Genomic DNA, 48,473 nt, shown 5'->3' with positions numbered 1-48,473 from the left:
TTAGTTCAAATATAAATAATGCTTTTTTCCAGTTATAAACAACATCTTCTACATTGTGTTGTTTAATCTTTAATAAAAACAGACCTTTTAAATAGAATAGTTCACCTAATAGGTATAAAGTATTTAGATTAATTGCTAATTTAATGCCCTTATCAATGTATTTTATTGCCTCTTCATTTTGATATGTGAAGGCCAAAGATTTTGCTAAATTTAAAATGATTTTTAGTTTAATTTCTTTATCTCTAGGAAAATTTAACTTATTAAAATTAGATAAACATCTTCTTAATATAGTAATACTTTTTTCATATTCTTTATTTTCTCCATGAAATATAGCCATTGTATGCATAATATCTATTTCTCTTTCTGATAAAAAATCAGAATTGGTTAAAGTTAGTTTTAATGCATAATTTAAAAGAGTTAAAGCAGTTTTGGTTGATCTATTTACCTCAAATATAGCAATTGCTTCATGCCATATTAGAAATTGTTTCTCTTCATTTGTTTGAAAGTTATTTAAGTTTTTCTCCTTTTTTACTATTTCATAAAGTTCTTTATATTGTTTTTGTTTTAAGCAATCTTTTATTACATATTTTACATTTTCTACATATTTAATTTTTTTGTTTTGAGTTAGTGCAAATATATTATTTGGATCAATACCAAGTCTTTCAGATAATTGATATAACAATATGCTAGATGGATAAATCACACCTTTTTCGATCTTGCTAATTTGACCTTGTGAACATATTCCATGACATAATTCGGATTGAGATATATTTTTTTTCATTCGAAGTTCTTTAATGGTAATACCCAAATCGTTAAATTCCATTTTCCCCACCTACTATTTAGCACTTTATTTGTATAATATTATTTAAAGTTAATATAATATAAAGTTAATTTAGTTGCAATTATTGTTTGTTGTAAAGGCCTTATCCTTTTTATAGGAAGATGAGGCTTTTTGTGCATAAAAAAGACACCCAAAGGTGCCTTCCTCCGACTTGATCAACATAAGACTTTTCTTATAGTACAAATATATTTGGGTTCCCACCCAACTTTGTTTCACCACATCTATTCATAAATTTTAATTAATTTATGGGTTAGACTACACCCATTTATACATTTCAAATACCAAATCGTCTAACTTACTTGTCCATCTTAATCCAGAAATTTCAGGGAAAAGAGATCTATAATTACCCCAGTTTAAGATATGAATATCCTGAAATTCTAAATCCTTTAGCGAGGATATACTTCTAGCATTATATGCAGGTTTGTGTACGTAAATTAACAATCTTTCAGCCAAGTCAATTTCAACTGACCATTCAGTTTCAGTTGAGTTTTTAGAACCATGAAACCTTCCAACATATATTTTAGTATTGTTAGAATCGTTAGTGTCCAGCCAATTTTCTTGAGAAATTCTTTTTCCTAGAGTCTGAAAATCGGCTTTTCCAATATACAACAGAATGCCATTACCATATATAGGAACGGTTGTAAATTTATCATGTGCTGGAGGTCAATCCGAATGGCATGGAATGCCTTCTTTAAACAGTATGGACATGAAAATCAACGAGTATACTTATAATTGGCAGGTAACAATTGAAGTTACCCACCTGTTTTTACTGGAACGGAGGAGTGAGCTCCATTTTGCAAGAGTACAGCCGGTGGGAAATCGGCTTAGATTTAGTATGTGTAATATAAAGAAGATTATTCGGAAAGAAATTGAAAATAAGATTACTCAAATGAAAATTTTTAATAACAGCTGTTGAGTGGAAAAGGGAAGTGAAAAATTTAGAAGATTATACGATTAAAACCAATGAAATCATTACAATGTTCTTCAAAATTCGAATGTTGAATAGTTTAATATCTCTTAATTTATTAAACTCATCCTCGATTCTTCATAAATTTAAAAAAGCTTAAATCCTTATGCACCAATGGATTTAAGCTTTTTATTTTGTAAGAATACACTTTGCAACAAGTTGCCATTAGGATAGTGTATCAGCAACTTGTAGCTATTACTATGAATGCTACATTCTTCAAAATTATTACACATTTTTTAGATTTTCTTTATATTATTCTATGCTTTATTTTAAATTATGATTCCATATTTATGAACAAACGTTTAGATTTATGGAAATTTGGACAAGTTATTATTACCACAAGCTTAATTAGGAGGGATTCCCATGTTTGGGTTAGGAAAAAAGAGAACTCCATTTGGTGACTATTTGGACCGTAGAGGGATTAAACAACAATGGTTAGTACAACGAACCGGATTAAGTAAATCTTTAATAAGTGATTTAGCAAATAAGAAGGATCGTATTCCCACCTTAACATCCGCAACTAAAATCATTAAAACACTAAGGAAATTTGATAAACGTATTGATTATCATGATTTTTGGGACATAAATGCTTAAAACAACTAAAATATATCTTCCATTACAAATGTTCTCATAAACACATTTCGGTTTATGGCATATTGCTCTAACTTTGATTGTCGATAGTCTGATAATGTAAAAAAATTAATTACTGGAACAATAGCATTCTGTCTTTTATAGATATCTGTTATATGGCCATATAACTGTATTTTATGTTCGTTTACTTTCATATGTTGCATACGATCTATTTCAACAAAATGGGGAACATTACCCTCAAAATACGTTGCGTCAGGAATAATTTGATACCGTTGACCATTGATTGAAAACTCGATAGGTCTTTCTGTTTTCCATTCTGGAAATCCAAGCCACATCCAGCTTTCGTTTCGCATTAATATGTGCTGTAATTGACTACTTTTCTTTACTTCTTTTGTACTACCTAATAAATCCCGTCCTTTTTTATTTAAATAATATACGTGTTCACGAGCCATTTTTGTAATGTGACAATACGGATGCATATCCTTTAATACACGATTTGCATTTCGAATACTCCCTAGACAGTGGATGGCTTGTAATTGCCTCCTAGTTAAAAAATCCAATTTACTTAAAGTGGATAAAATCTCGATTTGTCTCGCTTTCTGTTTGAGTGTTTGATGCCTCATTTTGCTTCACCACCTTATATTGCTTTAACAACTCCCACATATCTGTATCCTTTAAAAGAGGTACCTGAATTTCTTCTGTACGATCTGTCTTAAATAATGCTCTTCCTGGAAGGGAAGGTAAATCCTCAAGACCTGGTTCATCCAAAGCAACTTGTGAAGCGACCGCCGTTGGTAATCGAAAGCCTATTTTCGCATCAGAATTTTGTTTAATTTGCCTTGGTAATGTATCAGAGGTTGGATATTGCGTACAAAATATGAGTCGGAAGCCTAAACCACCTCCAATCCTTGCGATTTCAGATAGCATCTCCTGGCACAAAAATAAAACATCACGTTGTTTTTTAGGTAATCCTTGTGTCGGACAAAGATTTGCTCCTTCATCTACTATGATGAAGCAACGTTCTCTAATCGATGTGTCTATGATATTGGTAAAATAGGATTTCTTCATCATTTCAATTTGTTTTACCATCTTTTCACGTACTCTTCCCAACATTTCTAATGCCTGTTTCGGGTTTTCAGCGACTTCTACAACTTGGGATAACTCTTTGTAAGGACTAAACTCTAGCCCTTCTTTTAAATCAATAATAAAAAATTTCACGTGTTGGGATTGTTGCAAAATCAAACTAGTCATTACATTTTTTAGGAATACTGTTTTTCCAAACCTTGTCATACCCGACACGCACATATGCGGTGTTTTCTCGAAATCATGATACACATGTTTATCTAACGCTTTCCCCACCACAACTCTCCATGTATGCTCTTTTAATAAATCCTTAGACCAATTCCACATTTCAGGTATTCTTTGGCTAAATACTCGAATATGAAGCTCTCTTTGATGAAACGATATTTTAACAGGTTTATATAGACCTTCTTCTAATACTTCAGCTAACTTTTGGATTAGTTGACTAGGTACACCAAGTGGCAACTTGTAAACATAATTCATACTTATATCCTCTTTAATTTCTTTTATAAAAATGGGATATTGTAATTCACCTTTATGTTGAACACAAACCTTTGTAATTTCAAAAAACGTTGCAATTTTTTTCTTATCATTCGGTCCATTACTTTGGTAAAAATAAGCTACAGTTATAAAGGTTGCTGGGATTAATAAAAGTGACAACATTTCCTCCATACCTCCTTAAGGTAGTTGAGCCTGTATGGAAGCTTAGAAAAAGCTGTTTAAAATGCGCTATTATAATCATTTTCAACTACCAGATGTAATGCTAGCGTAGAAACACATCTAGAATATCCATTAGAACGTACCAAACGCTCCCAATTAGTAAGCATTTAAGACCCGAACGTAGCAACCAACCTGGAAGATAAAAACCTTTCTTCTTCAGCAATTTGATTCCTAAAACTGAAGCCCCCGTCACGCCATATACAATCCCTAGCTCTCCAATGATTGTCATATTAACCCCATCCTTTTGGTTTAATGGATAAATTCCCTTTACTGTCCTTAAAAAGTTGATATTCGTCTAATAACTGATTCCAGGAGACAGCCAGTTCATCACCATATAGATCTTCTTCGATTTTTTGACTTAAATGATAATACCCTCGGTATTGTCGGTCCAGGTATACTTCATGTCGTCGCATGTGTTCTTGTATAGCACATACGTTTTCTTCATTTTTAGTAGCTTTGTACATTTGATTCAATGTTCGAGAAGAATACAGATAAGGTGTACTATACAGCATTTGATATTGATTCATATGTCTTCACCATCCATATAGAATTCTAGATACACTAAATACATATGATAATGATATGAGTTTTCGAATTTGTCCCTAAAAAAATACGTCATTCCAAAATAGGAATGACGTTTGACAGGAATCTTAAATTCTCTGACATGTTGTTATAACCTTAAAAAATAACTGTGAGGATAGTTATAGATTTATTTTTGAACACACAATGGTATTTAATGAACGCTATAGTTTTGTTAGTTTTTTTATAATCATTGTTTATCGTTATACTATATCAGTTTGTTTATGAATAGTAATTAATAAAATCTAATATAAATATATATCTTATATATATTTAAAATATAAAGATAAAACTTATATAGGACTGAGAAATGTACGTATATCCTTACTGTAACAAAGCCTTTTAACATTACATAGCGTAAAAAATCATAAATAGTAGAATTTTACAGCAGAAAAACAAACCATATTAAGCTCTAAAAACTACAAATAATCATAAATGAAACTTAGTATTTCTACATAAAAAATGAAACAAATTAATACATTATTAAACATATTTATTCAATCGTGAAATTTCATATGAATTCACGGAATATCCACAATTTGATTATAGATACCCACAAAAGATTCACATTATGTGTTAATTAATCAACATAATCCATATTTAGCACATAACTCACATAAATATTGATGATTTTTGATAGATGAAGGTGTATAAGCTATTTATATCAATGATAATTGCACTAAATTACTCACATTATGTGTTATTTATCTACTTATCCACGAAATTTAATTTATTTCTTATGATTTCTTGTAGGTATTTGAATGTAGTTAGACAACCCATAACGTCTTTTTATGAAGGTATGTGTGGAAATTGAGATAAGTACCATACTATTTTTGTATATGATTGCATAAAAAAAGACTCTTTTATGAATAGAATCGAGTAAAGTTACTTATTGTGAAGAAGGAGTAAAGCTCTTTTAAATAAACGTAGCAACACGAATAGCCCTCTATGTTGAATTTTTTTCAAAAATAGAGAGCTGATTATGATTAGTTCGCTTTCATGGCTGTCAGTACTTGCTCAGCTGTTGTTACTGAGATACCAGCGCGTATTAACTGTTCAAAGGCACGCATAAATGTAATTAAATTAAAGTTATCTGGTACTTCAATAACACGAAGCTTTTCTTTCGGTAATTTATCTATCTTTTCAATGAACAATTCCCGAACATCACTAGGAATAAAGCGTTCTTTATGTCCTCTCGCCTTTAAGAGTTCACGTATTTCTATTTCTAAAGCCATATAAGCATTTAGGTTTGTACCTTGTTCATAGGCGTACTTTCTAAACAATGTTTCTTCTTGATACTTTAGATAGTTGCGGTGATACGATTCCTCTGTAACAGGTAAAGCAAATTTAGAGTTTAGTAATTCATACGTTTTGCGGAACAACTTTTTGATGTTTCGCAGAGAATACATAGAGAAATGCAATCCGAAATCAAATACAGCTTGTTCTTTTTGTTCTTTTGGAACATGCTGTGTAATAAGAGGATAGATACCTTCTTTAGCAGCTGTATCAAGAATTTTATATTGTGATGTTTGATTTAATAATTTCTTCAGTGTATATACTAATTTGCTTGGATATTCTTCATTACGATCTATCATGTCACGTAAGCTATGGATTACACTTCGAATTTGTCGATTGCATGTATGTTTTAGCACATGAATAAATTTGTTCATGTCTTGTGTAAATTCTCCAATACTCATCTCTTGTAGTACGGATTCGATAAAACGAGCTTTACGAGCATAAGTAAGCTTTGGTGTAAATGGATCACGATACTGTACTTCTCCGATTTCTTTTGTACATAAGAAATCCGTATGTAAGGATAGATATAGAGTTGTATATCTTTTTTTATTCTTAACCCCTTTTTGTAATTTACAAATTTTGAATAGTGGAGTCCCTGTACATGGTAATGCAGTTGTTAACTCTGTTATAACCGCACGTATCTGATGTGGGTATTTTTTATGTAAGAAGCGGTACATCCCACCAAAATGAGTTCTATTCCCTCTTTCATCTTGTTTGTCTAAGGAACGTTTTAATGTAGTTTCACTGTGCTGTTGCATTGCAATATCTAAGAATAGTTTCTTAGATGCAATTGATAACTCAAAGAAAGCTTTTGTAAATACCACTGGGCTAATATAAACATATGCATTGGCCTTTTCAGTTTCTTCATTCATAAAATGATTTAATTTAATTGTATATCGGCCATCTAATTCATTTTCAACCGAAATAATGTTATGTATACTTAATTTCTTTAATGCAATGTAGAATTGAGAATGCTGTATGTAAGCAAATTCTTCTTTATACAGTTTGTAATCTTCCCACATCATATGTATTGTTACATTTGGAATGACTCCATTTGTGTAACATTTTTTATGTAGATATAAGAAGACTTCCAGATCTGCGTTTGTAATGCCATATAATTTATGCTTTCTTCCCATTGTTTCCGAAATAGCAGATAGTGTACGACGTGAAAAAGATGGTTTAGCCTGTGCAACGAAGCCATCTACATCGGCAATACGTTCTTCGTATGTCATATGATCAACAATATCCTCAAGGTATGTATCTTTATAGCTGTAGTATTTCTCTTCGAAAGTTTCAACAAGTTTTTGCCAAGACTTCAGTGTTACTAAAACTGCATTTGTGGATTTTCCATTTAGACTACGTTGATTACGAATAATAAATGATTTTCCCATCTTTTTCACCTCCTACCTATAAAAATTGAAATAAATACCAAAAACTATAAAATATATCAATTATGATTATACCAAATCGAAATTTGATGAAATGTGTCCCTTTAAGAGAAAAAATGAAAAGATGAAACGCCCTCTAATCCCTTGTGTATCAAGGGGTTTCAGGATTCGTTCATTTTTTTTTATGGACATGATATAGCTATAGATTTTCATGTTGGTAGAAAAGATGAAAAATAGAAAAAAAACTTATAAACATGATTAAATCAACGTTTATACCGATTTTCAAAAAACAAAAGGGACATGATATGGCTATGGATTTTCATATTTGTAATTGTGAATTAAACAGATGAAATCTTTTAAACATTGATGTTAATAGGGTTTATCTGTAATTTTACAATTAAAAAGGGACATGATATGGCTAGGCTGGTTTTCATCTTTGGGTAAAAAAGGGGACATCATACAGCTATGGATTTTCATGTTGCATAAATACATGAAAATAGGGTTATAAACATGGAAACCCTTAATATAAAAAGGTTTATGGGGTTTTCATCTAAAATAAAAGGGACATCATATAGCTATAAATTTTCATAACTAATAGTATAGGTATAGTAGAAAAGCTTATATATCAAGCTTTAAGCACTTTTAGAAAAAAATTTCGAGATAATAAAAAAGGGACACATAATGTTATTTTTGTTTCATGTTTTGTTAAATAGGGACATGATATGGCTATAAATTTTCATGTTAATGAATTTGGGATGTTCGAAGTAATCGAAAAATAATAGTACTAAACAAGACTTGTTAAGCGGAGTTCCCCTTTTGAATATTGGACATAAAACGATTAAACTTTATTTTCAAGCTAGAGTAACTATGTTTTTAAGGTGAAATTAGAGCATGGTGAATAAAATGTCGAAAATATAAGAATTTTGTTATTTTTTTGTTGATTTATGTTATTTATAATGTTAAACTCATAACAACAAAGAAAGAGTAAACGAAAACCCTTAGCGATTAAATTGTCAGAATGTTCAATTTTTTTATTGGTTACTCCATGTGATTTTCACGTTTGTGTATTGCTTTTCTACTCTTTCTTTGTTCTTCTCTATAAAAGAAACCAAACTGTTTTTATCCGAGTTGTTTTCTTTTGTAAAGAGTTAATTTGTTTTTTCATAACAGTTGGTTACTATTTTAAAAATTATTATTGTTTAGGAGGGATAGCTAATAGCTGGGTCATTTAATGAAGAGCTTTTATTACAATGGAGTGAATCCAGAAAGAGGTGAAAAACAAGAAATTTGGATGTTAGTTTTTTAATTTTAGAAAAGGAAGAATCAAAATATAGTGGACATACAATTACAATAAAGGAATGCAGTATAGATCATTATACTTGCATTCCTTTTCTATTATTATATTATTTTATGCAATTATTTTTTTCTTTTTCTATATATCTGTCATGAATAATTTTAAATAAAAATAGATGCAATTTTTTGTGAAATTGAAATAAAGTTTAATCGTTTTGAAAAAAGATTAGCTATTTATAAAAAAAATGTAACGTTTTATCCCAATCGATTTTAAAAATCGATTGAGTCTTGTATAATCAGTTACAGAGCAGGTTATAAAGAAGCAAGCTAGAGCCCTGCACATGTTAACGGTGGAATTAAAGCGCGGAATATTCTGACTTAATTTCTTGTTTTTCAAAAAAGGAACATCATATAGCTAGTTATTTTCAAGTTCAGATTAATAATGACTAAATGTATATAAGGAGCAGAATTTATATGGAAGACGTTCTACAATTGTTTAGAGATGCACTATCAATAACGGAACAATTGTATAAACAAGACGAGCAATTGTGGCATAAATGGGTGTCCTATTATCTTGAGGTTGAAGCAGATAAAAGTAAAATTGTGACTTCACAATACCTTTCTCCATCATTTTCAATGCTCGTACAGTGGCTAGAGCAACAACAAAGAAAAGGTGTTTCGCCTCTAGATATATATAGAAATATAGATGAATATAGTGTAATCATTGATGAGACAATAGGTGTCTTTATTGAACAAGAATTTCGTAAAAATCAGACAGTTAGTAATAAAGTGCATACAGCAACAAATGAATCAAATACAAATAAATTGAATGAAAACTATTTAGAAGTAAATAACTCAGCAGTGTATTATAAGTTAAGAGATGGAATAGCTAAAAATCAATTTGAAGAAGATGAAAACACAAGGTTAAAATCATATCCTATTGAAACAAAAGATAGTAATGGAGTGGCACAGCTTTCTTCTCATAAGGATGAAGACCTAAAGTTAATAAATATTGAAGAAGCAGCAAGATGGAATACATTAGTAGATGGTGTAATGAGTAATATGGATGATCTAACTGCAGATTGTTTAGATACCATCACGATTCAATGGTTGAATGAAGCAAAATCGCCCGATGAATTTATTGATTTTTCATATGAACAAGTTTTAGAGATGTGCAGTATTTCAAAGGCTAAGGCAAATGGTGTGGAATACTATAGGGTAGAAGATAAAATTAAAGTAGCGAAGCGGATTGCGGCCCTAGCAAGTATTTTTATATATCTAAATGATGACAATGAAGTAGTTGTATTAAATGATCGTGCTGAAACAGGTAAGCATTATGAAGTAAAACGTGAGGTAATTAAAAGACTATTCGTATTAGATTCTGTAGTTCTATGGAGAGATAAAAACACAAACGAATACATGGGAATAGAATCGTGCCGAATCAAACCGGGAAGTTTCTTATCCGGATATTTATATGGATCTAATAGTACTACAGCATTATTATCAAAAAAGGCACTTGAATATAATAGCTATAGACACAAATATCATAAAAGATTAATTCGATATTTGACATGGCAATGGAGAATACGTCAAATGTTTTCTAGTTTACAAAGACCTTATTCTATAGGTGGAGATAAAGGTTTGTTAGCAGTTATGGGGATAAACCAGAAACAAAAACCGAATCGTATTCGCGAACAATTAGAAAATGTTCTTATGGATCTAGAAAAAGAAGAGGTAATTTCTCATTGGGAATATGATAATGGTTTAGAAGAAGAAAAACTAACAAAAAAGAATTGGTTTAAAAACTATTATTCACAGTTAGGAATAGTAATATTGCCGCCAAAAGAACTAATTAGTTCAATGGAAAACTTAGCAAAAAAGAAAACAATTGATACAATACATGAGGAAATTCAACCAATAAAAATTGTAGAAAAACCATTAGATACGAGTGAAAATGAACAAGAAATTAGAGAGAAAATAGAGCTTGTGCATATGAAAAAGAATATAACCATGCGTGAACTTTCAATAGAGATAGGTATATCGCAACCTACTCTTTCTAGATTTTATAATAAAAAAACAAAACGTCTCTCCAGTACGGCGAGAAGCAAATTAAATCAATGGTATAAACGACAGTTAATCCTTGATAAGATGTAAGTTGAAAATTAAGCCTAAAAAAAGAGTCCTATTTCTAGGACTCTTTTTTTAGAGTATTTACATACTAATTACCAAATAAACTTGCCGTATCAAGATCATCATATTCATCATTCAAAACATTTGTTTCAGATTTAGAAACGTCTTCTTTTTTTTCATCTTCATTATCGGGCTTCTCTTCAGAAGTTCCAATTACTTCATTAGGAGATTTAATCTTATTATGGATGTTTTGATCATCATTTTTGATAATGAGTTTTGAATCATTCAATAGGACCCGTTTAACCTCATCTAAAAAATCTTTATCTTGAAGTAAGATCTCTCTTTGCATTTGTTGTTGAATCTTATAATCACCAACATCTTGTAAACCATGTTTATCAATAAAGTAACAGACAAGTTTATATAATGAATCTGCTATATTTCCTTGAGATTCAAACCATTTAAAGAACTCTTCATTCTCAATTTTTTTGAGATTCCAAAAGAAAGATTCTCTTTTCTTGTCAGCCATATTATCTCACCTTTTTTCGAGTAAGAATCTTCTTGATTACTTGCATCCCTCTAGCATTCATATCTACAGCATATTTTTCTGGTATCCATAATAAGTACATACCAACTTGCTCACAATACTCTAATAGTTGATTATATAACTCATCTTTAAAAGTAACACTTCCCCCACCGTATACACATAAAATTTCAGCTTCACTAGCTGTATTACTTACATACTTTTCACTTGTATCTTCTAAGATAAGTTCAGCTTGTTCCACTTTTGTAATATTAAAGTACCCAGTTGCTTCTTCATAGTATTTATGATCTGGATCTTGAAGGATTCGTGAGAATTGTTGGCGTTTAATGTTTGTTCCACGTTCTTGGTTTAATAGCTTAACAGCTTCTTCTGTAGCATGCCCAACTCCACGTCTTTCTCCGCTACAAGCATCAATGACTGGATTTACACCAACTGTGTATATATACTCAGTTGTTCCATCTCCAATGTCGCTATGTAAGATTTTTTTGTTCTTAAAGAAGGATTTTTCAACTGTCTCTACCTCAAGTTTGTCTTTATATAGTTTAATAAAGTCACTAAACATATCTTCTTCGCCTTCAAGAATTGCATATAAAGGAGGAACGCCTTCCTGGGTAATGTTTGCACTGTTAAATGTTAAGCTGACTGTTACTTGTTCTTCTCCTACATAAACAACTACAACATGATTTGAATTAGTAAAACGTTGCTCTAGGTGTTTTGCATTTACTGGTGTCCATTGGCTTGCTGGAATAGCTGAAATAAGATCAACAGTCACATTAATTGATTGTGGTAGTTGTTCAGTTCTTTCCCACTCAAGCTGAACGGATTTATTTGCAATTAGTCCTAGCATATTAATTAACGGCAAATCGTCGTTATATTTTTGCCCTACTTTAATGTTCATGTTTTTTGGGTTCTTCCCTGTTAGCATCGCTCGATTACCAATAAAGTACATACCAGATCTTCTAATTGATTTACTAGCAATATTTACAAACATATTGTCTACTAGATTAATCACATTTTTTTGAGTGTTTGTTTCTGTTACATTTGGCATTGAGTAAACGCTTTGATATACGTTTTTCATTTTTATGTATTCACCATTAATATAACCTTTAAAAGAATCGTTCCCAATATCGCCTTCAATGTCTATATGAAGAGTTTTCCCTTTTGAATTCTTCATTATACATCACCTCTATAAAATTTATTTTTTATTTATATTTAATAAATATATTATACCTTAAAGGTAGAGTAATTACAAGGTTTTGAACGGGATTAACCTTAATTAAATATCAAATAGATATAATTTAAATATAAAATTAATATTTAAATGAATTAATTTTATATTTAACAGTCGATTGATTAGATTTTTATATAAAATAAATATAAATAAGATATTTATTTTATATTTATTAGAACTAATTTCAGTTCGTTTGCTAGATCAATTGTTTTTTTAGTTAATTGGATCTTTTGTAAGGTATTTATATAAACCTTGGAGAAGTTTTCTATATGAGTTGAATGAATTCCTTTAAGATATTCTTAGGAATTAAAGTTAAAATTAATAGTTTAAATTATAATCTTCTTAAGAGAATTTGAAGTTTTCGAGGATGTATAAAATCCGCTAACAGACAAACGTTATCGAAGTGTTAATTCGGTGTTTAATGATGCATAAACGCTATACGTTATTATGGCGTTTATTCCTTTAATAACAACGTTTGTAAGGTTTTTGTTAACGAATAATAAAGTTGTTTTAAAAATAAAATAGTTGTTTAAAAACAGGCTGTAAAATCGGATTTTTACAGCCTGTTTCTTGTATATATATAGCTAGAATAAAGCATGTTTGCTATCATTTACTTGTACAGATTGCTCTTTGAAAACTAAAGATATGGGGTTGGTTGCAGAAAAACGTTGCAACCGTAAAATCTTCAACGTTCTATCGCCCACACTTGCCGAAGTTGCGCAAACCAAGCTAAAGTAGGGGGTGTGGTGAGTCAACGTACAAGATACTTATGTTCTCACCGTAGGGACTACGGGTAGAGCCTGCTAAGATAACCGGTGGATAATCGGTGTTCGCAGGAATCTTCCACTTCAAACAGTCCGTTAGGACGTTAAGTGGTGAGTAGTTCAAAAACATCCATTACCCTAAACGTTTGACAAATTAGCAATAAGTCTGGAGCAAAAGTAAGTCCATACGGGCTTAGTTCCCAAGTGAGAAATTCAACACGCTCACTATACCAATACTCATAGCTTAAATCACCTGTAACCTCAGATCTGGAAAAATCACTTGTTACCTCATTCATTTTTAAAAAATCAATCTCTGTATATTTTATAATTGCTAATCGAGTATTGTCTCCAGCCAATACAATATCGTACTGACCAAACTTTTGAATTTCCTCTCCTTCAAGCCCGTAAACACAATGTGCAGCGTATGTTCCTGTTTTGATTCCTTTAACAATTAAACTTCTTAATTCATCTCTCATCTCCTTGGAATCATCTCCAAACACCTATGCATCTGGAACACTTATGTTTAAATCATTTTCTCTCGCGTACATATGCCGATATTCTTCTATCTTATTAACTGATATTAGTCATTCATCCCTATAATCTGTCAATATTTTAGAAGAACACGTAATCCATTAAATAGATTAATTTAGGATGTTTTGCTTTCTCTGATCCATGTATATAATGTGAGCTCACAGTTTACATAATAACATTCGGCATGACCCTCTAGATTTAGTGTAATAACTGATAGACAGCTTAAGTTATAGTGTCCAAAAGTAATAATGAAAGCATTAATTAGAGCGAGTAATTTGTATATGAACCAACCTAATTATTTAAGTTAGAATTCATTTTTTTAGTAAATAAAGTAGTTAGTTGGATCTGAAAGTTTAATACTTCCAAGTGGATGTGATGTTTTAGAGAATGTAACTAAACCCCCTAAGTCGTAAACGTTATCAAAGTGTTATCGCTACCCGTTTTTGTAGCGACTATCCCTTTCATATCAACGTTTACAAAGGCTCATTTATTTAGAGGCATGCAGCTTTTACTAAGAGTGCTTAGAGATAACGATAAAGGATTTGTTGATAAAGCTTAAAGTTGAGGATCAAGAAAGCTTTGTTTGTGAAATTTAGGGGCGCGTTATTTTAAATTTGTAGTTTCATTACAAATAAGCTAATGATATATTTGTAATGAAGAAGCGCAATTTAAGTATTCAATATATAATTTCATTACAACAAGATTAAAATGAATACAGAATGAACGCTTGTGAAGTGGTAAATTAACGTTCTGATAAACGAGAACGCTATGCGTTCATAATCCGTTAAACCCATTGTTTTATGGGGTTAAGGCATTCTTACTTAAGTTCCATGATATGAAAATATTAAGAAGTTAGGGCGTTACAGCGTCTAACCAAGCTTCCCGAAAAACTGATGGAATTTTGATGATTTTGAAAATAACGATCTATACATTAATATTAATTAATACCGATGATTTTTGGGATTCATAGGTAAGGCCAAAGAAATATATAAATACTTCTAATTGTTGAAATGGTGGAAATACCTTAAACGCAATAAAATTGAAAGTAATACTCTAAATTTTATACAAAATTAAATTTAAATTTGAGTTGAGGATTAACTATATAGAATTGAAGTATAGAAAAATTAAGATTTGTCGTGAACGCTAGGCGTTTATGGTGCGTTAATCCCTTGATATTAAAAGGATTAAGATGACTTTGATATGTTTGAATTAAGAAAAGTAATTAAGAAAAGGTTGAGAAAAAGACAGGGTTTTTTGGCTTTTTCAACTAATAATATTATAATTGAAATTAAGTGTTTTTCTCTTTATTATACTTAGGCGATATGTATGAACTTTTAATGAGTATTAGTTAGATGTAAATTAGTAAATATACGTTTTACTTTTGAAGTTAAATAAGTATTAAAGACAGACATAAGAGGAATTCTTTTTAATGATGTATATTTAGCCTTGTGAAGGTGATTTGAAAAATAAAAAAAAGCGGTAATTACCGCTTTTTTTTATTTGGGAAATGTGTTTAAAAGAAAATCGCCCAATTATTTTCGATTGAACAAACGTTGAATGAACGTTTGTTTACTGTTATCTTGTTGTTCTTGGCGATCTTCATTTAACAATTGAATGGCTTTATCCAGTTTTTCCTGTAGTAACTGGATTTGTAAATCTTTTTCTTCCTTTTCTGAGCGTTCTTGTAATAATAAATTAATAATATCTTGGTTTTGTTGTACAATTTTTTCTTGCTGGTTAAACATATAGGAAAACTTATCTTGAATTATTGAAATATCTGTTTGTGAACGTTTCTGAAGTGTTACTTCAGTTTCATTTTCTTCCTGAACACTATCCGTTTTCGGGGCGTTTTCTTCGGTTGTCTCCATGCTTCGTGTAGCGGCCTCTTCTAATTTCCAGTTTTGATTTAGGTATTCCTTCATTTGTTTTAAAATATCTATATCATTTTCATAATAAATTCTTTGGTTACGTTCATTTCTTTCAAATATGTACTCCATTTTTTCTAGTTCAATTGACCATCTACGAAGTGTATTGGTGTTTATATCCAGTTGCTTTGCTACTTCTTGTGCAAAATATCCATATTCCAAACTTCACACCTCCATTATTTGTGTGTTAGATATTCTTTCTTTATTAGAAGGATCATTCCTCTAATAATAAAAATCTTTATTGGGCCACTCGGTAAGAAGCTTTACTACCTTTAAAATGTTTTCAGTGCAGCTACTTGTGTGCTAGATTAGTCTATGTATCTAGTATTAATGTTAATTAAATTATAAAGGTTATCCGTTTTGATAACGTTCACCTTTGGAAGTAAAAGATATTTAGTAGACAATAGAATAACTAAAGAATTACTTAAAATTTTATTATTAAAAGTTTGTTTCCAATATAAGAATTTTACTAGATATATGTGCAAGAATCAAAGTTTTCATTAATAGAATTAGTATCCGGTTAATATTCTTTTAATTCAAAATACACAAAAATTAATGAGGGGGTGTATTGAACGCTATGCGTTTAAATAGCGTTTTACTAGTAAATAATAATACTCAATGTGAAATAGAGATACTTCTAATGAAATTTTTTCCTCAAAATGGCTTATAAGGTGTTTTAAACTTTTACATAATCTACAAAGTATTAGAGGTATTTAATCTTAAACAAAAATAATGCTACTAGGTTATATTTAATAGTTTACGTTTTTTAGTATGGTCGATCTTTTTAAAGTGTATTCAATAGCTAGTGATATTCTTTAGAAGTGGGGGAGGAAGGGGGAGGCTGAAATGAATAGAATTTTATCAGATTTTAGGGAAGCTGATTGCAGGCATCTACATAATCATTTATATATTTTGCAGGTTGAATCGGATTCCCTAAAATTAGACAAAAGAGAAAGAATTCCAGAATGCTATATTAAATAAATCTTGTTTTAAAAAGTAAAACCATTAATAACATTAGAATAAATAATGATGCTTTTAAACTTAATCTAGCAAGCTATTCAGCATTTTCTCTTAGTAAATTTCAAGTTTAATTTGATAGTTAAAGAAGAGCTAACTATAAATATATTATGGTTAACTGTATACGTAGATTGCCTGAAACTTCAAAATACAAATCCTATAAGATGATTTGTATTTTGAAGTTTCTTGTGTCGAAAAATAGCAAGTTTATGACTGTTTATAAGAGGATATGACAAATAGCCTTGCTATGGTTGATTTTTTTAAGCAAGGCTACAGACTAGTATGATTTTTTAAATTTAATTACTCTCTTCTAAAAAATTATAGAAAACAAATTCTCTTTTTTTATTTAAACCATGCAGTGATTTCTTTTCTAATGCGTTTTGATTTCTTCGTTCCCAGTTTTGTTTAGATTTTTGCCCAAACATTTTTATAAAATGTGCAGGATTGCTATTTTGAGCTTGATTGTATTGGAACCATTGCACACATTCTTCAAAATCCCATCTAGCATAGCGATCGATATAATGTGGCATCCTTAAAGCAATTGTGTATGCATCCTTTTCACTAAGATGATTTAGTTCTTGGCTTAAAATGTAGTAATAAGCCTTTCTCTGATCCTCACTTAGATAGTCATCTAAATCTTGTAATCTGTTATGTTTTTCTATTAATTCAAAATCCTTATCTGATTTTTCTTGTTTATTTATGTCGAAAACATCTAAAGAATTAGACGAGACTTGTATATCATTCTTTAGATTTTCAGGATTGGCTACAAAATTTTTCTTAAAGAGTTTTTCACTTAGAAATTTAGTGAAAGTAGAGCACACATCAATTGCTAAAGCCCATTTTATCTTAAAATATTCAATGATTTTTAAATAGTTGTTATGTATGGTTAATATGTAAATTGAAGGGGCGATTTTACCATGTCTTCGCACTTTAATTTGTTGGCATACGCCCAGATCTTGCAGCCATGTCAACACGTAGTTAATGACTGGTTTTGAAATGCCTGATTTTTTGCTGATGTGTTCTTGCCTAACTTGACTATAGCCTTCTTGTACTAAATAAGATAAAACAGTCTCTAAGGCTTCATATTTTCTTTTGGTAAGATAATCTTTAGTGGTAACACCCTCATATTCTAGGACAATAGTATCAATATAAGTAGTAATTTTCTTTATTGCTTGATTTATAGCTCCAGAAGTCTTTGATAAGTGTTTGATACGTGGACTTAATTCAGCTTTTGCTCGACTGAGCAAAAAATTTTGTAAAATCACAAAAAAACCTCCTATTTCTCCCACTAAACACATACAGAAAAACATGGAAAAATAGAGGTTCTTATTCACATTAAATTCACTTTATGTTATAATTATAGTCATAAGCGAACATTAAAAAATGTTAAATAAGACCCTTGCTATTATAGGAGTTTTAAATTGGTTCATGTCGCCAAACTAGAGACCAATTTAAAACTGAGTATAGTGGGGTTTTTTTTTATGTGTACATATTTTTAAAAAACATTTTCTCTTCAAAATACAATCTTTCTATCTATCTTATATTGTTATTAAAATAATATCAATCCCCTTAAGTAGCCTTTGTTATCCCATCTGTAAAAAACATTTTAATTCATTTAAACATATCTGTATTTAAATGTTTATATCCTATTAATTTTTTGAATTTTCGCATAAATAAATATAAAATTTAAAAAATGGGCACTTTACACATAACTATAAGGCCTTCGTGTTAAAATATTTCTAATTATGAAATTTGTGAAAAAATATCAGGTAATATAATGACAAGTTTTGATTACCCAATGATTAAATTTAATTATTAACCTCCAAGAATATACTGAAATACTACACTATAGGTTAAAACGTCTTTTTAATAATTTATATTGGGTGGTGTGTCTTGTGCTTGGAAGGGGGCTTTACATTGGAGAATTTAATGGGGAAATTGTCGAAAATTAAAGCTGAAAAGAAAATCAGTAGTAGACAACTAGCAAAGGAAATTGGAACAAGTAAAACAACAATTGATAACGGACTTCAATGTAAAACAGAAGAGTTTAAATTTGAGGTTTTCTTAAAATTAGTTCAAGCCATTTGTGATAATTTGGAAGAGCAAAGAAAAATCATTCATGAATATATTCTTCTCTGTAAAACACCATTAAATGTACAAAAAGCATTATGCTATTGCCAAGCAATGGGAGAATACAAAGTAATAACGGATATTATAGAAAAGCATGCTGATACGAAGGGATTAAAGAAGTACATAACAGTTTATAAAATACAGAATAAAAGAAATCAAAATATAGCAAGAGGTCAGCAACTTCTGGATGAGATGTATACCAAAGATTTCTCTTCAGATACAGTGTGTCAAGCAGCTTTAAATATTTTATATATGGAAGCAATGTACGATAAGCAAAATTATAATGCGGTTATTCCTTATGCTGATCGTACCAATGTTATTTTAAAAGAAGTGAAACAAGAGTACGTTAAGAGATGCATGCAAATGAAATATAAAGAGCGACTGGCTTATATATATTTAATGAGAAATGACTTAGATAGATGCCGCAATACATGTTATGAAATTTTAGACTCTGAATTGGATATTTCCATTATCAAGGCTACAGCTTGGTGCTGTTTAGGAGAAAGTTTTACGTTTGAATGTCCATCTACGGCTGAGAAGTACATTAAGAAAGCCATTTCTCTTTGTGAAAGTATTCAAGTTCCACAAAAAACACAAAAGTATTTAGCGTTTCATACCACACTAGCGCATTTGTATATAGAAAATGGTATTAATTTAGATGAGATAAGATTTGATCTTATTCATTCGTCTGAGAAGGCTTTTTTTGAATGTATGCATGGTGATTGGGAAAAAGGAATTAAACTATATGAAGATCTGAGAAAGGATGGTAAAAAGTTCACGGCTTTCCAGCAGTATTCGTTTTCAAAAGTAAATAATGATATAATAGGATTAAAAGAATCATTAGAATCTTTTGAATTAACAGGTAATATTTTTTATTCGCAATACGTCAAGAAAGACCTATTAAAAGAAGAGGTGAAGTCAAGTGAATAAATTTTTAGCGGTTACGTTATATACCGTAATGCTATTGACATCGTTTTTTCAATTAGAAACACCAGATTCACAACATGCAAAAGCGCAAGATACAAATAAATATGTTATGCAAAGGATGGTCGACCCCGGTGGTGGTTAAGCCGTTTAAGCAAGAAAGACGCTACTAAAAAGTAGCGTCTTTCGTACTTTATAATGGTGGCTCATTATTAAAAAGCGTAAAAATTTCGTGCCACTAACACATACAATTTGTGCAAAATACGGGAGGTTTACAAGATGAATCTTAATCAAGAGTGGTTTAATGAAATGATTAACCAGGATAATAATATTTTAGAAACTTATCGTGAATTATTACTGTTAATTGGAAGTTTCCAAGAAAAATAATGCCTTTCAGCTATGCTTTAATTTATTTTTAGTCTCAATTCTGTGCGTTAAGTATTTTGCATACTCAATTAACTCATTTTCTAATAATGGTTTATCTTTATCAGGAATGCTTTTATAACTTTCATACAAATCTTGTGCTAAACGTTCTACAATTAATTTTCGATCTTCAGTTGTAAGAGCTTCACTATCACCAATTTTATGATTTAGGAGTCGATCAGTACTTACATTAAAATAAATGGAAATCTTTTGGAGCATTTCAAAACTTGGCTCTTTCCTGTTATTTTCCCAGTTGGAAATAGTACTACTAGCGACTCCTAAAACAGCACCAAGTTCCTTCATATTTAATCCTTTAAGTGTTCTTAGAATTCTAACATTTTCCCCGAAATAATTCTGTATCATCTAGTTCACTCCAATCGATATTTTCACCTTAAGGATATTAATTAACTTCTTAAGGTGAATTAAATTCACCTTAAGGATAGAAAATTATCCCTAAGGGATTGACATTCTACTTTAAGGAGAATAGAATGTGAGTAAGGGGGTGAGAAATTGACTATTATACGCAATATTAGAGAATCAAAAGGTTTATCAATTCAAGAGCTGTCGGATGCTTCTGAAATACCCATGAAAACTCTGTATCACATTGAAACTGGTACCAAAGGAGTTATTGAAAATAGGGCAAAAGTTCTTGCTGATATTTTCAATGAACCAATTGAAAAACTGTTTTTTGCTACGTACTATCGTGCAAGATTAGAATAAAACAAATTTCATTTACTCATTAAACAATAATTATACATCTATATTGTAAATGAACAATACAGAAAAGGGGTAACATAATTATTTTTTTAAGTTGATAAAACTGAAAATTTAGTTTTTGGAGAACTTTATAAATTGCATATCATATGAGGAAGCTGTTAGTCATGTTGAAACGTTCAAGTCAAATGCTACTCATTACAATGACTACGCTCCTTGTAGCATTAAACCTCCTATTTCCGACAACAATAAACTTCTGAACGCTGAAGCTTCCATATGGATAGTAGATATATAAAGAAACATCCGCACCAGACGGATATTACCGAAGGAGGAAATACTCTCTTTTAAAATTAAAGAAGTGGGTCGATTTATTAAGTACATGGTAAAGGGTTAGAAGAAACCGACACGAACTACAACAGAGACACCACAATCAGAATAATCATAAAAACCGAAGCAATCAGAAGCGTCGCAACCACAGGTACCGGAACAACCAAAAGGAACCAGAAAACCTGTCATTCCACACTAGAGAAACCACTACAGATTGTTATAAAACCACAACCACAACAAACACCAAAGAAAATTGAAATTTATCTTCCAACAACAGGCGGAAAAGCCGAAAATCCTTATATAAGATGGATCGGTCTTGCAAGTGTTGTACTTAGCTTAATTGGAGCTGTATTTGCAGTTAGAATCCGTACGAAAGCTCAATCGTGATATGAAAGAATATGAAGCTCATTTTAGTGATGTAGTTGAAAATCCGTTAGACCTCGTTATTGGATATAGGAATACATGTTTACTCGTCATTCCCATTTGGACAGTTACTTTTTGGATAGGGAGCAAGATATAAGAAACCGAGAGGGAGATGATATGAGGTGTCAGAAATCTACGTCGGTAAAATAAAAAATTTAGGGAAACTTGGGGAAGCCGTGATGCGGCGCAAGAGTGCTTAGCTTTCTAAAGAACTTATACAAGGTATTTCAATCGCTCAAACTGTAATCAAGCCGAAAGAACGGTAGGATTTCTGGATAGAATCCGCTATGAACTTACTAGCAGGAATTATTTTGTACTTAAATCAACGACATGGAGATTTGTACTATTTAGATTTAGAAAAGGTTAGTGAATTTGTGCAACAAGCAAAAGAAAAAGATCCCTATCTTTTGGAGTTAAGTGAGTTATTGAAGAAAGATCATCCGGCCTATCAAATGTTTAGCGTATTAGCCTTATCAGCAAAAGAAACAAGGCAAGGCACAATCAGTACAATTTTACGAATTTTAGATGAGCAGCAAGAACGACATGAGAAATTAGAAAATCAGAGAGAGTATTTTTGGTTTCAGTACTAGTCATAAGCGGAAAATGAAATAGGAAGGAGTGCAGCGCATGTTAGGCGTAGCTAAGAAGTATACAAAGGTGATTAGAGCGTTGAAAGAACTGAATGAAGGGGAAAAGGTTGCAGGTGTGATAAAGGCTCGTTTTGGTGCTTATAAAACGGTCATAGAAGGTGTAAAAGAAAATGCCAATGATTTTATTTTCATTTTTGATCCAAAAGGCATCTTTTATGAAGATACACATCATGAAAAACGAAAACAAGGATATCACATCATTAAACATGATTTACTAACTGGTTATGAAACACTACAAATGGATCTAAAACAAAAATCCGTTGTGTACATCAGTGTAGAAACGAAAACGAGTACGTATCAAGAGAGAGGGGAAGCATTATCAAATTTTCTTCAATATCTAACAGAATGCAAGAATATAAGACCGATTCACCTGGTATTTCATCAATATGATTTGTACCCGATCCCTCATATGGAGCAGTTTTTAAAAGAAAGCGCAACATACCACATTCAGCATTCAATCGTAGTTGAATCTCAATCCGCATTACAGCACATATACGGAAAAGAGGCAGCACAACGCATTATCACTTCGTACAACACAACAATCCTAGCATGATATGAAGCACTCGTTCAATATTTCATCCTATCTAGATGGCTAGAAAACTAGACAAGGGAGAAGCGTTTTTCTCCCTTCCTTATCAAAAATAGGAGGCGTTCATATGGGAAAAGAAAAAAGACTCACGTTTTATGATATTGCCGCATCACAAGCTCATAGTGTTAAAACTTTTGATGGAAAAACATACGAACTGAAAGGTACCATCGCAATTGAAAATAGCACAGGAAGCATCGAAAAGGTAGCTCAAATTTATTATCAAGTGCGCTCGGTTAGAGATGAACATCAAAACTTAATTGCTAAACGAAAAAATAAACATGCGGAATTAGTAGCTGTCAAACAAAAGTGTAAATAAAAAAAGCGATTTTGAAGTGTGCTGAGAACATAGCACAAAGTAAGTTGTTCTTTGACAATTTAGATATATATTGTGTATCTCTTCCTTTCAGTAATGATGTAGAAAGGTGAAATATACAATATATATGCGTGCCTCCCCTCAAAAGGTCACTAGAGGGGTTAGGTATACGATTATCGTTGGGTGAGTAAGAACGTAAAACTCATCTGTGACCACTGGGAAATGCATTGTATCAAAAATCTGTTTGCGCTAGTGATCGTGAGGAATATCCCATTTTGACATTCTGAAGAAGCGATGAACCATACAAACAGTAGATACATAAGGTTCTACGTTCATGCCAAAATACGTAGTGCGGTATTGGGCATATAGAAGCTAGGTCGGGGTTAGTTTCTATACGCATGCCAATACAGGGTTCGTCATTCCAGCCATAAATGATATTTCCATTTTCTATCCCACTTTCCTTTAAATGTTATAAAATAAAGACAGATGTTGAAGTTTAAATGTGTCTCATCACACTTCAAAATCGCTTATAAAAATATGACATAGGGAGGAACATGCATGAGTCGTAAAGGGTGGATCATTTCCGCTGTTGTTGGACTGTTAATTGCAATTGGTATTGGTTCAACATTTGTCTTTGGTTCGGGAAAAGGGGAAGTAATGGAACTTAGTCCGTTAGAAATGAAGAAATTTATGAGTGAGGATGGAACAGGTTTTGTTATGCTAACGTCTAACATGAGGCATAGTGAAGAGTGGATCTTTCTTGTAAAAAAAATAGCTGAAAAAGAAAAGATTGAAGTAAAAGGTTTAGATGAAAATCGTGATGATATTCCAAGTACAAGTAACCCTCATGATTGGGGATTATCGCAAAGAAGGGATACTCTTGCATATTATGAAAAAGGTAAGGTAAAAAAAGAGATTAAATTTACAATTGATAAACTTCCAGAACTTGAAAAAGAAGTTACCTATTTTGTTCAAAATTGCAAAGAGCAATATCAAAAGTAATCACATAATCATTGAAAGGTGGTGATACAGTGGCGATAACACAAAGGGAATTAAAAAAAGAAAAAGATATGGTAGCAAACCTATTAAGAGCCAATGGTCAGGATTATAACCATTGGCTTCATTTACATCATCAGAAATACATTGAAGAAAATCAAGATCTAGTAATGAAGGCTTTGCAAGCTTATAAAGCAATATCAACAGAAGTAAAAGAAGACAGCAAGGCGAATGAATCAAGTCAGCTTAGTAACGTATAAGCATTTAAAAATGAAAAGGGAGTGAATGTATATGTCAATGTTGGAAACATTATCTCAAATGTTAGTGTTAGGTGATGCGATGGACGGTCTAATTAATACAGGGAATTCATTTATTGCATGGATGCAAAGAGGAGCGATGGTTAGTACAGCGATTGTATTTTGCTGGGGTGCTTATCTATTAATTTGGGGCGGTGAACGAGGAAGACATAAATGTATTTGGTGGTTTATTGGTGGAGCAGCCGGACTTGTTATCGTAATGGGATGCCAATACTTAGCAGAGAGCGTAAATAGCAATGTGAAATTTGGTCAAATCTTATTCCCGTTTTTCTGGATGAAATAGTGAAAAAATATAATTAAGGCAATGAGGAGGCTATGCAAAGGGTATGGCTTTTTTTGTTGCCTTTTTTTTATAGAATTTTAGTTTTATTAAGCAATCGGGGTGTTAATTATGAGATTACCAAGTGTATTGGAGAGCGTTTCGGTTATTGGTAATATACAACCGATTATGACAGTACCAACAACAGAAGGGCTGTTAAGAGCTTTGACATTCTTCATCGTTATTTGGGTATTGATTTCTGTTTTTTGTATCTATCATAAGTACGCAACCAATAAAGATGAAAATAGTAATTCAAGAGATCAGTCGAAGTGAATTTAAAGTAAACGGAAGAAAGGAGAAGCCATGTTTGTCATTTTTAAGAGTAGCAATGGAACAGAAATTGAGTCGGGTAAGCAATATTCGTTTCATGAAGCTTATATCTTAACGAAGCGATTAGAACGAGTTTATAGAGAGGCAGGGCGGCAAGAACATATTGATTTCGATTTGTTAGATGGTCATTCTAATGAAATTTATAACGGTACATTATCACTTGGTTCGAGATATGCAGATCACATTTTTGATCACATTTCTAAAAAAATGAATGTGATGCAATTAGATCCGGAACAAGAGGAACAAAAAAAGGAGCTGTTAGAAACATTAGAAAGGGAAATCAATGATTCTCCTTTTCATGAAGAATATGAATATCAAGAAGAATTACCAGTAAGAAAGGAAGAACCCTCTTATAGTCCATCGAATGAATTAGAGCCAAAAGTAAAGCCTGGAAAGGAAAATAGAAAAGGATTTAAGATTATTGCGAGTGTCATAGGAAGCGTGGTGTTAATTGGAGCTGGTGCCATATTTGCCTTTAAGTTATTCACTTCCGAACCAGTTTCGAGTGCAAATGCTGGCTCTGAACAATATGTAGTAAAAGGATTACAACAGGCAGCCATTCAGCAGTATGGAGAAGCCGTTAAATACTTCGATAAGGTCAATTACACAGAATTAGATAAAGATAGTCAGAAGGCAGTTCTATTTACTTATTTATTAAATGGAAAGGCAAATAAGGCATTACAATATGAACCGAAATTTGCAGAAAGTGTGGTTGCTTATTTTATTGGGATAGACAACATGAATAAAATCAATGAAATTGATGTCAAAAATGATGTAATCGACTTTGAAAAAGCAGCACTTAATAAGAAATATGAGGAGGTAATTAAGCTTAAGGGTAAAGTCAATATGGACGGTAGACGTGAAAAACTCATTGTTGAAGCTTTTGTAAATCTAAAAAAATATGAAGATTGTTATTCCTTTGCTAAAACGCAAGGAAATAAAAATGTAATGAAAGAGGTCAAAGAATTAGAGAAACGAGATATTCAACAATCTACGATAAGTGAAGAAGAAAAGAAAGCTAAGATTGAAAAAGTTGATAAAGATCTACAGAACATCTAAGGGGGAGAGAATAACATGCCTTTAAATTATGAGAATCTGTACAAAAAAATGGGAATTGTTTTTCTTGGTGGTTCATTGATATTAAGTACGACAGGTTGCAGTTGGTTTGGAAGTAAGGAATCATCAAAAAGTAAATCAGCTATTACAAAAAAAGTAGATAAGAATAAGCCGGATGAAAAGAAAGAAGATCTGAACAAAAATGATTTTGAAGCAATTACAGAAAACGCAATTCAAAGTAAGGATAATGAAGTTGCTTATGTACTCGAAGAGCTGGATAAATCAAAAATTAATTTTAAAGAAAAATCTATTGTAAGTAATCTTCAAAATGGGGATGACACCACTTCTCGTGTTCTAGCACTCTTTGATAAAGAAACAACAGATAAAACACTTCAAGATACAACAAAAGATAATGTGATTGCAGCTATTACAGATAACAAGCCACAAGTCACCGTGAATGGAGATCATTTTGCATTCGGTGATCAAAATATTGATTCTTCAGTAGCGAGTATAGGTGATATTCTTCCACCAGAGAAGAAACCAGATACAATTGTGAACCCACCAATTATAACGGAGGGTGAGAATGGTAATACGGAAAATACAGGGACAGAAAAACCAAAGCCACCAATAGAGCCGGAAAAACCAACAAATCCAGAGAAGCCGACAGAACCAGAGAAGCCAACAGAACCAGAGAAGCCAACAGAACCAGAGAAGCCAACAGAACCAGAGAAGCCAACAAATCCAGAAAAACCAACAGAACCAGAGAAGCCAACAGAACCAGAGAAGCCAACAGAACCAGAGAAGCCAACAGAACCAGAGAAGCCAACAGAACCAGAGAAGCCGACAAATCCAGAAAAACCAACAGAACCAGAGAAGCCAACAGATCCAGAGAAACCAACAGATCCAGAAAAGCCAACAGAACCAGAGAAACCGACAGAACCAGAGAAACCGACAGAGCCGGAAAAACCAACAGAACCAGAGAAGCCAACAGATCCAGAGAAGCCAACAGATCCAGAAAAACCAACAGAACCAGAGAAGCCAACAGAACCAGAGAAACCAACAGAACCAGAGAAACCAACAGATCCAGAGAAACCGACAGAGCCGGAAAAACCAACAGAACCAGAGAAACCAACAGATCCAGAGAAACCAACAGAACCAGAAAAGCCAACAGAACCGGAAAAACCAACAGAACCGGAAAAACCAACAGAACCAGAAAAGCCAACAAATCCAGAGAAGCCGACAGAGCCAGAAAAGCCAACAGAACCGGAAAAACCAACAAATCCAGAGAAGCCAACAGAACCGGAAAAACCAACAAATCCAGAGAAGCCGACAGAACCAGAGAAAACAACGAATCAAGAAAAGCCAGTTCTGAAACAAAATGAAAAGATGGTAGCGAGTAAATAAAGAGAAACCAACTGATATTGCCGAAAAGGTACTCATAAAAAGAGTACCTATTTAATTTGAAGCTAGATTGAACAGAGGTGATACTTTGATATGTATAGTGAAAAGATATCAATCAAATATAAATTAGCTGAAAAAGAAGTACTCATTCCATTGAGTGCTTTTTTGTTTGTTGGAATGTTTTTGATCGCTAATTTTTTACTCAACTTATCTTTAGAGCTGATAGAAACAACATTTAGTGATTTATTACATCCTAAACCATTTCATATGGAGGTAGGATTTCTTTTTCAGATGCCAATTGCAGAACATCCAATTTATTACATGCTTGTTTTCCTTGTAGTGATTGGAACTATAGCGAGAACAGTGTACAAATTGAAATCGTCCTTTAAAAACTTAAATAATCATCAGAAAGGATCTAGTCGTTTTACAACAGTTGAAGAGCTGAAAAAGCAGTATCGAGCTGTACCGGATCGAGAGGAATCGTTTAAAGGTGGCGGTGGTGTTGTTATTTCACGATTAGGTGAAAAGGTATTCATTGATGATAGTCCGGTAAATAATTTAATCATTGGTACAACACGCTCTGGTAAAGGGGAAACCTTTGTATTTCCTACAATTGATGTCTATTCTAGAGCGGAACATAAGCCATCTTTAATTTTCAACGATCCAAAGGGGGAATTGTTCAGCGCATCGAAAGAAACGCTGGAAGAACGAGGGTATCATATTGAAGTTTTGAACTTGTTAAAGCCACTTGATTCCATGAGTTATAACTTATTGCAGCTTGTCAAAGATGCTTATAAAGATGGGGATTATTCAACGGCACAGGCATTATGTAAAACACTCTCACACACTTTGTTTTATAAACCAGGTGTTAAAGATCCTTTTTGGCAAGATTGTGCTATGAGCCTATGCAACGCTATGGTTTTAGCTATAACAGATAAATGTATTACAGAAGGAACAGAAGAAAAAATAACGATGTATGCAGTAGCTAACATGTTATCAGAACTTGGTTCGAAAGAAATAATAATAGATCCAGAGGAACCACCTAAAAATGCATTAGATTTATACTTTGAAGGCTTACCAGCGGATAGCGTTGCGAAAATGCAATATGCAACTTCTAATTTCTCAAAAGGGCAAGCAAGAGGTGGGATTTTCACTCAAACAATGAACGGACTTTCTATTTTTACATTTGATGAAATCGCTAAAATGACAGCGAAAAATAGTGTGGATTTAAAACGTGTCGGTTTTGGAAAAACGATAAAAGGAAAAGTGACACCTAGAAAACGAGTGGAAATTGTATTTTCAGATGGCTCAAAGGAGTCTATCAAAGCAGATATTACAGGACGTTTTGCATTAGATTTTAAACAATCAATACAAGTTGGAGATACCATTCAATGTAATGAAAAGGAAAATCCTCAAACGAAAACATCTATTATTGTTACAAAAATAGATAAAAAAACGGGTCATACAGAATTTAAAGTAATAGAAGAAAATGAAGATATGGAAATAACAAAAGTGGATTATTTCGATAAACCAGTGGCTATTTTTATGATTACACCAGACTTTGATTCTTCGAATCATGTGATTGCTTCTATTTTTGTAAGGCAGCTTTATTTTATATTGGCAAAGGGTGCCTCCCTCGCTCGTGGAGGGAAATGTCACCGTGAGGTGGTTTTTTGCCTGGATGAGTTTGGTAATATGCCAAGTATTGAAGGGATGGCGAATATTATCACGGTTTGTCTTGGTAGAAATGTTCGCTTTAATCTTATCATTCAAGCATATTCACAATTAAAAAATAAGTATGGTGAGGATGCAGATACGATTGATGGAAACTGTGGGAATACCATTTACATTCTAACTAACGATCAAGAAACCGCCGAAAAAGTGTCCAAAAAACTAGGGAATCAGACGATTAACCTACCTTCTCGAAGCGGAAAAGGTCTTTCTACTGATAAAAATAAAACGGAAGGTCTAGATCAACGCCCACTGTTAACAGCAAATGAACTTATGAATTTTAAAGAAGGAGAAAGTACCGTTATTCGTGTTATAAAACGTCAGGATAATAACAGAAAACGGATCAGACCTCGCCCAATTTATAATACGGGAGAAACAGCCTTAAAATACAGATGGGAGTACTTAGGCGTAGAATTCGATACAGATAAATCTATTTTAGATATAGATATTGATTCCCTACATGATGACGTAAATCCAAATTCACTCATTGTAGATTTTTTAGGAGAAAGAAAGGAAAAACCATCAGAGCCGGAACAGGAAGATTTACCACCAGTAGAGACACCACAGCCAATAGAAGAACCAACAATGATGGGAATTGATGATGATATTCCGGAAGGGGCATTTCAGCAGGAAGATAGCCCATTTGATTCTCTTTCCATTGAAAATTGGAAGGAAAAAACGGTTAATGAATTTTTTGAATCTGATTTAGCGGTTTTGAAACTGGTTGATAAGTTCTTTTTAGCGCAGTTAGGCAAGTCATTAGATGAAGTTGAAAATCAAGAAATGGGCGAGTTTTACAGTGAATTTCAAATGTTAGCTCACAATGACCACATCGACAAAAGTGTTTATCAAGCAGTCGAAAACAAGATTAATCGAATCTTGCGTGACTTAGAAGAAAAAGAACAAGTAACAAGTTAGAAAGCACTCAAACGATTGAGTGCTTTTTTGAATCCAAATAAAAAGGAGGAAGAGGAAATGTGTGTACCGACAATCACGGATAAAATGCAATTGATTTTAGATAGTTACTCGCCATTTGTAACAGAAGAAAATGAGGTCATTCTTGGTTTAGAAGATGCGGTTCTTTTCCTTTCAGTAGATCGGGAACAAAAAGGGAAATTGATTATTCGTATTGACAGACTGAATGAGAGAGTGAATTGGACAGCAAAAGAAGTGTTAGGACAATAGCAAGCATGAGAGGAGGGTAAATAGTGAAAGATGAAGAGATTTTAAAAGTTTTAGAATCGTTCTCGGATTATCTTCAAGTGGGAGACATCGTGAATTATGTATTGCGTTGGCTAGGATGGTTCCTAATTGTAGGCTTATCTTTAGTTGTAGATGCTTTAGAAGGTGTGACAGATGCAATTCTGGGGATTAAAGGATTCTTTAATTCACCGGAAATACAAAATTTTGTTGATATGTTATATCCATTGTTTGTCGTTCTTTTAGCCATTTCGTTTTTATATATTGGCTACATGTTTATTATGAACAAACAAATGAATCGTTCTCAAATTATCATCAATATTTTCATAACATTGAGTGTACTTTGTTTATTAAGTACTGGTATGACAAAGGTTGATAAGTTCACCGATGATGCCATAGCAGTTGTAAAATCAGAACAAAAAGGTTCCTTAAGTGATGAAATTATTAAGAAGAACATAACGGATATTGCAGTAATAGATCAAAATGGATGGAAAAAGAAAGAAGATCTGAATCCGAAAAATAATATTCCAGAAAAAAATATTAGACAAATAGATATTACAGAAAAAATTGATTCCGATTTCAAATTTACAAAAGACAAGGATTTATCAGATGGTGGTCAAAAAATCCTACAGAATAAAAGGGTGATGGATGCGTTAGGAGTTGCATCTTTAGCTGAATTAAAAGATGGATGGTTTGATTTCTTTCCAGAAAAGTATTATCGCTGGCATTGGAATTTCTGGAATATATTCTTTACTTTACTGATAACAGGATTAACTTTGTTATTGGTGAGTATTAAACTAGCTAGGTTATTTTATGAATTAGCATTTAACTACTTGTTAGCGAACATATTAGCACCAGCCGATATTGCGAATGGTCAAAAGTTAAAAGCTGTATTATCTAATATCCTCAATATATTTATAGCAACGATTATGATATTCCTATCTTTGAAGCTATATATAATGGGAACGGCGTTTCTCCATGACAAATTAAGTGGTGTTCCATATCTTATCGCATTAGCCGCATTTAGTATGGCAGTTTTAGATGGCCCGGCAGTCGTAGAAAGGTTATTCGGTATTGATATTGGATTAAAGAGCAGTTGGGGTATGTTAGCAGGTGGTTTCGCACTTGGTAAAGGAATTGGCAGTCTTGCAAATTCCAAACCAATGAAGGGTCTAGGAAATATGATTGGAAAAGGGGCGAAAGGTGCAGCGGAAGGAACTGGTGTTGCGGCAGCTAAAACAGCAAGTGCGGCAGCAATGGCAACAGGTGGCATGACTGGTCTTATAAGTGGCTTGAAAAAAGGGAATGATTCCGAAAATAAAGAGTCCTTGCAAGATCAAATGAAAAAAGCGGATCAGAAAAAAGCTAATGGTAATGATTTAGCGAAAAAAGAAAAAGAAAAAGGGAACTTAAATAAGGAAGAAGGTAAAAAGAATGGTGGTATGCCATCTATTCAAGAAGATATGAAAAAAGAAGGGAATGAAAATCTAGGGGTAGCAAATGGTCAAGAATCGGGAACAGCTAGTCTTCAAGATGAAATGAAAGAAGCTGGAAAAGCACAAGGAGCAAGTGAAGGAGTTCAAACACCAGGAACAGTAAGACAAGGAGCAAATGAAGGAAGTCAAACACCAGGAACAGTAAGACAGGAAGCAAATGAAGGAAGTCAAACACCAGGAACAGTAAGACAGGGAGCAAATGGAGGAGTTCAAACACCAGGAACAGTAAGACAGGGAGCAAATGAAGGAGTTCAAACACCAGGAACAGTAAGACAAGGAACAAATGAAGGAGTTCAAACACCAGGAACAGTAAGACAAGGAACAATTGAAGGAAGTCAAATACCAGGAACGGTAAAACAAGGAGTGAGTGAAGGAGTTCAAACACCAGGAGGCGTAAGAAAAGGAGCAAGTGAAGGAAGTCAAATACCGGGAATAGTAAGACAAGGAGCAAATGAAGGAAGTCAAACACCAAGCCCGACACCAGTAGAAACACCAAGATTCGTACCAAGTGGAAGTAGCTCGGCACCAGTGGAAACACCAAGATCTGTATCAAGTGGAAGTAGCCCGGCACCAGTGGAAACACCAAGATCCGTACCAAGTGGAAGTAGCCCGGCACCAGTAGAAACACCAAGATCTGTACCAAGTGGAAGTAGCCCGGCACCAGTGGAAACACCAAGATCTGTACCAAGTGGAAGTAGCCCGGCACCAGTGGAAACACCAAGATCCGTACCAAGTGGAGGAAGCCCGACACCAATGGAAGCGCCAAAATCAGCACCAAGCGGAGGAAGCCCGGCATCAGCCGACATCGTAACGGTGACACATAGTAGCCCAATTATTCCTTATGAAAGTGATAAAGAAGTGGCAGCAAGTAGAGGTCAAGAAACACGGACATTAGGACAATATACAACCGAAAAAGTTAAAAATACTACATCATCGGTGAAACAAAAGGTAAGAGGAGTGCAAGAGCGCATTCATAATTCGGAAACGGTACAGAATACAAAGCGTTTTTATCAGATGGGTCAAAATACGGGTAAAAGTTGGAGAGATATTGTAAACAAAAATAAAAAGAATACGGATAAAAAATAAGCGTAATCGTACGCTTATTTTTTATTGTCGAAAAGGAGGAAATCCCGATGAGAAGCTATCGGATTCCGAAGGAAATCAGTACAGAATTACGGATTAATAAAGTGCTTTATTTAATAGATTTCTTTTTATTAATTGGTTTATTAGTTGTAACGATGATTCTTAGGAACTTCGTACATGAGTCCTTTCAGTTACCATTTATTCTTTTCATGGTAGCTATTGCAATTATCATGATTTGGCGACCAAGTACGAATCCTCAAAAACGAATGTATGAGGTATTGATTATTACTTTGCTAAGAAGAAAAGGTGCATATTGCGCCATTGATAACGATCAATAAGGGAGGGATCACATATGGCGTTATTCAGCGAAAAAGATGTAGAGAAAAAAGAGCCAAAACAACTAGAAAGACCAAAAAAAAATACATTTCGATTTAACGAAAAAAATGTAAAAGAATCAATTTCTGAACCAAAAGAAATTGTTAAGGTGGTACCCGACAAAAAGAAAGAAGAAAAATCAAAGGTAGAACTAAAAGTAAAAAAACAGAAGAAAGAAAAGCCAAAGAAAGACGTTTCGAAAAAGAAAAATCCAAAACTGTTAGGTTTTTTATCTAGAAAAAAGAAAGAAGCACCACCAAAGGTAAAGAAAAGTATTGCGGAAATTATGCAAATTGTAGACATGACAGAGGATGGCATATTTGAACTGAAAAATGAGGAGTTTTTAGAAATTCTTCAAGTGGAAGGTGACGACATGTTCTCTAAGAATAGCGACGAGCAAGCATTTGTTATTTTCTCACATGCTTATTTTTATCAAGCCTACAAACAGTCCATTAAACTCGTTTTTTTAAACTTCCCATGTCAAACAACTGAACAACAACGTTATATAGAGAAAAAAATTAAAGAATGTACCAGTCCTTTGTATGAACGAATTTTAAATCAAAAGTTAAAAGAACTTCAGTTTTTAGAATGGGGCAGAACCAATCGTGAAGCCTTCTTATTTATTTATGGAGAAACGGAATTAATCGTAAAAGAACGTGTAGATGCAGCAAAGCGATATATCAAGCGCTCTACCGAGCTATTAGAGGTGGATGAAGAGAAAAAGTTAGAGCTTATGTTTAAATTGTTTAATCAAAATGCAAAATTAGGAACGAAAAATATATGGTAGTAAGGGGGAAACAATATGTTTGCGTTCAAAAGTAAAAAATCCAAAAAGGAAAAACAAGAAGAACTAAAAAAGAAGAAAGGTTACAACCCTTATTTAGTGGCTAGAGTTCAGCCCCAAGGGGGAATTAGTTTTAAAGAAAGTTATTTTCAAACAGGTGATGGATTAGGTACTTGCATTCATGTCTATGATTATCCAACAGAGGTAAATGATTTTTGGTTAGAGCAAATTATGAATATGCCAAATGTTATCACAACATTAGATGTCATGAGTGATGACCGAAAAGAGGTTGTTGAATCGATTAATAAATCCATGAGTGAACAAAGTGTTCGGCATGATACAGCGAAGGATAATATAGATCGGATCGATGCGAAAAATGAATTTTTAGAGCTAGAAGCTCTCTATACGGATTTGAAACAAGGTGAGGTCATGAAACGTATTCACATTCGTATTTATGTTTCCGCTAGAACAATAGATGAGCTAGAAAAACAAGTAAAAGAGATCATGGAAACATTAGAATCTTATAACTTTCGAGGAGCTGTCTTTTTAAATGAACAAGAGTATGAATGGGATGCACTCGTAACGAGCTTTGATACACAAAAAAATTATGTGAACCGAAGAAAAGGGAAAGAAATTCCGGCAGTCAGTTTGGCTGGTGGGTGTCCGTTTCATTATTCATATTTGCACGATCCATACGGTACGTATTATGGAACAACGAAAACAAAAGGAAATGTTATTTTTGATATTTTTCATAAAGACAATCAAAGAAAGAGTTATAACGGTGTAATGGTTGGAAAGTCTGGTGCGGGTAAATCAACATTGTTAAAAAAGAAAACGGTGGATTATGCAAGTAAGGGTCACTTTGTTCGGGTATTTGATGTTGTAGAAGAGTTTACAGATACAGTAGAAGAGCTAGGTGGAAAGACAATTGTGTTAGATGGATCACAAGGTCAGATTAACCCACTTCAAGTATATAAGACAGCAGAAAGTGAGGAAGTCAGTTTTACCCAGCATTTATCTAAACTGACAATTATTTATCGGTTCATTGCACCAGAAGCAAAAGATGATGAAATTAAAGAATATGAAAATTTACTTCGTAAACTATATATTCGTATGGGATTATGGAATGACGAAAAAGGAGCGAAAAATGAAATTACAACAAGAACACCAAACGAGTATCCCATTTTCTCAAACTTTTTATCTTTTGTTCGTGATGAATTATATGAGGATGTAGAAAATAGAAAACACCATGAGAATTTAGGAGAAAGCAGAAAACATCGTTTAGAGTTGATTGAATTGAATCTTGTAAATTTAGTAGAAGCATATGCAGAATTATTTGATGGGCCTACTACAATTGAAGATTTCAAGAAAGAACAGGTTGTATCTTTTTCTTTACGGAATATATCCAGTTTTAAACCAGAGGTATTCCAGGCACAGATTTTTAATGTGTTAAATCTCCTTTGGAATGAAATGATTTCAAACGGTGCGCCTCAATTAAAAGCCTTTAACAAAAAGCAACTTGCGTTTGAAGATGTAGTTCGTTATTTCATTATTATTGACGAGGCACATCATATCATAAATACGAAAAAAGAAAGCGCCCATGCGCTACAATTTTTAACAAAACTTAGTCGTGAAGATCGAAAATATTTTGCAGGTCTTTTATATGCAAGTCATACAATTCGTGATTTTGTTCCGGAAGGATCTTCACAAGAAATGATTGACGAAATTAAAAAACTTTTTGAACTTACACAGTACAAATTTATCATGCAGCAAGATAATAACAGTTTAGATATGTTACGAAAAGTATTTGCAGGACAGTTAAGTGAAAGTGAGATTGCAGCGATTCCACATTTGCCAACAGGGGATGTCATCTTAAGTATTGGGGCTGTAAAAAACATTCATTTTCATGTAGAAGTAACAGATGAAGAATTGATGTTATTCGGGGGAGGTGCTTAATACTATGCATCTAGTTTTAAAGATTATACCAAAGAAATGGCTCATCACTTTAGCACTACTTGTGATGGGTCTTTTTTCATTTCTTTTACTTGGAGTAGTAAGCATTTTTATTGCGGCAATGGGGAGTGATAGTGGAACAGACACGGGTGATATTACGTATACAGGTGAAGGGCAAGTCATGAATGTTTCGCCTGAAGTTTTAAAATGGGAACCTACGATTCGAAAGCATGCGAAAGCCTTTGGTGTGGAACCATTTGTCGCTTTAATGCTTGCTCAAATGATGCAAGAAAGCGGAGGGCGTGGCAGCGATCCGATGCAGAGTTCCGAGGGTGCATTTAATACGAAATATTGTAAAAAACCTAATTGTATTACAGATCCAGATTACAGTATCTGGGCTGGTGTACAGGAGTTTAAACATGCGATAGAAAGAGCTGGTGTAACAAGTCCTGGTGACATGGATCATATCAAAACAGCCCTTCAGGCGTACAATTTTGGAACAGGATTTTTTGATTTTATTAACTCCAATGGGGGTAAATATACAAAGGAATTAGCCATAAAATTCTCACAGCAGCAATACAAAAAAGTAGCTCACACAGGAATGTATCATTGCCTTAGACCCGAAGCTGTTCCGTTTCAAGCGTGTTATGGGGATATATTGTACGTTGATGCGGTTTTGAAATATTATCAGCCGGGTTCTGTTGTTTCTGGTGGTGGAGGCAATTCTGGAAGCGGAGGAAGTAGCGGTGTAAAAGTTGTTGATGTTGGTCGTCCATTGATAGGAAAAAGTACTTATGTTTTCGGTGGAGGACGAAAGCAAAGCGAGATTGATAGGAATATATTTGATTGCTCTAGTTTTGTACATTGGGCATTTAAGCAAGTAGGAAGAGAGTTAGGACCTGTAACGGATGTTAATACAGAATCACTGAACAAAATTGGTCAAAAGATATCGCCAAATGATATGAAACCTGGTGATGTAATATTCTTTGATACTTATAAAAAAGATGGGCACGTTGGTTTTGTTGTAGATAAGGATCATTTCATTGGTTGTCAAACAAATAAAGGAGTATCTATCGAAGATTTAAATAATCCGTATTGGAAAAAAGTATTTACTGGTCATGTAAGAAGGTTCTAAAAATCAAAAGAATAGGAGACTGAAGGAATGAAAGATAAACGCAAATTTTTGTTTATTGTGTTTGTAATTTTAGTAGTAGGTGTGACAGCTTTTAATATCTATTTGAGTAAAAAATCAATGAGTGATGGCAAAGAAAAACAGTTAAAACTTTCAAATGAATTACTAACAAAACAAAATGAAGACTTAAAAAAACGACTTGATAAGGTACTTCCTTCCGCACAAGAGCAACAGAGAAGGGCGTATTTATCGACAGCCGAAACGTTTATACAATTATCATTTCACAGAGAAAAAGAAGGGTACAGTGAGCGAAAAGAAAAGGCAAAATCCATTATGAGTGAAGAACTTTTACAACAATTCTATCCAACAGATAAATACGAATTAGGAGATACGTATAAAACAAAACCAATAGAAATGAAGTTTTATTTACAAGAAAATGAACCAGATAAAGAGGAGGTAAATGTACTAGCCGAATTTATAAATGTCACGACAGATTCAACGCAAAACCGAGAAGAAAAAGTAAACAATGTGTTACGAATCATCATGAAAAAAGAAAATGAAACATGGCGAGTTACAAGTGTAGAAGAGTTAAATATGAAAGTTTTATAAAGAAAAAGGTGGGGTGAGAGTGTGATAGGAGCGATTGGTAAGAAGAGTGAAAGAATCAATCTAAGAAAAAATAAGTCGTGGATCTACTTAACAATTATCAGCTTTCTATTTTTGGGTTTTTTCGCTTTCTTGACATCAAAAATTTACATGCCAAACGATGAAAAACTATTCCATACAGAGACAAATAAAGTAATTAAGTTGTCGGGTATGGGGAAATTGATTGTAGAGAAAAGGGAATACAATCCACATAAAAACTTTATACAAATTTACTTTCAATTAGAAGGATATGAGGAAACAGGATATACATTTAAAGCACAGCAAAAAGCAAATCCAGGTGTTCAATTACCTGTCAAAGTATTGTATGAGGAGAACGGAAAATACGTAGTAGAAGTAAAAGACTTATCTCCGAATTGGGGAGCGTTAGCTTTCGATATTTACAATAAAAATGGTGAAAAAGAACAAATGGATATTCGTAAATTCACACAAGATGTGAACGAATCTGAAGAAGAAAATGCAGCAACAAAAAGTCCGAATAAATTAGTTCAGACGATTTTTACCGATCAAAGAAAAACAAAAGCGAATGACGAACTGATAGCTGAAGATAAAAAAATATATGAGCTAGATTTTATAGAAAGAGACAAAAAGGATATCGAAACAAAGATAAAAAATTATGGGAAAGCAATCAAGCTGGAAGAGGAAAGTGCGAAGACAGTTTATGAAAAAGTAAAAGAATTACAAGATGAAATGAAGTACCAAACTGAAGCAGAAAAAACGGAAACACAATCAAAAATAGCATCCTTAGAATCTAAAATAAAATCATCAGAAAAGAACGTGGAATTGTTTAAAGGGGAACAAAAAATTGCACGAGATAAGATCAAAAAGTTAGAGCAAAAGGAACAAGAAATTAATAAAAAGTGAAAAAAGATATAGGGACATAATGGGGACATTGAGGTGAAATAAGGGGACATGAAAGGGACGTTAAGAAAAAATAACGGGACATGATGGAGACATTAATAAAAAAGATAGGGACGTAATGGGGACATTCAACTTCTTTCCTTGTTCCCATCGTTTTGCTAGGCTCCGCCTAGCTTCACACCTTAGGTGGGAACAAAAACCCCTTATGCTCTTCTCACTATTTTTTGATCTCTACCCAGATTTGCAGAAAGGAGAGGGAAAAGTGGAAATCAGAATTAGAGAAGTAGATCCAATTGCCGTAAAGAAAATAGATGAAATCGCAAAAAGGAAAGGATTATCCAGGCAAAAATTTTTGAAAGCTCAAATTGAAATGCTGGCATTTTTTCAGCAGCAAAATAAAAGGGAAATGGAGTTAGAAAATCTCATTGAAAAGAACATCCATATGATGAGTGATTGTTATAGCGCAATGGAAAAAATGAATGAGTTTATTCAAATGATGATGCAGGATGTTGAAAATGAGTAATGCGGTTCCTGTTCAATCTTCCGTCACACCGGGTGTTGTTTTAAAAACGAAATTTGTGTTACCAAGTTCCGATGCGTTTCAGAACTATATTGATTATGTAGATCGGGAGGAAGCGAAAAGTGAAGTGAAGTTGAATCCGAAAATGTTCGAAACGTATCAAGACTATATGGGGAATTCAGAAAAGACATCGGCACTATTTACGGAACACGCAAATCGTTTAACAGAAAGTGAAAAAAAGTCCTTAAAGGAAATGTTTAAAACCGCTCATGAGAATGGAAGTATCATGTGGCAAGATGTCATTTCTTTTCATAATCCCTGGTTAGAAAAACAAGGGATTTATGATGAGAAAACAAAAACGTTGGATGAAAAAAAGTTAATGGATGTAACACGGCTTGCGATGAAAGAAATGCAAAAAAGAGAGGGGCTGGAAAAAAGCTCTATCTGGTCGGCAGCCATTCATTTTAATACGGATAATATTCATATTCATGTCGCAACTGTTGAGCCATTTCCAACGAGAGAACGTGGCAAAAGAAAACCCAAAACGTTAGATGCGATGAAGGGGAAAGTCGTAAATAATTTGTTAGATCGTAAGCAGGAACAAAAACAAATTAATGATCTAATTCGAAACAATATGGTGGGAAGGAAAAAAGAAGATTCCGTTTTTGATTGGCGTAATCAACATTTGAAGCCATTGTTTTTACAAATCTATAAACAGTTACCAAGTGATAAAAGACAGTGGCAATATAGCTACAATACGATTCAACCATTAAAGCCGCAAATTGATGAATTAAGCAGTCGGTATATTCAACATCATCATAAAAAAGATTACGATCAGTTTCTCAAAAAGTTAGATAAAGAGGTGCAAGTCTTTAAAGAAGCTTATGGGGAAGGAAAGTATGATAAGAAGCAATATGAAAATTATAAAACGAATAAAATTAATGACCTATATAAAAGAATGGGTAACGCCTTTTTACAAGAAATGAAGGCATATGATAAAGAACAAAAAAGAATCCATCACATGAAAAAATCAAAGTCATTTCGAAAATTTCAGCAGAATGTATCTATTCAGTATTCTATGAGAAAAGTGGAAGGCGCTTTTAAAAGTGAATATGAAAGTTGGAAAAATCAAAAGTATTATGAGCGTATGCAAAGGGAAAATGCATATGAAAATGAGAGGGGTTAGATCATGGAGAATAAAAAAATACGAATGAAGTTATCGTTGAATGAAAATGTCCATCAATACATTCAAGACTACATGGATGAAAATAATATTACTCATCCTGGTGATGCTATATCGAAAATTTGTATGGAACATCAAGCATCAAAAAATATAGAGTGGTCATTGAATTATATTTCTGAGGTTGTATCAAAAAATCTACACGATGTGCTGAAAAATGAGTTAACAAAGATACGTCTTGGTGCAAATAGTGCGGATAGAAACACACAGGTTTTAATTGAGTTATTAAATGGATACTTTTTTGCTAATGACTTGGATTTAGAAAGTATTATTACAACAGATAAAATTGAAGTGGGGGGCGTGAAGATGGCAAAAGAAGTCGTAGCGGAACGCATCAGTAATGCACGACAAAAACGTTTAGATTATGAGGCATCAAAGAGCAATGTAATGTAAGCTACATTGTTTCTTTTTATAAAAAAACAGGAGGTTAGTAGGATGTTATTATTTCATGAAGATATGGCATTAGGAGTCATTAAAGAAATTGGAGAAGATGATATTGTGTTGCTTGTAAAAGAGGAAGAACTAACAATTAAAATTACAAGAGAACAAGTGAGAGAACTTGCAGTTCATGTCATGAATCAAGAGAATATGTTAGTTCCGATCAATGTGAAAACTCATGAGCTTTTCTTTGATACAGCTGAGAGATGGAATGAAGAAGAAATGGAGGAATTACAAAAAGCGAGTGAAAGTGTAGGAGAAGAATATGAGTAAAAGTTATAAGAAAAAGTATCAAAAGAAATCACCGGAAGAAAAAAGAGAAGAGGTTCAAGCTTTAACAAAAAAGATGGAAAAAAACGTAGAAGGCTATTTTCGTACACCAGAAGATATGAAAGAATATTTAACGTTTATGGCAAAGTTTTATAAATATTCACCACAAAATGTTTCGTTAATACAAGCACAATTTCCAGGAGCCCAAGCAGTGGGCTCTTTTTCTTTTTGGGAAAAAGCAGGCTTCCCTGTTGTTACAGGCGTAGGACATAAAGGAATTAAAATTCTTGTTCCAAACAGAACTGTAGCAAGATTTAAGGACAAAAAAGGGACATGGAAATCCGTTACAAAGGCAAACGAAGATGAGAAAAAACAAATTGAATCTAAAAGTGTAGAAGTGAAACCAGGTCGCTTATATTTTGCTGTCGGCCATGTGTTTGACGTGTCCCAAACAAACGCAAAAGCGGAAGATCTACCTCGTATTTTTCCGAATCGTTGGCTAGAAGGAAGTGTTACAGATTACAAGAGTTTGTATAAAGGAATGGAAGCCATTGCGGAAAAAAACGGTGTAAAAATTATTGAGCCGAAGCAAGAACTTGGGGTCGCAAAAGGGGTTAGTTACACCTTAACAAAAGAGGTTGCTTTAAATCCTAGAAACAGTGAATTACAAAATGTAAAAACACTTCTTCACGAATTGGCTCATGCCAAACTTCATACAGCAGAGACACATATGAATTACACAGCACCAGAAAAAGAGTTTCAAGCAGAAATGACAGCTTATGCCGTTTCTTCTTATTTTGGGATTGATACAAGCGAATATTCCTTAGGGTATTTAGCGAGCTGGACACAAGGAAAAGAAATGAAAGATAAAACCAAGTTGTTGAAAGAAGTACATGAAACTTCGATTGAATTTATTGAAACAATTGAAAACACACTAGAAAAGGACAAAGAACAAATAAATGAAAAAGAGGTGGAAAATATGGCAAATAGAAATGAAAAGCAGGACGAAAAAAATATTTTGTTGGTTGAATTTATGAGTTTAAGTAACACGACACAAGAACTTGTTTCCGTTACAGAGTTAAGGGAACAAGCGGATAGAAACAGAGCGTTTGAGCCGGTAGAAGGCGCAGAAAAATTGAGTGATAAAGAATTTATTGATGCATTTAACGAAGCGAATCAAGAAAAGTATGCAGCACTAAATCAAAATGAAATAAATCGTCCAACTATGTTAGTTCAGTGGAGCGAAAACGAAAATTTTAAGGGTAGTCAGTTGATTCCATTTGGAGAGGCCAATGAAAAAATGGCAGAAGTCATTAAAAATATTGAAAAAGCAAAAGAGGAAGCAAGAGAAAGGGATGAATACGTACCATATGATAAAACTCGTTATCATATTGCCATTCCAAAAGAAGTAGATAGAGATTTTGGGAGAATGGAGCTTGTGAGTATGGATCGTTTGGATATGGGGGATGGGGACTACAAGACACCGTATGAACAAGTATTAAACGAGAAAAGGTATTTATCGGATGAAGTAAAACAAGCGTTACGAGATGAAGTGATGAATTATAGAAATAACAAAGAAAAACCGATGGAAAAAGCACAAGAAAATCCATTAGAAAAACCGAAAGAGACACCCAATCACTTAGTTACAATTGAAGTATTAGCAAACGGTATACAAGATGAAGAACTGGCAAGAATCCACATGATGGATGCAGTTACGAAAGATATCAATTATTTGTCTGTATGGAATCAAGATAAAACAGATCGGGACGATTTATACGTTTCCCTAATGGAAAAGAACGGGAAACGAGAAAATGTCTATTTAGATAACATTTTGAAACCAGATCTATATGAAAAGGTTCAGAGTTCTATCTTTGATGGAAGAGGGAATTTGTCATTTGTTGTTTATGAAAAGGATGCAAATATGAGTCTAGATGAATTGGTAAAAGATGAACGATATGGACACTTAGTTGATAAAGCAGAGGCACAAAAAGATTACTCATTTAATGAAAAAGAAGTGGAATTATATAAAGAAATGAAAAAGGAAGGATATGCACCTATTGTCTCTTTAGATCAACAAATTCAACCTTCAAAAGAAAAAGAATCAAATACATTAGATAAAGACTTAAGCCGAAAATTTGAAGCATACAGACGTTCACAATATGAAGAAACACCAGATAATATTGATAGTATTGTCGCTTGTGTAAAAGCTGAAGAGCGATATTATACAACAAAGTATGTTTCGATTGATAATGAGTTGGTAAGCCAAGAACACGTTGTGAAATTAGAAAATCGGGTGGATGAGAAACTTGGGAAAGAAGGAATAACGGTGAATCAGTCTACAACTTCAAATGAAATGGATGTAGATAAAAGTTTTCAACCATTAAACGGAAAACAAACGAACAACAAGGAAAAAGAAAAGGAGCGAGAGCCTATTGATCCAGGTAATGTAGACCAGTCAAGGATTACAAAGAAATCAAGTAGAAAAAGAGAAACAATGGAAATGGAACGATGAAAAATTGTATAGCAGGAACGCCAGATTAAATCATTTTTTGTTACTCAATTGAGAAAACAGAAAGTGATTTTTTTATATCTAGAAATGAAAGAGGGTAAAAGGAAAAGCCCTCTTTCTCATTTGTAAAACGAAAGGAGAGAATGTCATGAATGTATGGCTGTTTGCGAGCTGTATGTTCCTTGTAGCAGTCTTTTTGAACACATTGTTATTATTCGTTCACAGAATGATGAAAAAACGAAGAAATAAGAAATGGAAGCGTAAAACTGAAATTGCAGATTAATAGGAGGGACTACGTATGGGAAAAACGTTATTTATTGCTGAAAAGCCAAAGGTAGCTGTTGAATTATTAAAATCACCTAGATTTAGAAACTCACAAAGGTATCCAGGGAGCAAGCCGTATTATGGCTACTATGAAAATGAAAAATACATTATTAGTTGGTGCCGTGGGCATTTATTAGAGCTAAAACATCCGGAAGAAATGGATGAACGATACAAAGAATTCAAATTTGATCACTTGCCAATTATTTTAGAGCCGGAATATAAAGCGAAATCGGATAGTCTTGAACAAATTCAGATATTAGTGAAGCTTTTAAATCGTCCGGATGTAGATCATGTGGTCAACTCCTGTGATGCGGATAGGGAAGGTGAGCTTATCTATCGTGAGATAGTTGAACATGCAGGTGTGGACAAACGAGAATCCCGTCTTTTTATCTCTTCCTATGAGGCCGCAGAATTAGAAGGAGCCTTAAACCGATTAGAACCAGGAACAGACTATGACGGGCTTGCGCAATCCGCTAAAGCAAGGCAATACCTGGACTATATCCTAGGAATTAATGTTACAAGGGGCTGTACATCCAAACTAGCAAGAAACCAATTCTTATTGGCTTCTGGTCGTGTTCAAATGTGTATCTTGAATGAAATCCGTCAGAGAGAAGTCGCTATCCAAAACTATAAAGAACAAACCTATTACAATTTAAAGCTACTAACAGAAAATGGTTTATCACCAGTAATGAAAACGGAAGATCAACTGATAGATCCATCGCCACTACAAAAGCTTGGAGATAGCTTGAAAGAAACGAATGTAATTGTAACGGAATTTAAAGAAAGCAATAGAAAAAAGAAACCAAAATTATTATATAACTTAACGGATATCTACAAAGATGCTCACGCCAAACTGAAGATAAATGCGGAAACAGCAAAAAAGCATATTCAGAGTTTGTATGAAGAAGGCTTTATCACATATCCTCGTTCTTCATCCAGGCACTTACCTACAGAACAAGTGGAACGAGTGAAAGAAGTAATGGCAGCATTAGAAAAAAGTTCCTATGCAAATCTCGTACAACAAGTAACTCCATCTTCTATTACGAAAAAACATTCTACTTTTAATGATGAATTAGTCAGTAGTCACTTTGCCATCATCCCAACAACAAAATTATATGTCGGGACCAACCGAGATCCATTAGAAAAACAGTTATATGACTTAATTGTAAAACGATTTATCGGGAATTTTATGAAACCAGCAATCTACCTGGTAAGAGAAGTACATTTTATAGATCAAGAGGGCAACACATACAGTACAAAAGAAAAAATCCTACAAGAGAAAGGGTTTCTAAGTGTGTTTCAAGAGGATATAGAAGAGGGGTCAGTTGAAGCATTCCAGATACCTATTTTACAAGAAGGAGATTCTTTTAGAATCGTTCAGTATGACTTGATTGAGTCTCGAACAAAGAAACCAGCCTTTCATACGGAAAGTTCCATTTTAACCTTTATGGAGACGGCAGGGCGTAAATTAGATGATGAACATTTGAAAGAACTTATGAGAGGAAAACGGATTGGGACAGTCGCAACGGAAGAAACGTTTATTCCAAAACTGTTAGAGCGAAGCTATATTGATGTTACCAACAGTCAGATTCGAACCACTAATATTGGTCGTGCGTTTATAGATGCTTTTCCGGTAGATGAAATCAAAAATCCAGCATATACGGCTGAAATGGAAGGGATGATCTACATGATCGAAAAGAATGAAATGAAATATGAGGAATTTGTGGAGAAAACAAATACGTTTGTAAAAGACACGGTGGAACAATTAGGTGCAATCGATGATAAGGTGTCGGATAGCATTATTAATACTTGGAATCAGCAGATTGAGGTGTGTAAATGCCCTTGTAGAAAAGGGAAAATCCTTCATAAAGGAAATTTCTATGGTTGCAGTAATTATCCGGAATGTGAAATCTCCTTACCGAAAAAAATTAAAGAAAAAGCGATTCCGGAAGCGCAAGCGAAAAAGCTTTTTGAGGATAAAAAAACAGATCTTTTAAAAGGATTTAAGTCCAATGAGAAGGAGTTTTCCGCTTATCTCGTGTTACATGAAGGGAAAGTGAAATTTCAATTTCCAACGCAAGAGGAGCTGTCATTTGGCAAATGTCCAAAATGTAAAAAAGGGGATATGCTTCATCGTAAAACATTTTATGGATGCACGGAGCATAAAAACGGATGTGATTTTATGTTACCAGCCAAAATGAAAGGGAAAGCAATCCCTGGTAATCAAATGAAGAAGCTACTTCAGTATAAAACAACGGATTTTATCAACGGCTTTCAAGGAGAAAAGGGAGAATTTACAGCAGCTATCTATATGGAAGCGGACGGAAGTTTGAAATTCCGTTTTCCAACGACTGAAGATCGTACCATTGGTAAATGTCCATTGTGTAAGAGTAGGGTTCTTGTAGGGAAAAGTAACTACTTATGTGAGAAATACAAAAAAGGCTGTGACTTCATTATTTTTGGTACATTCTCTGGTAAAAATTTAAGTAGTAACCATGTGAAAAAGTTATTAGAAAAGAATGTAACGGATCAGATCAAAGGATTTATCTCAAACAAAAACGGGAAAAAATTTGACGCTCGTTTATCATACAGCGTACAGGAGAAGCGATTGAAATTCTTATTCGGCAAATAAAAATTGAATGTATGTAAAAGAGGACTAGGAAAGGGAATAGTCCTCTTTTTTATTTCATTTTATAGAGTAAAGGGGGGATTCCGTAATGGCACGTGTCAGTACGGAGGATGCGATGAAAGCAAGAAAAGTAGACTTGATTTCATATCTGGAAGCAAAAGGAGAAACATTTAAGAAAGAAGGAAACTATTATCGTCATACGGAGCATGACAGTCTCATTATTAAAGGGAATCAATACGCCTGGAATAGTCGTGGGGAAAAAGGGTATGGAGCGATTAGCTTTGCCATGATGTACTATGACATGACATTTCCACAAGCTGTGATGGACATCCAGAAGGGGGACTACAAAGAGTTTAATCGTTCAAAAGCTGAAGAAGAACGCAAAAAAGAGCAGCAGCCATTTAGTTATCCCAAGCACCTGGAAGTAAATAAGCAAACAGAGATTAAAGAATATCTGGTTAATGAACGGAAAATAGATCCTCGCTTGGTGAATTGGCTGATTAAAAAGGATCTTATCGCCCAGGATAAGAAAAATAATGTGGTGTTTAAATGGAGGGAAGAAGGAGGCAAAGGGCAAGTCATTGGTATGAACCGTCAAGGTACAGTAAAAATGGAGAATAAAAGAGGAAGCTTTAAGCAAATTGTCCCGAATTATGAAAAAATCAATACCGGTTTTACGGTTGATGTAGGTAAACCGGATAAGATTTATTTTTATGAAGATCCAATCGATATGTTATCTCATTGGAGCATTAAACAAAATAATATCCAAAACGCTCGCCTGGTTTCTATGCATGGATTGAAATCAAAAACAGTAATTCAATCTTTAATGGATGCGAAAAAAGAAGGGCACGATATTAAAGAGGTCATTATGGCAGTTGATAATGATAAAGCCGGGAAAGACTTCATTCAGACAATGAAATGCTTTGTAGATCTTAAAGAGGATATCCCAACGAATGAAAAGGATTGGAACGATGTCCAGAAGAAACAAGTGAGTGAGCAACAGACAAAAGAAACAGCCCAACCAAAGAAAATGAAACCAATCAAAGAGGTGGAGCGAAGTGTCTAATCTACCAGAAATGCCAAACATATTACAAATTTTGATATATGGTTTTATCCTTTATGTTCTTTTTCGTATTTGTAAATTCATGTACCGAAAGATCCAGGAGCGAAGAATATTAAAGCGAATGGCTAAGTCTGGTATTCGTTATATAGACAAAATGGACGGATATCAATTCGAAGTATACTTAAAAGCTCTCTTTCGAGAGTTGGGTTATTCTCCAACAGTCACAAAACAGTCAAATGATTTCGGAGCGGATCTGGTATTGAAGGGGAAAAATCGTATTGTCATCCAGGCAAAACGCTATGGGATGAAAAATAGAGTCGGCATTAGTGCCGTACAAGAGATATATGCAGCACAAGCCTATTACAAGGCAAATGAAGGCTGGGTTGTAACGAACAG

At 33.4% G+C, this 48,473-nt stretch carries 44 protein-coding genes and 2 pseudogenes (1 of these 46 only partly in view); 33 read left to right on the top strand and 13 right to left on the bottom strand.

Going from position 1 to position 48,473, the window contains the following annotated elements; genetic code table 11:
* On the bottom strand, window positions 1-823 hold an 823-nt coding region (locus V7S50_RS29180), incomplete at its 3' end, for a helix-turn-helix domain-containing protein (RefSeq protein ID WP_336584450.1).
* A gap of 273 nt (window positions 824-1,096) precedes the next feature.
* Window positions 1,097-1,450 carry a hypothetical protein gene (locus V7S50_RS29175; RefSeq protein ID WP_255444315.1) on the bottom strand — a complete coding sequence of 118 codons (354 nt, stop codon included), beginning with the start codon at window positions 1,448-1,450 and terminating at the stop codon, window positions 1,097-1,099.
* A gap of 721 nt (window positions 1,451-2,171) precedes the next feature.
* On the opposite strand from V7S50_RS29175, the gene V7S50_RS29170 reads away from it, so the two are divergent.
* On the top strand, window positions 2,172-2,402 hold the full coding sequence (locus V7S50_RS29170) for an XRE family transcriptional regulator (protein ID WP_336376539.1): 231 nt from the start codon (window positions 2,172-2,174) through the stop codon (window positions 2,400-2,402).
* A 5-nt stretch (window positions 2,403-2,407) separates the two neighbouring features.
* Here V7S50_RS29170 and V7S50_RS29165 read toward each other — a convergent pair whose 3' ends face one another.
* The 5 genes from V7S50_RS29165 to V7S50_RS29145 all read right to left on the bottom strand — a co-directional run bounded on the left by V7S50_RS29165 (window position 2,408) and on the right by V7S50_RS29145 (window position 7,465).
* The gene (locus V7S50_RS29165) at window positions 2,408-3,022 is read right to left on the bottom strand and encodes a replication-relaxation family protein (protein WP_336376540.1); all 615 of its coding nucleotides are present in this window, start codon (window positions 3,020-3,022) and stop codon (window positions 2,408-2,410) included.
* Entirely contained in the window at window positions 2,961-4,142 is a 1,182-nt protein-coding gene (locus V7S50_RS29160; protein ID WP_336376541.1) for an FtsK/SpoIIIE domain-containing protein, read from the bottom strand. The genes V7S50_RS29165 and V7S50_RS29160 overlap by 62 nt, the downstream gene beginning before the upstream one ends.
* A gap of 100 nt (window positions 4,143-4,242) precedes the next feature.
* Window positions 4,243-4,428 (bottom strand): hypothetical protein, encoded by a 186-nt coding sequence (locus V7S50_RS29155; protein ID WP_143880621.1) that lies wholly within the window; start codon window positions 4,426-4,428, stop codon window positions 4,243-4,245.
* A gap of 1 nt (window position 4,429) precedes the next feature.
* Entirely contained in the window at window positions 4,430-4,726 is a 297-nt protein-coding gene (locus V7S50_RS29150) for a hypothetical protein (protein WP_147809268.1), read from the bottom strand.
* 1,038 nt (window positions 4,727-5,764) lie between these two features.
* Window positions 5,765-7,465 carry a hypothetical protein gene (locus V7S50_RS29145; protein WP_336376542.1) on the bottom strand — a complete coding sequence of 567 codons (1,701 nt, stop codon included), beginning with the start codon at window positions 7,463-7,465 and terminating at the stop codon, window positions 5,765-5,767.
* A 1,764-nt stretch (window positions 7,466-9,229) separates the two neighbouring features.
* Between V7S50_RS29145 and V7S50_RS29140 the strand changes: the two genes are divergently transcribed.
* Window positions 9,230-10,909, top strand: a complete 1,680-nt coding sequence (locus V7S50_RS29140; protein WP_336376543.1) for a helix-turn-helix domain-containing protein — start codon at window positions 9,230-9,232, stop codon at window positions 10,907-10,909.
* Window positions 10,910-10,973: 64 nt separating this feature from the next.
* Here V7S50_RS29140 and V7S50_RS29135 read toward each other — a convergent pair whose 3' ends face one another.
* The 5 genes from V7S50_RS29135 to V7S50_RS29115 all read right to left on the bottom strand — a co-directional run bounded on the left by V7S50_RS29135 (window position 10,974) and on the right by V7S50_RS29115 (window position 18,159).
* On the bottom strand, window positions 10,974-11,411 hold the full coding sequence (locus tag V7S50_RS29135; RefSeq protein ID WP_336376544.1) for a hypothetical protein: 438 nt from the start codon (window positions 11,409-11,411) through the stop codon (window positions 10,974-10,976).
* Window position 11,412: 1 nt separating this feature from the next.
* Window positions 11,413-12,600, bottom strand: coding sequence for a ParM/StbA family protein (locus tag V7S50_RS29130; protein ID WP_199634079.1), 1,188 nt, complete (start codon window positions 12,598-12,600; stop codon window positions 11,413-11,415).
* 925 nt (window positions 12,601-13,525) lie between these two features.
* On the bottom strand, window positions 13,526-13,897 hold the full coding sequence (locus tag V7S50_RS29125) for an ASCH domain-containing protein (protein WP_336376597.1): 372 nt from the start codon (window positions 13,895-13,897) through the stop codon (window positions 13,526-13,528).
* A 1,587-nt stretch (window positions 13,898-15,484) separates the two neighbouring features.
* Window positions 15,485-16,039, bottom strand: a complete 555-nt coding sequence (locus tag V7S50_RS29120) for a MerR family transcriptional regulator (protein ID WP_000455700.1) — start codon at window positions 16,037-16,039, stop codon at window positions 15,485-15,487.
* A gap of 1,151 nt (window positions 16,040-17,190) precedes the next feature.
* Window positions 17,191-18,159, bottom strand: coding sequence for a hypothetical protein (locus tag V7S50_RS29115; protein ID WP_000602970.1), 969 nt, complete (start codon window positions 18,157-18,159; stop codon window positions 17,191-17,193).
* Window positions 18,160-18,823: 664 nt separating this feature from the next.
* On the opposite strand from V7S50_RS29115, the gene V7S50_RS29110 reads away from it, so the two are divergent.
* Complete coding sequence (locus V7S50_RS29110; RefSeq protein ID WP_002156188.1) at window positions 18,824-19,954, top strand: AimR family lysis-lysogeny pheromone receptor; 1,131 nt, start codon at window positions 18,824-18,826, stop codon at window positions 19,952-19,954.
* Window positions 19,947-20,093, top strand: a complete 147-nt coding sequence (locus tag V7S50_RS29105) for a hypothetical protein (RefSeq protein ID WP_001031949.1) — start codon at window positions 19,947-19,949, stop codon at window positions 20,091-20,093. Before V7S50_RS29110 ends, V7S50_RS29105 begins: the two co-directional genes overlap by 8 nt.
* Before the next feature lie 248 nt (window positions 20,094-20,341).
* On the opposite strand, the gene V7S50_RS29100 is transcribed toward V7S50_RS29105, so the two are convergent.
* On the bottom strand, window positions 20,342-20,734 hold the full coding sequence (locus tag V7S50_RS29100; protein ID WP_000615756.1) for a helix-turn-helix domain-containing protein: 393 nt from the start codon (window positions 20,732-20,734) through the stop codon (window positions 20,342-20,344).
* 147 nt (window positions 20,735-20,881) lie between these two features.
* On the opposite strand from V7S50_RS29100, the gene V7S50_RS29095 reads away from it, so the two are divergent.
* The 29 genes and pseudogenes from V7S50_RS29095 to V7S50_RS28955 all read left to right on the top strand — a co-directional run.
* Entirely contained in the window at window positions 20,882-21,091 is a 210-nt protein-coding gene (locus tag V7S50_RS29095; protein ID WP_000152610.1) for a helix-turn-helix transcriptional regulator, read from the top strand.
* Window positions 21,092-21,375: 284 nt separating this feature from the next.
* Window positions 21,376-21,799, top strand: a pseudogene (locus tag V7S50_RS29090) (LPXTG cell wall anchor domain-containing protein); the annotation flags it as partial.
* 158 nt (window positions 21,800-21,957) lie between these two features.
* A pseudogene (locus tag V7S50_RS29085) lies at window positions 21,958-22,425 on the top strand (hypothetical protein).
* A gap of 37 nt (window positions 22,426-22,462) precedes the next feature.
* Complete coding sequence (locus tag V7S50_RS29080; protein WP_336376545.1) at window positions 22,463-23,038, top strand: hypothetical protein; 576 nt, start codon at window positions 22,463-22,465, stop codon at window positions 23,036-23,038.
* A 103-nt stretch (window positions 23,039-23,141) separates the two neighbouring features.
* A complete protein-coding gene (locus tag V7S50_RS29075; RefSeq protein WP_000514061.1) occupies window positions 23,142-23,390 on the top strand; it encodes a hypothetical protein in 249 nt (82 codons plus the stop codon).
* Between the two features lie 555 nt (window positions 23,391-23,945).
* Window positions 23,946-24,389: a hypothetical protein gene (locus tag V7S50_RS29070; protein WP_336376546.1), complete on the top strand. Its 444-nt coding sequence runs from the start codon at window positions 23,946-23,948 to the stop codon at window positions 24,387-24,389.
* A gap of 29 nt (window positions 24,390-24,418) precedes the next feature.
* Window positions 24,419-24,643, top strand: a complete 225-nt coding sequence (locus tag V7S50_RS29065) for a hypothetical protein (protein WP_137013778.1) — start codon at window positions 24,419-24,421, stop codon at window positions 24,641-24,643.
* 31 nt (window positions 24,644-24,674) lie between these two features.
* On the top strand, window positions 24,675-24,983 hold the full coding sequence (locus V7S50_RS29060; protein ID WP_098686149.1) for a hypothetical protein: 309 nt from the start codon (window positions 24,675-24,677) through the stop codon (window positions 24,981-24,983).
* Window positions 24,984-25,091: 108 nt separating this feature from the next.
* Window positions 25,092-25,292, top strand: coding sequence for a hypothetical protein (locus V7S50_RS29055; RefSeq protein WP_336376547.1), 201 nt, complete (start codon window positions 25,092-25,094; stop codon window positions 25,290-25,292).
* A gap of 30 nt (window positions 25,293-25,322) precedes the next feature.
* On the top strand, window positions 25,323-26,408 hold the full coding sequence (locus V7S50_RS29050; RefSeq protein ID WP_336376548.1) for a hypothetical protein: 1,086 nt from the start codon (window positions 25,323-25,325) through the stop codon (window positions 26,406-26,408).
* 15 nt (window positions 26,409-26,423) lie between these two features.
* Window positions 26,424-27,809, top strand: coding sequence for a hypothetical protein (locus tag V7S50_RS29045; protein ID WP_336584449.1), 1,386 nt, complete (start codon window positions 26,424-26,426; stop codon window positions 27,807-27,809).
* A gap of 90 nt (window positions 27,810-27,899) precedes the next feature.
* Window positions 27,900-30,455 carry a VirD4-like conjugal transfer protein, CD1115 family gene (locus tag V7S50_RS29040; RefSeq protein WP_336376549.1) on the top strand — a complete coding sequence of 852 codons (2,556 nt, stop codon included), beginning with the start codon at window positions 27,900-27,902 and terminating at the stop codon, window positions 30,453-30,455.
* A 57-nt stretch (window positions 30,456-30,512) separates the two neighbouring features.
* Window positions 30,513-30,722, top strand: a complete 210-nt coding sequence (locus V7S50_RS29035) for a hypothetical protein (RefSeq protein WP_000338017.1) — start codon at window positions 30,513-30,515, stop codon at window positions 30,720-30,722.
* A 23-nt stretch (window positions 30,723-30,745) separates the two neighbouring features.
* Window positions 30,746-33,319: a pLS20_p028 family conjugation system transmembrane protein gene (locus V7S50_RS29030; RefSeq protein ID WP_336584448.1), complete on the top strand. Its 2,574-nt coding sequence runs from the start codon at window positions 30,746-30,748 to the stop codon at window positions 33,317-33,319.
* Between the two features lie 47 nt (window positions 33,320-33,366).
* Window positions 33,367-33,654, top strand: coding sequence for a DUF5592 family protein (locus V7S50_RS29025; protein ID WP_001258281.1), 288 nt, complete (start codon window positions 33,367-33,369; stop codon window positions 33,652-33,654).
* Window positions 33,655-33,668: 14 nt separating this feature from the next.
* Complete coding sequence (locus V7S50_RS29020) at window positions 33,669-34,478, top strand: hypothetical protein (RefSeq protein ID WP_336376551.1); 810 nt, start codon at window positions 33,669-33,671, stop codon at window positions 34,476-34,478.
* Window positions 34,479-34,493: 15 nt separating this feature from the next.
* Window positions 34,494-36,431, top strand: a complete 1,938-nt coding sequence (locus tag V7S50_RS29015; RefSeq protein WP_336376552.1) for a VirB4 family type IV secretion system protein — start codon at window positions 34,494-34,496, stop codon at window positions 36,429-36,431.
* A 4-nt stretch (window positions 36,432-36,435) separates the two neighbouring features.
* The gene (locus tag V7S50_RS29010) at window positions 36,436-37,563 is read left to right on the top strand and encodes a bifunctional lytic transglycosylase/C40 family peptidase (protein ID WP_336376553.1); all 1,128 of its coding nucleotides are present in this window, start codon (window positions 36,436-36,438) and stop codon (window positions 37,561-37,563) included.
* A 27-nt stretch (window positions 37,564-37,590) separates the two neighbouring features.
* The gene (locus tag V7S50_RS29005; RefSeq protein WP_098955204.1) at window positions 37,591-38,169 is read left to right on the top strand and encodes a MerR family transcriptional regulator; all 579 of its coding nucleotides are present in this window, start codon (window positions 37,591-37,593) and stop codon (window positions 38,167-38,169) included.
* Between the two features lie 21 nt (window positions 38,170-38,190).
* The gene (locus V7S50_RS29000) at window positions 38,191-39,087 is read left to right on the top strand and encodes a hypothetical protein (RefSeq protein ID WP_336376554.1); all 897 of its coding nucleotides are present in this window, start codon (window positions 38,191-38,193) and stop codon (window positions 39,085-39,087) included.
* A 259-nt stretch (window positions 39,088-39,346) separates the two neighbouring features.
* Entirely contained in the window at window positions 39,347-39,607 is a 261-nt protein-coding gene (locus tag V7S50_RS28995; protein ID WP_016513356.1) for a hypothetical protein, read from the top strand.
* Window positions 39,600-40,790: a MobP2 family relaxase gene (mobP2, locus tag V7S50_RS28990; RefSeq protein ID WP_098606550.1), complete on the top strand. Its 1,191-nt coding sequence runs from the start codon at window positions 39,600-39,602 to the stop codon at window positions 40,788-40,790. Before V7S50_RS28995 ends, mobP2 begins: the two co-directional genes overlap by 8 nt.
* A 3-nt stretch (window positions 40,791-40,793) precedes the next feature.
* Window positions 40,794-41,237 carry a hypothetical protein gene (locus V7S50_RS28985; RefSeq protein ID WP_336376555.1) on the top strand — a complete coding sequence of 148 codons (444 nt, stop codon included), beginning with the start codon at window positions 40,794-40,796 and terminating at the stop codon, window positions 41,235-41,237.
* A gap of 42 nt (window positions 41,238-41,279) precedes the next feature.
* Window positions 41,280-41,555 (top strand): hypothetical protein, encoded by a 276-nt coding sequence (locus tag V7S50_RS28980; RefSeq protein ID WP_074651534.1) that lies wholly within the window; start codon window positions 41,280-41,282, stop codon window positions 41,553-41,555.
* Window positions 41,548-44,064: an LPD25 domain-containing protein gene (locus tag V7S50_RS28975; RefSeq protein WP_336376556.1), complete on the top strand. Its 2,517-nt coding sequence runs from the start codon at window positions 41,548-41,550 to the stop codon at window positions 44,062-44,064. Before V7S50_RS28980 ends, V7S50_RS28975 begins: the two co-directional genes overlap by 8 nt.
* Before the next feature lie 145 nt (window positions 44,065-44,209).
* Window positions 44,210-44,344, top strand: coding sequence for a hypothetical protein (locus tag V7S50_RS28970; RefSeq protein ID WP_255255171.1), 135 nt, complete (start codon window positions 44,210-44,212; stop codon window positions 44,342-44,344).
* Window positions 44,345-44,359: 15 nt separating this feature from the next.
* The gene (locus V7S50_RS28965; RefSeq protein WP_336376557.1) at window positions 44,360-47,017 is read left to right on the top strand and encodes a type IA DNA topoisomerase; all 2,658 of its coding nucleotides are present in this window, start codon (window positions 44,360-44,362) and stop codon (window positions 47,015-47,017) included.
* An 85-nt stretch (window positions 47,018-47,102) separates the two neighbouring features.
* A complete protein-coding gene (locus V7S50_RS28960) occupies window positions 47,103-48,080 on the top strand; it encodes a DUF3991 and TOPRIM domain-containing protein (RefSeq protein ID WP_336376558.1) in 978 nt (325 codons plus the stop codon).
* Window positions 48,073-48,473, top strand: partial view of a restriction endonuclease gene (locus V7S50_RS28955; protein ID WP_336376559.1) — the 5' portion only. 262 nt of this gene lie beyond the right edge of the window; only the first 401 of its 663 coding nucleotides appear in the window; it begins with the start codon at window positions 48,073-48,075; the stop codon falls past the right edge of the window. The genes V7S50_RS28960 and V7S50_RS28955 overlap by 8 nt, the downstream gene beginning before the upstream one ends.

The sequence above is a fragment of the Bacillus sp. CCNWLW194 genome (genome assembly GCF_037120585.1).
GTDB lineage: Bacteria > Bacillota > Bacilli > Bacillales > Bacillaceae_G > Bacillus_A > Bacillus_A basilensis.
The sequence above is the reverse complement of the archived record's forward strand: the minus strand, read 5'-3'. Positions and strand labels throughout refer to the sequence as shown.

Coding starts and splice junctions, on each gene's coding strand:
- V7S50_RS29015 (WP_336376552.1), top strand. CDS start 34,494: ATGTTTGCGTTCAAAAGTAAAAAATCCAAAAAGGAAAAACAAGAAGAA.
- mobP2 (WP_098606550.1), top strand. CDS start 39,600: ATGAGTAATGCGGTTCCTGTTCAATCTTCCGTCACACCGGGTGTTGTT.
- V7S50_RS28970 (WP_255255171.1), top strand. CDS start 44,210: ATGAATGTATGGCTGTTTGCGAGCTGTATGTTCCTTGTAGCAGTCTTT.
- V7S50_RS28965 (WP_336376557.1), top strand. CDS start 44,360: ATGGGAAAAACGTTATTTATTGCTGAAAAGCCAAAGGTAGCTGTTGAA.
- V7S50_RS29050 (WP_336376548.1), top strand. CDS start 25,323: ATGTTTGTCATTTTTAAGAGTAGCAATGGAACAGAAATTGAGTCGGGT.
- V7S50_RS29170 (WP_336376539.1), top strand. CDS start 2,172: ATGTTTGGGTTAGGAAAAAAGAGAACTCCATTTGGTGACTATTTGGAC.
- V7S50_RS29070 (WP_336376546.1), top strand. CDS start 23,946: ATGAGTCGTAAAGGGTGGATCATTTCCGCTGTTGTTGGACTGTTAATT.
- V7S50_RS29040 (WP_336376549.1), top strand. CDS start 27,900: ATGTATAGTGAAAAGATATCAATCAAATATAAATTAGCTGAAAAAGAA.
- V7S50_RS29110 (WP_002156188.1), top strand. CDS start 18,824: ATGGGGAAATTGTCGAAAATTAAAGCTGAAAAGAAAATCAGTAGTAGA.
- V7S50_RS29165 (WP_336376540.1), bottom strand. CDS start 3,022: ATGAGGCATCAAACACTCAAACAGAAAGCGAGACAAATCGAGATTTTA.
- V7S50_RS28980 (WP_074651534.1), top strand. CDS start 41,280: ATGTTATTATTTCATGAAGATATGGCATTAGGAGTCATTAAAGAAATT.
- V7S50_RS29155 (WP_143880621.1), bottom strand. CDS start 4,428: ATGACAATCATTGGAGAGCTAGGGATTGTATATGGCGTGACGGGGGCT.
- V7S50_RS29035 (WP_000338017.1), top strand. CDS start 30,513: ATGTGTGTACCGACAATCACGGATAAAATGCAATTGATTTTAGATAGT.
- V7S50_RS29130 (WP_199634079.1), bottom strand. CDS start 12,600: ATGAAGAATTCAAAAGGGAAAACTCTTCATATAGACATTGAAGGCGAT.
- V7S50_RS29145 (WP_336376542.1), bottom strand. CDS start 7,465: ATGGGAAAATCATTTATTATTCGTAATCAACGTAGTCTAAATGGAAAA.
- V7S50_RS29075 (WP_000514061.1), top strand. CDS start 23,142: ATGGGAAAAGAAAAAAGACTCACGTTTTATGATATTGCCGCATCACAA.
- V7S50_RS29055 (WP_336376547.1), top strand. CDS start 25,092: ATGAGATTACCAAGTGTATTGGAGAGCGTTTCGGTTATTGGTAATATA.
- V7S50_RS29060 (WP_098686149.1), top strand. CDS start 24,675: ATGTCAATGTTGGAAACATTATCTCAAATGTTAGTGTTAGGTGATGCG.
- V7S50_RS28960 (WP_336376558.1), top strand. CDS start 47,103: ATGGCACGTGTCAGTACGGAGGATGCGATGAAAGCAAGAAAAGTAGAC.
- V7S50_RS29005 (WP_098955204.1), top strand. CDS start 37,591: ATGAAAGATAAACGCAAATTTTTGTTTATTGTGTTTGTAATTTTAGTA.
- V7S50_RS29160 (WP_336376541.1), bottom strand. CDS start 4,142: ATGTTGTCACTTTTATTAATCCCAGCAACCTTTATAACTGTAGCTTAT.
- V7S50_RS29125 (WP_336376597.1), bottom strand. CDS start 13,897: ATGAGAGATGAATTAAGAAGTTTAATTGTTAAAGGAATCAAAACAGGA.
- V7S50_RS29025 (WP_001258281.1), top strand. CDS start 33,367: ATGAGAAGCTATCGGATTCCGAAGGAAATCAGTACAGAATTACGGATT.
- V7S50_RS29010 (WP_336376553.1), top strand. CDS start 36,436: ATGCATCTAGTTTTAAAGATTATACCAAAGAAATGGCTCATCACTTTA.
- V7S50_RS29020 (WP_336376551.1), top strand. CDS start 33,669: ATGGCGTTATTCAGCGAAAAAGATGTAGAGAAAAAAGAGCCAAAACAA.
- V7S50_RS29100 (WP_000615756.1), bottom strand. CDS start 20,734: ATGATACAGAATTATTTCGGGGAAAATGTTAGAATTCTAAGAACACTT.
- V7S50_RS29080 (WP_336376545.1), top strand. CDS start 22,463: ATGTTAGGCGTAGCTAAGAAGTATACAAAGGTGATTAGAGCGTTGAAA.
- V7S50_RS29045 (WP_336584449.1), top strand. CDS start 26,424: ATGCCTTTAAATTATGAGAATCTGTACAAAAAAATGGGAATTGTTTTT.
- V7S50_RS29135 (WP_336376544.1), bottom strand. CDS start 11,411: ATGGCTGACAAGAAAAGAGAATCTTTCTTTTGGAATCTCAAAAAAATT.
- V7S50_RS29150 (WP_147809268.1), bottom strand. CDS start 4,726: ATGAATCAATATCAAATGCTGTATAGTACACCTTATCTGTATTCTTCT.
- V7S50_RS29140 (WP_336376543.1), top strand. CDS start 9,230: ATGGAAGACGTTCTACAATTGTTTAGAGATGCACTATCAATAACGGAA.
- V7S50_RS28985 (WP_336376555.1), top strand. CDS start 40,794: ATGGAGAATAAAAAAATACGAATGAAGTTATCGTTGAATGAAAATGTC.
- V7S50_RS28975 (WP_336376556.1), top strand. CDS start 41,548: ATGAGTAAAAGTTATAAGAAAAAGTATCAAAAGAAATCACCGGAAGAA.